The organism is Roseovarius sp. MMSF_3359 (assembly GCF_030733385.1).
Lineage (GTDB): Bacteria > Pseudomonadota > Alphaproteobacteria > Rhodobacterales > Rhodobacteraceae > Roseovarius.
This window is the reverse complement of record NZ_JASHJC010000017.1, coordinates 1-57,671: the sequence shown is the minus strand read 5'-3', so window position 1 is coordinate 57,671 and position 57,671 is coordinate 1. Positions and strand designations below refer to the sequence as shown.

General features: G+C 61.4%; 51 protein-coding genes (1 of these 51 running past the window's edge). 17 read left to right on the top strand and 34 right to left on the bottom strand.

Translation table 11 applies throughout. The annotated features are described in order from the left end of the window. From RBB29_RS19570 to RBB29_RS19500, 15 genes are all read right to left on the bottom strand, one after another. Window positions 1-682, bottom strand: partial view of a hypothetical protein gene (locus RBB29_RS19570; protein ID WP_306121205.1) — the 5' end (the start) only. The gene continues 812 nt to the left of window position 1, outside the view; only the first 682 of its 1,494 coding nucleotides appear in the window; it begins with the start codon at window positions 680-682; its stop codon lies off the left edge, out of view. Window positions 683-1,175: 493 nt separating this feature from the next. Further along, window positions 1,176-5,420 (bottom strand): DNA-directed RNA polymerase subunit beta', encoded by a 4,245-nt coding sequence (gene rpoC / locus RBB29_RS19565; RefSeq protein ID WP_306116501.1) that lies wholly within the window; start codon window positions 5,418-5,420, stop codon window positions 1,176-1,178. Between the two features lie 55 nt (window positions 5,421-5,475). Next, entirely contained in the window at window positions 5,476-9,612 is a 4,137-nt protein-coding gene (gene rpoB, locus RBB29_RS19560) for a DNA-directed RNA polymerase subunit beta (protein ID WP_306116502.1), read from the bottom strand. Window positions 9,613-9,863: 251 nt separating this feature from the next. Beyond that, on the bottom strand, window positions 9,864-10,244 hold the full coding sequence (gene rplL / locus RBB29_RS19555) for a 50S ribosomal protein L7/L12 (RefSeq protein ID WP_306116503.1): 381 nt from the start codon (window positions 10,242-10,244) through the stop codon (window positions 9,864-9,866). A 69-nt stretch (window positions 10,245-10,313) separates the two neighbouring features. Continuing rightward, a complete protein-coding gene (gene rplJ, locus RBB29_RS19550) occupies window positions 10,314-10,832 on the bottom strand; it encodes a 50S ribosomal protein L10 (RefSeq protein WP_306116504.1) in 519 nt (172 codons plus the stop codon). A gap of 689 nt (window positions 10,833-11,521) precedes the next feature. Next, window positions 11,522-12,220 carry a 50S ribosomal protein L1 gene (gene rplA, locus RBB29_RS19545; protein ID WP_306116505.1) on the bottom strand — a complete coding sequence of 233 codons (699 nt, stop codon included), beginning with the start codon at window positions 12,218-12,220 and terminating at the stop codon, window positions 11,522-11,524. Window position 12,221: 1 nt separating this feature from the next. Next, entirely contained in the window at window positions 12,222-12,647 is a 426-nt protein-coding gene (rplK, locus tag RBB29_RS19540; protein ID WP_306116506.1) for a 50S ribosomal protein L11, read from the bottom strand. A gap of 105 nt (window positions 12,648-12,752) precedes the next feature. Beyond that, window positions 12,753-13,286: a transcription termination/antitermination protein NusG gene (nusG, locus tag RBB29_RS19535; RefSeq protein WP_306116507.1), complete on the bottom strand. Its 534-nt coding sequence runs from the start codon at window positions 13,284-13,286 to the stop codon at window positions 12,753-12,755. 190 nt (window positions 13,287-13,476) lie between these two features. Continuing rightward, window positions 13,477-13,674, bottom strand: coding sequence for a preprotein translocase subunit SecE (secE, locus tag RBB29_RS19530; protein ID WP_306116508.1), 198 nt, complete (start codon window positions 13,672-13,674; stop codon window positions 13,477-13,479). Window positions 13,675-13,794: 120 nt separating this feature from the next. Further along, window positions 13,795-14,508 (bottom strand): hypothetical protein, encoded by a 714-nt coding sequence (locus tag RBB29_RS19525; protein WP_306116509.1) that lies wholly within the window; start codon window positions 14,506-14,508, stop codon window positions 13,795-13,797. Between the two features lie 270 nt (window positions 14,509-14,778). Then, window positions 14,779-15,606, bottom strand: coding sequence for a B12-binding domain-containing protein (locus tag RBB29_RS19520; RefSeq protein ID WP_306116510.1), 828 nt, complete (start codon window positions 15,604-15,606; stop codon window positions 14,779-14,781). Window positions 15,607-15,792: 186 nt separating this feature from the next. Then, window positions 15,793-16,035 (bottom strand): hypothetical protein, encoded by a 243-nt coding sequence (locus RBB29_RS19515; RefSeq protein ID WP_306116511.1) that lies wholly within the window; start codon window positions 16,033-16,035, stop codon window positions 15,793-15,795. A gap of 108 nt (window positions 16,036-16,143) precedes the next feature. Beyond that, window positions 16,144-16,749, bottom strand: coding sequence for a response regulator transcription factor (locus RBB29_RS19510; protein WP_306116512.1), 606 nt, complete (start codon window positions 16,747-16,749; stop codon window positions 16,144-16,146). Then, on the bottom strand, window positions 16,742-19,030 hold the full coding sequence (locus tag RBB29_RS19505; protein WP_306116513.1) for an ATP-binding protein: 2,289 nt from the start codon (window positions 19,028-19,030) through the stop codon (window positions 16,742-16,744). Before RBB29_RS19505 ends, RBB29_RS19510 begins: the two co-directional genes overlap by 8 nt. After that, entirely contained in the window at window positions 19,027-19,740 is a 714-nt protein-coding gene (locus tag RBB29_RS19500) for a biliverdin-producing heme oxygenase (RefSeq protein WP_306116514.1), read from the bottom strand. Before RBB29_RS19500 ends, RBB29_RS19505 begins: the two co-directional genes overlap by 4 nt. A gap of 128 nt (window positions 19,741-19,868) precedes the next feature. Here RBB29_RS19500 and RBB29_RS19495 point away from each other — a divergent pair, with 128 nt between their 5' ends. Next, window positions 19,869-20,621 carry a helix-turn-helix domain-containing protein gene (locus tag RBB29_RS19495; protein ID WP_306116515.1) on the top strand — a complete coding sequence of 251 codons (753 nt, stop codon included), beginning with the start codon at window positions 19,869-19,871 and terminating at the stop codon, window positions 20,619-20,621. A gap of 34 nt (window positions 20,622-20,655) precedes the next feature. Here the strand turns inward: RBB29_RS19495 and idi are convergent, their stop codons facing one another. From idi to RBB29_RS19465, 6 genes are all read right to left on the bottom strand, one after another. Next, window positions 20,656-21,186 (bottom strand): isopentenyl-diphosphate Delta-isomerase, encoded by a 531-nt coding sequence (idi, locus tag RBB29_RS19490; RefSeq protein ID WP_306116516.1) that lies wholly within the window; start codon window positions 21,184-21,186, stop codon window positions 20,656-20,658. Further along, window positions 21,183-22,361, bottom strand: coding sequence for a geranylgeranyl diphosphate reductase (locus tag RBB29_RS19485; protein WP_306116517.1), 1,179 nt, complete (start codon window positions 22,359-22,361; stop codon window positions 21,183-21,185). The genes idi and RBB29_RS19485 overlap by 4 nt, the downstream gene beginning before the upstream one ends. Before the next feature lie 2 nt (window positions 22,362-22,363). Then, complete coding sequence (locus RBB29_RS19480) at window positions 22,364-23,653, bottom strand: BCD family MFS transporter (RefSeq protein WP_306116518.1); 1,290 nt, start codon at window positions 23,651-23,653, stop codon at window positions 22,364-22,366. Beyond that, on the bottom strand, window positions 23,653-24,561 hold the full coding sequence (chlG, locus tag RBB29_RS19475) for a chlorophyll synthase ChlG (RefSeq protein WP_306116519.1): 909 nt from the start codon (window positions 24,559-24,561) through the stop codon (window positions 23,653-23,655). The genes RBB29_RS19480 and chlG overlap by 1 nt, the downstream gene beginning before the upstream one ends. 70 nt (window positions 24,562-24,631) lie before the next feature. Beyond that, the gene (ppsR, locus tag RBB29_RS19470; RefSeq protein ID WP_306116520.1) at window positions 24,632-26,065 is read right to left on the bottom strand and encodes a transcriptional regulator PpsR; all 1,434 of its coding nucleotides are present in this window, start codon (window positions 26,063-26,065) and stop codon (window positions 24,632-24,634) included. A 29-nt stretch (window positions 26,066-26,094) separates the two neighbouring features. Next, entirely contained in the window at window positions 26,095-26,820 is a 726-nt protein-coding gene (locus tag RBB29_RS19465) for a cobalamin B12-binding domain-containing protein (protein ID WP_306116521.1), read from the bottom strand. A gap of 424 nt (window positions 26,821-27,244) precedes the next feature. On the opposite strand from RBB29_RS19465, the gene bchF reads away from it, so the two are divergent. From bchF to RBB29_RS19390, 15 genes are all read left to right on the top strand, one after another. Further along, window positions 27,245-27,733 carry a 2-vinyl bacteriochlorophyllide hydratase gene (gene bchF / locus RBB29_RS19460; RefSeq protein WP_306116549.1) on the top strand — a complete coding sequence of 163 codons (489 nt, stop codon included), beginning with the start codon at window positions 27,245-27,247 and terminating at the stop codon, window positions 27,731-27,733. After that, the gene (locus RBB29_RS19455; protein WP_306116522.1) at window positions 27,730-29,046 is read left to right on the top strand and encodes a ferredoxin:protochlorophyllide reductase (ATP-dependent) subunit N; all 1,317 of its coding nucleotides are present in this window, start codon (window positions 27,730-27,732) and stop codon (window positions 29,044-29,046) included. The genes bchF and RBB29_RS19455 overlap by 4 nt, the downstream gene beginning before the upstream one ends. After that, the gene (gene bchB / locus RBB29_RS19450) at window positions 29,043-30,563 is read left to right on the top strand and encodes a ferredoxin:protochlorophyllide reductase (ATP-dependent) subunit B (protein ID WP_306116523.1); all 1,521 of its coding nucleotides are present in this window, start codon (window positions 29,043-29,045) and stop codon (window positions 30,561-30,563) included. Before RBB29_RS19455 ends, bchB begins: the two co-directional genes overlap by 4 nt. After that, window positions 30,553-34,125, top strand: coding sequence for a magnesium chelatase subunit H (locus RBB29_RS19445; protein WP_306116524.1), 3,573 nt, complete (start codon window positions 30,553-30,555; stop codon window positions 34,123-34,125). Before bchB ends, RBB29_RS19445 begins: the two co-directional genes overlap by 11 nt. A 31-nt stretch (window positions 34,126-34,156) precedes the next feature. Continuing rightward, window positions 34,157-35,053, top strand: a complete 897-nt coding sequence (bchL, locus tag RBB29_RS19440; RefSeq protein ID WP_306116525.1) for a ferredoxin:protochlorophyllide reductase (ATP-dependent) iron-sulfur ATP-binding protein — start codon at window positions 34,157-34,159, stop codon at window positions 35,051-35,053. Next, window positions 35,053-35,733, top strand: a complete 681-nt coding sequence (gene bchM, locus RBB29_RS19435) for a magnesium protoporphyrin IX methyltransferase (RefSeq protein WP_306116526.1) — start codon at window positions 35,053-35,055, stop codon at window positions 35,731-35,733. Before bchL ends, bchM begins: the two co-directional genes overlap by 1 nt. Continuing rightward, on the top strand, window positions 35,730-37,163 hold the full coding sequence (locus RBB29_RS19430) for a PucC family protein (protein WP_306116527.1): 1,434 nt from the start codon (window positions 35,730-35,732) through the stop codon (window positions 37,161-37,163). The genes bchM and RBB29_RS19430 overlap by 4 nt, the downstream gene beginning before the upstream one ends. Before the next feature lie 27 nt (window positions 37,164-37,190). Next, window positions 37,191-37,964, top strand: a complete 774-nt coding sequence (puhA, locus tag RBB29_RS19425; protein ID WP_306116528.1) for a photosynthetic reaction center subunit H — start codon at window positions 37,191-37,193, stop codon at window positions 37,962-37,964. A gap of 21 nt (window positions 37,965-37,985) precedes the next feature. Then, window positions 37,986-38,618, top strand: a complete 633-nt coding sequence (gene puhB, locus RBB29_RS19420) for a photosynthetic complex putative assembly protein PuhB (protein ID WP_306116529.1) — start codon at window positions 37,986-37,988, stop codon at window positions 38,616-38,618. A gap of 15 nt (window positions 38,619-38,633) precedes the next feature. Continuing rightward, window positions 38,634-39,101, top strand: a complete 468-nt coding sequence (gene puhC, locus RBB29_RS19415; protein ID WP_306116530.1) for a photosynthetic complex assembly protein PuhC — start codon at window positions 38,634-38,636, stop codon at window positions 39,099-39,101. A 15-nt stretch (window positions 39,102-39,116) separates the two neighbouring features. Further along, a complete protein-coding gene (locus RBB29_RS19410) occupies window positions 39,117-39,413 on the top strand; it encodes a hypothetical protein (protein ID WP_306116531.1) in 297 nt (98 codons plus the stop codon). Next, window positions 39,410-40,561 (top strand): magnesium-protoporphyrin IX monomethyl ester (oxidative) cyclase, encoded by a 1,152-nt coding sequence (gene acsF / locus RBB29_RS19405; RefSeq protein WP_371931529.1) that lies wholly within the window; start codon window positions 39,410-39,412, stop codon window positions 40,559-40,561. The genes RBB29_RS19410 and acsF overlap by 4 nt, the downstream gene beginning before the upstream one ends. A gap of 100 nt (window positions 40,562-40,661) precedes the next feature. Further along, window positions 40,662-41,474, top strand: coding sequence for a putative photosynthetic complex assembly protein PuhE (puhE, locus tag RBB29_RS19400; RefSeq protein ID WP_306116532.1), 813 nt, complete (start codon window positions 40,662-40,664; stop codon window positions 41,472-41,474). Then, complete coding sequence (hemA, locus tag RBB29_RS19395) at window positions 41,464-42,678, top strand: 5-aminolevulinate synthase (protein WP_306116533.1); 1,215 nt, start codon at window positions 41,464-41,466, stop codon at window positions 42,676-42,678. Before puhE ends, hemA begins: the two co-directional genes overlap by 11 nt. A 78-nt stretch (window positions 42,679-42,756) precedes the next feature. Then, a complete protein-coding gene (locus RBB29_RS19390; RefSeq protein WP_306116534.1) occupies window positions 42,757-43,200 on the top strand; it encodes a cytochrome c family protein in 444 nt (147 codons plus the stop codon). Between the two features lie 71 nt (window positions 43,201-43,271). Here the strand turns inward: RBB29_RS19390 and dxs are convergent, their stop codons facing one another. The 13 genes from dxs to RBB29_RS19325 form a co-directional block, all read right to left on the bottom strand. Next, window positions 43,272-45,200: a 1-deoxy-D-xylulose-5-phosphate synthase gene (gene dxs, locus RBB29_RS19385; RefSeq protein ID WP_306116535.1), complete on the bottom strand. Its 1,929-nt coding sequence runs from the start codon at window positions 45,198-45,200 to the stop codon at window positions 43,272-43,274. Window positions 45,201-45,311: 111 nt separating this feature from the next. Then, window positions 45,312-46,406 carry a photosynthetic reaction center cytochrome PufC gene (gene pufC / locus RBB29_RS19380; protein ID WP_306116536.1) on the bottom strand — a complete coding sequence of 365 codons (1,095 nt, stop codon included), beginning with the start codon at window positions 46,404-46,406 and terminating at the stop codon, window positions 45,312-45,314. A gap of 3 nt (window positions 46,407-46,409) precedes the next feature. Continuing rightward, window positions 46,410-47,396, bottom strand: coding sequence for a photosynthetic reaction center subunit M (pufM, locus tag RBB29_RS19375; protein WP_306116537.1), 987 nt, complete (start codon window positions 47,394-47,396; stop codon window positions 46,410-46,412). A 2-nt stretch (window positions 47,397-47,398) separates the two neighbouring features. Beyond that, window positions 47,399-48,238, bottom strand: a complete 840-nt coding sequence (gene pufL / locus RBB29_RS19370) for a photosynthetic reaction center subunit L (protein WP_306116538.1) — start codon at window positions 48,236-48,238, stop codon at window positions 47,399-47,401. Window positions 48,239-48,362: 124 nt separating this feature from the next. Continuing rightward, window positions 48,363-48,530, bottom strand: coding sequence for a light-harvesting antenna LH1, alpha subunit (pufA, locus tag RBB29_RS19365; protein WP_043145809.1), 168 nt, complete (start codon window positions 48,528-48,530; stop codon window positions 48,363-48,365). 13 nt (window positions 48,531-48,543) lie between these two features. Continuing rightward, on the bottom strand, window positions 48,544-48,693 hold the full coding sequence (pufB, locus tag RBB29_RS19360; protein WP_306116539.1) for a light-harvesting antenna LH1, beta subunit: 150 nt from the start codon (window positions 48,691-48,693) through the stop codon (window positions 48,544-48,546). Between the two features lie 133 nt (window positions 48,694-48,826). Further along, window positions 48,827-49,048: a cytochrome PufQ gene (gene pufQ, locus RBB29_RS19355; protein ID WP_306116540.1), complete on the bottom strand. Its 222-nt coding sequence runs from the start codon at window positions 49,046-49,048 to the stop codon at window positions 48,827-48,829. A 4-nt stretch (window positions 49,049-49,052) separates the two neighbouring features. After that, the gene (bchZ, locus tag RBB29_RS19350; protein WP_306116541.1) at window positions 49,053-50,525 is read right to left on the bottom strand and encodes a chlorophyllide a reductase subunit Z; all 1,473 of its coding nucleotides are present in this window, start codon (window positions 50,523-50,525) and stop codon (window positions 49,053-49,055) included. Beyond that, entirely contained in the window at window positions 50,525-52,087 is a 1,563-nt protein-coding gene (bchY, locus tag RBB29_RS19345) for a chlorophyllide a reductase subunit Y (protein WP_306116542.1), read from the bottom strand. Before bchY ends, bchZ begins: the two co-directional genes overlap by 1 nt. Before the next feature lie 10 nt (window positions 52,088-52,097). Further along, window positions 52,098-53,099 carry a chlorophyllide a reductase iron protein subunit X gene (locus RBB29_RS19340; protein WP_306116543.1) on the bottom strand — a complete coding sequence of 334 codons (1,002 nt, stop codon included), beginning with the start codon at window positions 53,097-53,099 and terminating at the stop codon, window positions 52,098-52,100. After that, on the bottom strand, window positions 53,096-54,037 hold the full coding sequence (gene bchC, locus RBB29_RS19335) for a chlorophyll synthesis pathway protein BchC (protein WP_306116544.1): 942 nt from the start codon (window positions 54,035-54,037) through the stop codon (window positions 53,096-53,098). The genes RBB29_RS19340 and bchC overlap by 4 nt, the downstream gene beginning before the upstream one ends. Before the next feature lie 113 nt (window positions 54,038-54,150). After that, window positions 54,151-55,185: a methyltransferase gene (locus RBB29_RS19330; RefSeq protein WP_306116545.1), complete on the bottom strand. Its 1,035-nt coding sequence runs from the start codon at window positions 55,183-55,185 to the stop codon at window positions 54,151-54,153. A gap of 105 nt (window positions 55,186-55,290) precedes the next feature. Continuing rightward, window positions 55,291-56,160: a polyprenyl synthetase family protein gene (locus RBB29_RS19325; RefSeq protein ID WP_306116546.1), complete on the bottom strand. Its 870-nt coding sequence runs from the start codon at window positions 56,158-56,160 to the stop codon at window positions 55,291-55,293. A 92-nt stretch (window positions 56,161-56,252) separates the two neighbouring features. Here RBB29_RS19325 and crtD point away from each other — a divergent pair. Next, on the top strand, window positions 56,253-57,671 hold a 1,419-nt coding region (gene crtD / locus RBB29_RS19320), incomplete at its 3' end, for a 1-hydroxycarotenoid 3,4-desaturase CrtD (RefSeq protein ID WP_306116547.1).

Here is a 57,671-nt window from a genome sequence, read left to right as displayed (position 1 = left end):
CAAGCCGGGCAACCATCATCGCGGCGGTCTCGTTGAGGTCACCATCGGGCGCCTCAAATCTATTGGCCTCAACGGGCCAGTGGCGGTGCAACGAAAAGCTCTCAAGGTCGAGATAGTGGTTGGACAGGCCCCGGACCACATCCGGGTCGCAGGTCTGCTGCATCCCGTAATTGCCGCCCTTCTTGAGGATATGGCGGCGCGACAACCGGTGATTGGCCCGCACCGGCCGCATGAGCGCCATCAACGGCGACGATGCAACGGTTTTTTCGCCCGCGTTGAAGACCGCGGGAAGATCCATCACCGGATCGAAATAGACCCGATCGCCCTTGTCGGTGAGCAAAAAGGCGACATAACGGCCCGCAAAAAACGTGATCTCTTGCTCGACAAAGCCCCAGAAACCTTTATCTTTCAAAGAGATGGCAAACCGGTGCGTCTTTCCAATTGCCTCGCCTTGACGGTCGACCGCCACACCCAACAGCCAGCCGATCGCCTCGCCATTCTTGTCCTGCAACGCCGTGTGATGCAGCTTGCCACAATGGGCCAGGCCCCACCCCCTAAGCCGCTTCGGATACTTCCAACCATTCATGCGGGGCAAAGGTTGCCGCGAAAAACTATATTGCCGGGCAAAGAGGTGCCCGAAATCCAAACCGCCTTTTTCGCAGATCTCTTTCGCCGCTAACATGCCATTTCCGCTCGCAGGTCTGATTGCCAGATGCCTTGAACTTCATCCTAGAACGCTCAAAGCCAAACGTGAATCCCTTATTCACAGCAGCGCAACCAACGCGCCGGAACGCTGCCAATACAAAAGGGGGGGGTGCCACAACCAACCTTTGAGTGAATGGCGACTTTGAGCCTGGAGCCGACATCTGCATCTCGAGTCCAAAGCCGCGCGATTGCCAGACCGCGGGATGGCGATCAACCGTCGTTGCACGCGTTTTATCTTTGCCAAGTCCGAAGAACCTCAATTCGGTGCGCAACCTCACCCAATCGCCAGCCCTTGCGGGCGGTCTGGCGATCGCGCGGCGGCCTACGGCCTTGATTCCGCGCGGGAGATGAAAGTCGAACGGCAGCTTTGTCCGCAAAGCGGACCAGGGTTGCGAGTATCGACAAAACTAGCCTAAGCAAAGAAGCCCCGCCATTTCTGGCGGGGCTTCTCGAGATCCTGCTGCCGGGTCTTACTCTTCTCGGCTCTCCGGTGTTTCCACCAGGTTATCGAACTCGTCGCCACCGACGATATCGTCCTGAACCGGCGCGGCCAGAGCTGCGGCGGCTTCGGCCTCTTCGCGGCGGGCTTCGATGACGACATTGTCACGCTGCTGCGCGATGTGGCGCATCTGCTGCGTCGCCCCACCGGTCCCCGCAGGGATCAGGCGGCCCACGATGACGTTCTCCTTGAGACCGACGAGCTTGTCGCGCTTGCCCTGAACCGAGGCTTCGGTCAGAACCCGCGTGGTCTCCTGGAACGAGGCGGCCGAGATGAAGCTGCGGGTTTGCAGCGACGCCTTGGTGATGCCCAGGAGGATTGGCTCGCCCTGCGCCGGGCGACCGTTTTTCGAGATGGCCTTTTCATTGGCCGCATCGAACTCCTGCTTGTCGACATGCTCGCCCTTCAGGAGTGTCGTGTCGCCGCTGTCGAGGATCTCCCACTTCTGGAGCATCTGGCGCACGATGACCTCAATGTGCTTGTCGTTGATCTTCACACCTTGCAGGCGATAGACCTCCTGCACCTCGTCGATCATGTAATCCGCCAGCGCCTCGACACCCATAATGCTGAGGATGTCATGCGGGGCCGGGTTACCGTCCATGATGTAGTCACCCTTCTGGACGTAATCCCCTTCCTGAACGGGGATGTGCTTGCCCTTGGGCACCATGTATTCAACGGGCTCCATCGACTCGTCTGCAGGCTCGATGCTGATACGGCGCTTGTTCTTGTAGTCGCGACCATACCGCACATAGCCGTCGATTTCCGCGATGATGGCGTGATCCTTGGGGCGACGGGCCTCAAAGAGTTCGGCCACGCGCGGCAGACCACCGGTGATGTCCTTGGTCTTGGCACCTTCCCGCGGAATACGCGCCACCACGTCACCGGCTTCGATCTCCTGACCGTCTTCGATCGAGAGGATCGCATCGACAGACATCGGATAGGTCACCGGGTTGCCGGCATCGTTGCGCACAGGCTCACCATCGGACCCAACGACCAGGATTTCCGGCTTGAGCTCGTTGCCCTTGGGCGCCGCGCGCCAGTCGGTCACGATCTTCTGGGTCATGCCGGTGGCATCGTCGGTCACGTCACGCACGGCGACGCCCGAGACCAGATCGACAAACTTCGCGGTACCCGACTTCTCCGCCAGGATCGGCAGGGTGTAGGGATCCCATTCGAAGAGCTTGTCACCACGGGCAACCTTGTCGCCTTCCTTGACGAAGAGGCGCGTCCCGTAGCCCACCTTGTGGCTGGCCAGCTCAACACCCTTCTCGCCCATGATCCGCAGTTTCATGTTGCGGCCCATGACGAGGGTTGCGCCGCTGGAGCTTTCCAGCGTCTGGGCGTTTTCGAACTCGATCTTGCCTTCCTGGCTCGCTTCGAGGAACGATTGCTGACCACCCTGGGCAACGCCGCCGATGTGGAATGTCCGCATCGTCAGCTGTGTACCCGGCTCACCGATCGACTGCGCCGCGATGATGCCGACGGCCTCGCCGTTGTTGACCATCGTACCGCGCGCCAGGTCACGGCCATAGCACATGGCGCAGACGCCATCCTCGGCCTCGCAGGTCAGCGGCGAGCGGATGCGCGCGGTCTGCACCGCGGCTTCCTCCACCGCGTCGGCCATGCGCTCGTCGATGAGCGTACCCGCGGTCACGACAACCTCGTCCGTCGCCGGGTTGAGGATATCTTCGGCCGCAACACGGCCCAGGATACGCTCACCCAATGTCGCCACGACCTCACCGTCATTGACGGCGGCCTCGGCGGTGATCGCACGGTCGGTGCCACAGTCATGCTCACGAATGATGCAATCCTGCGCCACGTCCACCAGACGACGTGTCAGGTAGCCCGAGTTCGCGGTCTTGAGCGCCGTATCCGACAGACCTTTCCGCGCCCCGTGGGTCGAGTTGAAGTATTCAAGAACGGTCAGACCTTCCTTGAAGTTCGAGATGATCGGCGTTTCGATGATGTCACCGTTCGGCTTGGCCATCAGGCCGCGCATACCACCCAGCTGTTTCATCTGCGTGACCGAGCCACGAGCGCCCGAGTGGGCCATCATGTAGACCGAGTTCGGCTCTGCTTCGGCACCGCTTTCGTCGGTGCGCGAGGCCGAGATGGTTCCCATCATGGCATCGGTGACCTGATCGTTACATTTCGACCAGGCATCGACCACCTTGTTGTACTTCTCGCCCTGGGTGATCAGACCGTCCATATACTGCTGTTCGAAGCCCTTGACCTGATCGCGGGTCTCTTCGACGATGCCCCACTTGCTGTCGGGGATCACCATGTCGTCCTTGCCGAAGGAAATCCCCGCCTTGAAGGCCTCGCGGAAACCCATGCTCATGATCTGGTCGCAGAAAATAACCGACTCTTTCTGCCCGCAATAGCGGTAGACGGTGTCGATCACCTGCTGCACCTCTTTCTTGCGCAGGAGCTTGTTGACCAGGCTAAAGGGCGCCTTGACGTTCTTCGGCAGAAGCGCACCCAGACGGACACGGCCCGGCGTGGTTTCCACGCGGGTCATCACCTCGTTGCCTTCCTCGTCGATCTGAGGAATGCGCGCGGTGATCTTGGCGTGCAGATGCACCTCACCCGCGTCGAGCGCGTGCTGCACTTCCTCGATGGACGAGAACGCCATGCCTTCGCCCTTCATGCCTTCGCGCTCCAGCGAGACATAATAAAGGCCCAGGACCATATCCTGCGATGGCACGATGATCGGTGCACCGTTGGCGGGCGACAGAACGTTGTTCGTGGACATCATCAGAACGCGCGCTTCCAACTGCGCCTCAAGGCTCAGCGGCACGTGCACGGCCATCTGGTCACCGTCGAAGTCGGCGTTGAAGGCCGAACAGACGAGCGGGTGAAGCTGAATGGCCTTGCCTTCGATCAGCACCGGTTCAAACGCCTGGATGCCCAGACGGTGAAGGGTCGGCGCACGGTTGAGCATCACCGGGTGTTCGCGGATCACCTCATCAAGGATATCCCACACCTCGGGGCGCTCTTTTTCCACCAGCTTCTTGGCTTGCTTCACGGTCGAAGACATGCCCTTGGCTTCCAGCCGCGAGTAGATGAACGGCTTGAAGAGTTCCAACGCCATCTTCTTGGGCAGGCCACATTGATGCAGCTTCAGCTCCGGCCCGGTCACGATGACCGAGCGGCCTGAGAAGTCGACGCGCTTGCCGAGAAGGTTCTGACGGAAGCGGCCCTGCTTGCCTTTCAGCATGTCGCTGAGCGATTTCAGTGGGCGTTTGTTGGCGCCGGTGATGACGCGGCCACGACGGCCATTGTCAAAGAGAGCGTCAACGGATTCCTGCAACATCCGCTTTTCGTTGCGCACGATGATATCAGGCGCGCGCAGCTCGATAAGACGCTTCAAACGGTTGTTCCGGTTGATCACACGACGGTAAAGGTCGTTGAGGTCCGACGTCGCGAACCGGCCACCATCCAGCGGCACCAGCGGGCGCAGTTCCGGCGGGATGACCGGAATGACAGTCATGACCATCCACTCCGGGCGGTTGCCGGATTCCAGGAAGCTCTCAACCACTTTCAGACGCTTGATGATTTTCTTGGGCTTCAGCTCGCCGGTGGCTTCGGCCAGATCGGCGCGCAGTTGCTCGGCCTCGGCCTCCAAGTCAATGTTTTGCAGCATCTCGCGGATCGCTTCGGCACCGATGTTCGCGGTGAACGCGTCCATGCCATACGCATCCTGCGCATCCATGAACTCTTCTTCGCTCAGCATCTGGCCATAGGTCAGGTCGGTCAGGCCGGGTTCGATCACCACGTAGTTCTCGAAATAGAGCACCCGCTCCAGATCGCGCAGGGTCATGTCCAGCATGAGGCCGATGCGGCTTGGCAGCGACTTCAGGAACCAGATATGGGCGCAAGGCGCGGCCAGTTCGATATGGCCCATACGCTCGCGACGGACCTTCTGCAGGGTGACTTCCACACCGCATTTCTCGCAGACAACGCCGCGATACTTCATCCGCTTATATTTACCGCAGAGGCATTCGTAATCCTTGATCGGTCCAAAGATACGCGCGCAGAACAGGCCATCACGCTCGGGCTTGAAGGTCCGGTAGTTGATGGTTTCGGGCTTTTTGATCTCCCCGTAGGACCACGACAGGATGCGTTCCGGCGAGGCCAGCGACACCTTGATCTCGTCAAACACCTTGACCGGTGCGACGGGGTTGAACGGGTTGTTTGTCAGTTCCTGGTTCATTTTCAAATCCTTGAATTCGGGCGTTGGAAGTGGAGGCGGGGGTGAGGCCCCACCGTTATTCCGCTTCCTCCGCGTCCAGGAGTTCCATGTTCAGGCCGAGGCCACGGACCTCTTTGACCAAAACGTTGAACGATTCAGGCACACCGGCTTCGAAATTGTCTTCGCCTTTGACGATGCTTTCATAGACTTTCGTCCGTCCGGCAACGTCGTCCGACTTGACCGTCAGCATTTCCTGCAGGGTGTAGGCAGCGCCGTACGCTTCCAGCGCCCAGACCTCCATTTCCCCGAAACGTTGACCACCGAACTGCGCCTTACCACCCAGCGGCTGCTGCGTCACGAGGCTGTAAGGCCCGGTCGAGCGGGCGTGGATCTTGTCATCCACTAGGTGGTGCAGTTTCAGCAGGTATTTGACACCCACTGTCACCGGACGAGCGAATTGTTCACCGGTGCGACCATCAAACAGGATCGATTGACCGCTTTCGTCAAAGCCCGCGCGTTTCAGCGCATCGTTGACATCGGCCTCCTTCGCACCGTCAAAGACCGGCGTCGCAATCGGCACACCGCCGGTCACATTGCCCGCCGCTTCGATCAGAGCATCCTCGTCCATGCCGGCGATGCCTTCGTCATAGACATCTTCGCCATAGGCGATTTTCATCGCTTCCCGCACCGGGGTCATGTCACCGGACCGGCGATACTCCTGCAGCGCCTCGTCGATCTTGAGACCCAGACCGCGCGCGGCCCAACCCATATGGGTTTCCAGGATCTGACCGACGTTCATCCGGCTGGGCACGCCCAGCGGGTTGAGGCAGAAGTCAACCGGTGTCCCATCGGCGAGGAACGGCATGTCTTCCATCGGCACAACCTTGGAAATCACACCCTTGTTGCCGTGACGACCGGCCATCTTGTCACCCGGCTGCAGCTTGCGCTTCACCGCGATGAAGACCTTGACCATTTTCATCACACCCGGGGGCAGGTCATCGCCGCGACGGACCTTCTCGACCTTGTCCTCGAAACGTGCGTCCAGAGTCCGCTTCTGCGCCTCGTATTGCTCGTTCAGGGCTTCGACGATCTGTGCGTCCTTCTCGTCTTTCAGCGCCAGTTGCCACCATTGACCTTTGGTCAGCGTTTCCAGCAATTCCTCGGTGATCTCCGAGTTTGCCTTGACGCCTTTCGGGCCTTTGACAGCGACCTTACCCATGATCAGCGATTTCAGACGGGCGTAGATGTTACGATCGAGGATCGCCAGCTCGTCATCCCGGTCGCGGGCGAGGCGTTCAACCTCTTCGCGTTCGATCTGCAACGCACGTTCGTCTTTCTCCACGCCATGGCGGTTGAAGACACGCACTTCGACAACCGTCCCGAAGTCACCCGGTTTAACCCGCAGCGACGTGTCACGCACGTCGGAGGCTTTCTCGCCGAAGATGGCGCGCAGGAGTTTCTCCTCCGGCGTCATCGGCGATTCACCCTTGGGTGTGATCTTGCCCACGAGGATATCGCCTGGCTCTACGTCCGCACCAATGTAGACGATGCCCGCCTCGTCGAGGTTGCGCAGGGCTTCCTCGCCGACGTTGGGGATGTCGCGGGTGATCTCTTCCGGGCCCAGCTTGGTGTCACGGGCGGCGACTTCGAATTCCTCGATGTGAACGCTGGTGAACACGTCATCGCGCGCCACACGTTCCGAAATCAGGATCGAGTCCTCGAAGTTATACCCGTTCCACGGCATAAAGGCCGTGACCACGTTTTTACCAAGGGCCAATTCACCCAGATCGGTTGATGGACCGTCCGCGATCACCTCACCCTTCATCACCGTGTCACCCACTTTCACAAGCGGCTGCTGGTTGATGCAGGTGTTCTGGTTCGACCGCTGGAATTTGCGCATGCGGTAGATGTCCACACCCGCGTCGCCCAGTTCCAGATCCTCGGTCGCCCGGACAACGATCCGGGTGGCGTCCACCTGGTCGATGATACCGGCACGTTTCGCGAGGATCGCAGCGCCACTGTCACGCGCCACAACACCTTCGATACCGGTGCCCACCAAGGGCGCCTCCGAACGAAGCGTCGGCACGGCCTGACGTTGCATGTTCGATCCCATGAGCGCGCGGTTGGCGTCGTCATTTTCCAGGAACGGAATGAGCGAGGCCGCGACCGAGACCAACTGCTTGGGGCTCACGTCGATCAGGTCCACATTCTCGCGCGGGGCGAGCATGTATTCGCCCGACTGACGGGTCGAGACCAGATCGTTGATGAAGTTGCCCTTTTCATCGAGCGTCGCGTTGGCCTGCGCCACGGTGTGACGCATTTCTTCGGTCGCCGACATGTAATGCACTTCGTCGGTCACATGGCCGTCTTCGACTTTCCGGTAGGGCGTTTCGATGAAGCCATATTTGTTCACGCGGGCGAAGGTGGCCAGCGAGTTGATAAGACCGATGTTCGGCCCTTCCGGCGTTTCAATCGGGCACATCCGACCATAATGCGTCGGGTGTACGTCGCGCACCTCAAAGCCTGCACGTTCGCGGGTCAGACCGCCCGGCCCAAGCGCCGAGAGACGACGTTTATGGGTGACTTCCGACAGCGGGTTGGTCTGGTCCATGAACTGCGAGAGCTGCGAGGAGCCAAAGAATTCGCGCACGGCAGCGGCGGCAGGCTTGGCGTTGATCAGGTCCTGCGGCATCACCGTGTCGATTTCGACCGACGACATACGCTCCTTGATCGCGCGTTCCATCCGCAGGAGACCGACGCGGTACTGGTTCTCCATCAGTTCGCCAACCGAGCGCACACGACGGTTACCGAGGTGGTCGATATCGTCCACGTCGCCCTTGCCATCGCGCAGCTCGACCAGCGCCTTGATGCAGGCCACGATATCTTCGCGGTCCAGCGTGCGCTGCGTGTCTTCCTTGCTGAGGTCAAGACGCATGTTCATCTTGACCCGGCCAACAGCCGATAGGTCATAGCGTTCACTGTCGAAGAAGAGCGTATCGAAGAGCGCCGATGCGGCCTCTTCGGTGGGCGGCTCGCCCGGGCGCATGACGCGGTAGATATCCATGAGCGCGGTGACGCGGTTCATGTTCTTGTCGGTCGCCATGGTGTTGCGCATGTAGGGGCCGACATTGACGTTGTCGATATCAAGAACCGGGATGTCGGTGATGCCCGCATCCAGAAGTTCCTGCAACGTGCCGCCGTTGACTTCGCCCTCTTTGTCATATTCCAGCGTCAACTCGTCCCCGGCCTCGACATAGATCGCACCGGTTTCTTCGTTGATGATGTCCTTGGCGACAAATTTGCCGACGATCTGCTCGAACGGGACCAGAAGATCGGTGACCTTGCCTTCGTCAATCAGCTTCTTGACCGCGCGTGGCGTCACTTTCTTGCCCGCTTCGGCGATCACGTCGCCAGACTTGGCATCGACCAGATCGTATGTCGGACGGGTGCCGCGCACACGCTCTGGGAAGAACTTGGTGACCCAGCCCTTTTTCTTCTTCAGCTTGTAATCGACCGTGTCGTAATAGGCATCCATGATGCCTTCCTGATCCAGGCCAAGCGCATAGAGCAGCGTGGTGACCGGCAGTTTCCGGCGACGGTCGATACGGGCGAAAACGATGTCCTTGGCGTCAAACTCGAAATCCAGCCACGAGCCGCGATAGGGAATGATGCGGCAGGCAAAGAGCAGCTTGCCCGAGCTGTGGGTCTTGCCCTTGTCATGGTCAAAGAACACACCGGGCGAGCGGTGCATCTGGGAGACGATCACGCGCTCGGTGCCATTCACGACAAAGGTGCCGTTCGGGGTCATCAGGGGCATGTCGCCCATGAACACGTCCTGTTCCTTGATGTCCTTGACCGACTTGGCGCCGGTGTCGTCATCGACATCAAACACGATCAGGCGCAGGGTAACCTTCAGCGGGGCGCTGTAGGTCATGTCGCGCTGCATGCACTCTTCGACGTCGTATTTGGGTTTCTCCAGATCGTAGCTGACAAATTCCAGCACGCTGGTTTCATTGAAATCCTTGATCGGGAAAACCGACTGGAAGACACCTTTCAGGCCTTCACCATCTTGCGGCTCGGGCTGATCGCCGGAGTCGAGGAACAGATCATAAGAGGATTTCTGAACCTCGATGAGGTTCGGCATCTCCAGAACTTCGCGAATTTTGCCGAAATACCGACGGAGACGTTTTTGGCCAAGGTAGGTCTGAGCCATGGTTGGTATAACCTTTCTTTTCTCACCGGTCGCGCATGCAGTCGGGCCCCTGCACCGCGTCCTTCCGAGACGATGGGTTACGATCAATTCCCGGTCCGTGTCCCACCACGAACCTCCCGATCGCAAAACCGCATCTTAGAAAGGGCTCTGGGCCGTTTGCTTGCGCAAAGCCCTTGCTAAGACAGGTTCGGCTGGGCCCGGAATTTGCCGGACCCAGCCAAAATTTCCGCTCCGGGTTGCCCCGGCACGTGTTACTTCAGTTCGACTTCCGCGCCAGCTGCTTCCAGCTTGCCCTTAATGTCTTCTGCTTCGGCCTTGTCGACGCCTTCTTTGACGGCTTTGCCGCCGGCTTCGACCAGGTCCTTGGCTTCTTTCAGGCCCAGACCGGTGATGGCGCGAACCTCTTTGATGACGTTGATTTTCGACGCACCGGCCGATTTCAGGATAACGTCAAATTCGGTTTGCTCCGCACCGGCGTCGCCGCCTGCGTCGCCTGCCGGGCCCGCCATCATGACCGCGCCGCCAGCGGCGGGCTCGATGCCGTACTCGTCTTTCAGGATGGTTTTCAGTTCTTGTGCTTCGAGAAGCGTCAGACCAACGATCTCTTCTGCCAGTTTTTTCAGATCAGCCATTTTAGACTCTTTCCGTTTAGATGTGTTCCAACGTCGGGAAATCAACCCTACGCGGATGTTACAAGTTGCTTACGCGGCTTCGGCCTTTTCTTCGACCGTAGAAATGATGCTCGCGATGTTCGAAGCAGGTGCGCCAATGGCCCCCGCGATGTTCGAAGCAGGTGCACCCAGCATGCCGACGATGGTCGCGATGAGCTCATCACGCGACGGCAGTTTGGATGTGGCTTCGACACCAGCACGGTCCAGAGCGGTCTCACCCATCGCCCCGCCAAGAATTTCAAACTTCTTGTTATCCTTGGCAAAGCCCTCGGCCACCTTGGCTGCTGCCACGGGGTCCTCGGAATAGGTCAGAACGGTCATACCCGAGAGATAGTCGGCGATGCTTGCGCAAGGCTTTCCGTCAAGGGCGATTTTGGCGAGCCTGTTCTTGGCGACGCGAACGGATGCTTCGGCCTCGCGGGCGCGAGCACGAAGATCCTGCATCTCGGCAACTGTAAGACCCGTGTAGTGGGCAACCACCACAACGCCAGAGCTTTCGAAGATCTGGCCGAGTTCCTCGACCACTTTCTCTTTCTGGGCTCTATCCACAGTTTCACTCCAGTTTTGGAAGGCTTTCGCCCCCCGGCTCAGTTAAACCGAAACAGGTGTTCCGGCGTTACATGTCCGATATACGGGGGCAGTACCAAATCGCCCGAGGTCAGCCCCGGCCAATAAGTCTTTTCCCGTCTCAGGCAGGAGATTAAGGGGCATGCCCCACCCACCGTCTTGGACGAATCAACAGATCGCCACGCGGACGCGGCGACCTATCGGGGGTGCCAATAGGCCGAAATGGGGCAAATGTGAAGGGGCAAAAGCGGAAAAACAGCATTTTTCGCAGCGACGGGCCATTCTCCGCGAGTCAGCACCTGGAACCCACCGTCCTATATCGCAGACTCAGCGCGCTTGAAGCATCCATTGCAAGGCCCCAAAAGCGGATGAAGCTGCCGTTCGACTTTCATGTCCCGCGCGGAATCAAGGCCGCAGGCCGCCGCGCGATCGCCAGACCGCCCGCAAGGGCTGGCGATTGGGTGGGGTTGCGCTCCGAATTGAGGTTTTTCGGACTTGGCAACGATAAAGTGTGCCTAAGAACGGTGGATCGCCATCCCGCGGTCTGGCACCCCGCGGCTTTGGAATCAGGATGGAGACTTCCGCATTGGGCTCACGGGAAACATTGCCAACAAAAAAGCCCGGCACATCACGATGCTATGCCGGGCCCAAATTTTTATTGCTGAACCTGCTCAGTTGCCAGCGGCGTTATCGACCGACACGCTCACGCCCGGACCCATGGTCGAGCTCAGCGAGATTTTCTTGAGGTAAGCACCCTTGGCACCGGTCGGTTTCGCCTTGGCCACCGCATCCACGAAGGCGCGGATGTTTTCGACCAGCTTGGCCTCGTCAAACGACGCTTTGCCAACGCCCGCGTGCACGATACCACCTTTAACGGCCTTGAACTGAACTTCGCCGCCCTTGGCAGCCTTGACCGCATCGGCCACGTCCATGGTCACGGTCCCGACCTTGGGGTTCGGCATCAAGTTGCGCGGACCCAGGACCTTACCCAGACGGCCAACGATCGGCATCATGTCCGGGGTCGCAATGCAGCGATCGAAATCGATCTTGCCGCCCTGCACGGTTTCCATCAGGTCTTCCGCACCGACCACATCGGCACCGGCCTCTTTCGCCTCATCGGCCTTGGGGCCACGGGCGAAAACGGCAACACGCACGTCTTTGCCGGTACCATTGGGCAGGCCAACCACGCCGCGCACCATCTGGTCCGCATGACGGGTATCAACACCCAGGTTCATCGCAATCTCGACGGTTTCGTCAAACTTGGCATTGGCGTTCGATTTGATCAGGGCCACGGCTTCTTCGACCGTGACGTTTTCCTGGCCGGCAAATGCTTCGCGTGCCGCGCGGGTACGTTTTCCGAGTTTTGCCATCTTACTTCACCTCGATGCCCATGGAACGCGCCGAGCCGAGGATGATCTTCATCGCGGCTTCCACGTCGTTCGCGTTCAGGTCTTTCCACTTCGCTTCGGCGATTTCCTTGACCTGTTTGGTGGTCACGGTGCCGACGGTCTCACGACCGGGCAGCTTGGCGGCCGATTTCAGCTTGGCAGCCTTTTTCAGATAGTAAGACGCAGGCGGCGTCTTGATGTCCATGTCAAAGGACTTGTCCTGATAATAGGTGATCACAGTCGGGCACGGCGCACCGGGCTCCATCTCCTGCGTCTTGGCGTTGAACGCCTTGCAGAATTCCATGATGTTGATGCCGCGCTGACCCAGCGCCGGACCAACCGGCGGGGACGGGTTCGCTTGACCGGCGGGCACTTGCAGTTTCATCGTACCTGCGAGCTTCTTGGCCATAAGCCTTCTCCTTTTACAGCATCCGGGCCGCCGCGGCGGCCGGACAGGTTTGCCCGTGGTTCGGTGCCGTCACGCGTGACGACCGCCTCCCACGATTTACACACGTCAGGTCTGTTTGGTGACCTGCGTGTATTCCAGTTCGACCGGGGTTTCCCGGCCAAAGATCGACACCGTCACCTTCAGGCGCTGGTTGTCGTCATCCACTTCCTCGACCAGACCGTCGAAGTCTTCGAACGGCCCGTCATTGACCTTGACCTTCTCACCCACTTCGAAATGGATAAGCGTGCGCGGCGCTTCTTCGCCTTCCTGCACGCGGTTCAGGATCGCGTTCACCTCGGCATCGCGCATCGGCATCGGGCGGCCTTGCGGGCCAAGGAAGCCGGTGACGCGATTGATCGAGTTGATCAGGTGATAGCCCTGATCCGACATCTCCATCCGCACCAGCACATACCCCGGCATGAAACGACGCTCGGCGGTTACCTTCTTGCCACGGCGGATTTCGATGACCTCTTCGGTCGGCACCAGGACTTCTTCGATCTCGTCCTCGAGACCGTTTTCAACGACGGATGTTCTGATCTGCTCGGCGATCTTCTTCTCGAAATTCGAGAGAACACTGACCGAGTACCACCGTTTAGCCATCGTGCATCTTGTCCTCGTCCGGGCGACCCAAGGGGTCGGAATTCATTGCATTATCAGGCGCTTGCGCCCAAGTCCCTGAAACAAAAAGCGGCGCGCAACTCGAATCGCAGCGCGCCATGTCTCAAAGCGTGGTGTCCCCTACCGCCCTTCGCCCTTGATTTCAAGGGTCAGGCCCGGATTTTCTGGGGCCTCAGCCGAACAGCCCCAGGACGCCCTGCAACCCGGTGCGGATCAGCAGGTCAACCAGTGCAAAGAAGATCGCGGTCAGCGTCGCCATGATGAAGACCATGATCGTTGTCAGGAAAACCTCGCGACGTGTCGGCCAGACGACCTTGGAGACCTCTGCCCGGACTTGCTGAATGAACTGAAGCGGGTTTGTGCGTGCCATATGCGCTGACTTCTCTGAGAAACTGTTCGGTGCGACATACGCGGGCCGTGGCGCAAATTCAAGAGCAGAAGGCGCGGGTCGCCCCATGCCGTCGCTCAATTGTGGCCTTTGGGGAAAGTCTCAGCCGCGCTGCGCTTCTTTGGCAAGACGGTCGAACGGATCGGGCCGGTCACCAATCGCCGTGTCCGCTTCGGAGAAATCCGGGACATGCAGACCATCGGTCCAGGAACCGGGCACACGGTCAAGGGCCGCATCAATCCGCGTGGCCATGAGCTCGGCGCGTTGCCGGATCGTTTCGGCGAGTTCGGGACGGCGCGCGCGCAGTTTCTGCCAGGCACCGACAACCAGTTCCGCCACGCGGTCCGGCCCGAGCGTCAGGTAGGCGATCAGGATGCTCAGAAACAAAACGAAGAGCGTGATCGGGATCAGCCAGGGGCGAAAATACATGATCGCGATGACAGCGGCGACGATCAGATGCTTGCGCGACGGCCGGTAACTGCGGATCGCGTCAAGCGCGCGGTGAAGGCTACGCATGAACAGACCGGCGGACTTGGTGCGTTCGGCATCTGTCGCGGTGTCCGCTGACGAAGGTTCGGCTTTTCGGAAAAGGCGACGCGGGTGCTTGATCGGCTTGGTCTGTGCAGCCGCTTCGTTTTCCTCCAATTCGGGCAGGGCCGCATGGCTATCACGCCGCTTCTGCGCGACCATAACCTCGCGGATGAGGGCATCCGCGGTCTGGTCAGGCTCGCCCGAGGCGGTCGGGTCAATCGGCGGTTTTCCCGGTGTTTCCGGGGCCGCATGTGGCAGTTGGTTTGGCGTCGCAGAACCGCTCATGATGTTGCTCGAATTTTCCCACGCCCCCACGTGTTGAAAACGCCGGAGCGATGCCCCGGATCGACAATTAAAGGTGATCCTAAGGCCGAAATCTGGCGAATTCGTGGCAGAGCTATGTCAGCAAAACGGCAAGACGGCCTTGAGAACAGTTTGTTTCGCAAAATGACCTGAGGATTTAAGTCAAACCGGTCGGTTTCCGGGGTTCAGACCAACGCATGGCACGCGGCAAAATCAGCCGATACCATCGGAAATCCCACAAAAGGTGCCGTCTTACCCTTCGCTTTGCCTGTCCGATAGCGCCGCCATCTGCTCCTTGGCTTCATCAATATCGCCCGCCACACCATCCAGACCCATCAGGGACAAAAGCGGCCTGATGGCGTCGATGTTCTGCCCGCTCACGAGAAGAGGCGTGCCAGGGGAGCAGATGTGCAAAGCAACGACAAGCCGCGACAGCGCGTCCACCGAATGTCGCCCGCCGATAGACAACCCCACAATTCGACCTGGGGACCGCTCCACCTCGGTAACCAGTTCGTCGTGGTCCAGACCGATCTTGAGCGCAATCTCCCACCCTTCCTTGCGGAAGATATCGGCGGCCATGCGCACCCCAAGCGTATGATCCTCTCCCGGGACCGACGCGAAGATCGCCGTCTTTCCTGGTGCGGGGACGTTGCTCACAAACAGGTGCCGCATGCCACGCATGATGGCGAACATGCGACCAGTGCCGATCGTTACCTGGACGAAATCGGCTCGGTCTTCGATCCACCATTCGCCCAGCATTCTTGCCGCTGCTGCGAGATACTTGAGGTAAACAACATCGGGGGGCGTTCCATCGGCACGAACACCGCTGATGATCTCAGCCGCCGCCGTGTCGTCATCGGAAATCAACGCAGTGCAAAGCGCCTCCAATTCCCCGGGTATCGGGTCATGCGGCACGGCATCCAGGCTACGGTCTCGCGATGCGAGCCGCATGATGACCTCTCGCGCGAGGCTTGCCACCAGGTCGTCGGGCAAACTGGCCTTGAGCCGACGGATATTCGTCTGACTGCGCAGGTAGGCATCAAGCTCGATCGGTCCCGGCTCGGCGTTTGACTTGAACAACGATCCTCCTCCCGACATCGACCCGTTCTTGGACAACAGCTTGCAACCAGCAACACATGTCCGAGGTCGACGTCTTTCATCCCCCTTGTTGCCGCTCGAAACCCATCGGCATATCGACGGGCCACAACCAAAACGACCGGCTCAGCGGTTCGGCCCGCGCAGACCTGCCGCCTTTATCCTGAACGACTAGCCGTCCACCGAGTTTCGAATGGATTTGACAACATCATAAGCCCGCGAAAGCTCGCTCAGCAGACCAAGGCGCAGAAGCTCCCGAATTGCGCCTTCCGTCGTCGGAATGTTGTTGGCCCGCCGCCATCCATCGACAGCCGACAACTCCTCCTCATTCAACGTGACGGAAAAACAGCAATCCTGCGCACCACTTTCGGCACGCCCTGGGTCGATCAAACGCGATTTATTCTCACCCGACATGTTCCATCTCAGCCACCCGGCACTCAACCGAGGGTAAGGCGTAGGCAACTTGCCTAGATAGTTCGGATTTTCCACTACGTAGTATTACCTACTTATACCGACGGCAGCCTAGCTGACCATCCGGATCAGGTCGGCAATACCGCGCGCCTGCATCTTCTCGCGGATACGCGACCGATGGACCTCGACCGTTCGCCGGCTGACGCCCAACTCATCGGCGATTTCCTTGTTCAACCGCCCCTGGAGCAGATAATCGAGCACCTCGCGTTCGCGGTCTGTCAGCTTGGCGAGTCGGTCGGCAACAACCTTCTTCGACGGCATTGGAGGCAGCCGATTGAAAAGCAGACCACCGGCAGATTTGACCGCCTCGAGCAGGTGGTCGGCCTGGGCGGGTTTCTCGATGAAATCGAATGCGCCGTCCCGCATCGCCTTGACGGCAATCGAGATGTCCCCATGCGCCGTAATCACGATGATCGGGATGTTGACCCCCATGTCGTTGAGATGCGACTGCAATTGCACGCCGCTGATGCCCGGCAGGCGGAGGTCGAGAAGCAGGCAGGCCTTCAGGGCCGGGTCAAACACATCCAGGAATTCTTCTGCCGAAACGCAAGGGATCGTCTCGTAGCCATGCGCGTTCAGCAATGCGCAAAGAGAATGCAGAACGGCATCGTCATCCTCGACCACGTAGACTGAAAACTGTTCCGGGGCTTTACTCATCGAACCCACCCTGTATCGGCAATTCAAACACAAAAGCGGTCCCGTTTCCCGTGGCTTCCGCCCAGATCCGACCCGCATGCGCCTCTACGATAGAGCGGCAAAGCGAAAGGCCAATACCCATGCCCCGCGGCGTGGATGAATGAAAAGGCTCAAAGAGGTTTTTCTGCATTTCAGGCGGGATGCCACATCCGGTATCGCTGACCGTGATCCGCGCGAAACCGTCCACCTCGGCCATCTCTACGGACAGCTTCTGTTCGGACGCATTCTCCATCGCGGTCAGGCTGTTTCTCACGAGATTGAGGACCACCTGCGCGACCTGAACCGGATCGGCCAGGACCTTTGGCAACCCGCTGTCTAGCAAGAGCGTGACCTGCAACCTCGGCAGGTCATTGGAGACCAGCGCAAGATCCATCCCCTGATTGATCGCGTCTTTCAGGTCAATGTAGTTGGCGTTGAGATCACCGCGGGAAATAAAGTTCCTGACCCGGTGTACGAGGTCCCCTGCCCTGGCGGTTTCCTTGATGGCCTGGTCAATCATCTGCTCCGCGCGCGCAGGGATCGTGACGCCGGAGTTCAGCAATTCCTGCCGACAGGCGCCCACGTAATTGGCCACCGCCGACAAGGGCTGGTTCAATTCATGGGCAATCGCGGATGTAAGCTCGCCCATGGAACTGGCCCGCGCCGCTTCCAGCATCGCATGGCGCAGACGGAGTTCTTCGGCCTCGGCGGCTTTCTGGGCCTCAAGCGCCGCCTGCTCGTGCTCAAGGCTGTTCAACGCAAAAAGCGCCCGCCGTAGGATCCTCAGCGCATCGCGATCAATCGCGTCGAATGGCCGGCTCATCCCGAGCCGCTCCTCGCGCCAGAGCGCAAAGGACCCCCTGGGCGAGAGCCGCACGGTACCGTCTTCCTTCTTGGTTTCAACCTTCTCGGGCTTCCCGGCCCAGCGGATCGTTTGCTCGAAATGGCTGCGCAGGAACACAAGGTAGTCCCGACCGTCTTCCGACAGATCCAAAAGCGCCGCACCCGCCGCCATCAGCCGTTGCTCGTCATCCATGTCGATCAGCGATGACAAATGCGACGATGTCGCCACCCCATCGACCAGAAGATCGCGAAGGTTACTGAAATCAAGCGGCTTTTCCGGCAAACAGCCGACCCGCACCACGGTATCCTTGGAAACGAACAGCAATCCCTGCGCATCAATCAGTTCCATCAGGAAAGACGCCTGATCGGTAATCAGATCCCTCAGCGAGGCACCGGACCGCGCCTTCTGTTCGATCTGATAGGCCGCCTTTTCCGCCTCGATACTCTTCTTGAGCTGGGTCGTGTTTTCGATGCTCTGCAGCAGTGCGGATGTGGTGCCGCCCAGCAGTTCGGCAAATCGCAGGCGGCTCGAAGAAATCAGGCGCGTGTCATAGTGGTGACAGGCGACAAGACCCCAAAGTTCGTTATTGGTAATCAGCGATATCGACAGGCTGGCACCGACGCCCATGTTATTGAGATACTCCACATGCACCGGCGCGACGGCGCGGAGCTTGGAATAGGTGAGGTCAAGCGGGGCCGCCGAATTTGCACCGGCGACATTGCCGTTTCGATCAATGATCGCAACATGTTCGCCATTGATATCCGGGATCGAGCGCATCACGTTCAGCGTAAAGTGCCGGCGGGCAGGATCGGGGATGTCAGACGCGGGATAATGCAGCCCCAGAAAACTGTCTGGCCGATTGGTGCTTTCGGCGATCACCTCGCCATGTTTATCTTCGGCAAACTTGTAGATCATGACCCTGTCGAATCCGGTCACGTCGCGGATCATCTTGGCGCTTGCCGCGGCCAATTCGACCAGGGCCCCCGGCTTCACCAATTCGGAGATGATCTCGCGGCGGAGCAGCTCGTCTTCCCAGATCGACGCCGGTGCGGGCTCGGGGCTCAGGAATTCCAGGATGATGTGGCCATCGTTCCGGTGCGGCAGACATTCGGCATGGATAATCCGCCCATCGGCCCCGGAGAACTTCAAAAACCAGGGTTTAAGCAACTCGGGCGAGGACGGATCGAGCGGCAGGGTCAGCAGTTTCGCCACATTCTCTTCGCCGATCACGTCCCCGATTTTCTTGCCCAGTATCTCCTCCGGCGCAGCCCCCAGGAAGGCCGCGGTGTTGACGCTTGCATAGGTAACGACCGACGTCGCGTGTTCAAACGCGATCAGGGCGCCATGCGGTTGTACCGCCCCGATGATATGGATGGGTTCGCGGTCGCATGTCTCCAGATCAACGGTGCTTGTGGTCACGCGGCCCCCCTTTCGACAGACAATGCGGTCCGTTCCAATGGCGCGAGCCACTGCGATAGCGCCAGGAAGGTGCTCTCGGCCCCCAGGCAAAGATCGTCAAGCGCCGCGCCGTCGGCGCAAAGACGTTCCAGAAACTCAAGCGTCATTCGCCAACGGTGCCCGTTTTCCGACCGGCACCAGGCCCAGTAACCGCGCCCGCCAGCGTTTTCTGCCGACAGCAGGGGCTGAACCGCGCGGTCAATGGTCGCCCCGCCCAACATCGCACCTTCGATCACGTAGAGGACACCGCCCAGAGATGCCGCCGAAACAAGCTGCGCCGCCTGTTCGCAGCGGTCATTGCGGTCAATCTCTTCGGCGCTGAAGCCCAGGTCCCGCAAATCCCGAGCCAGAAATTCGCTGCGCCATGCGTAGGAATAAGCCGTCCCCAATGCAGAACGTTCGGCCAACACACGCGAAATTTGCCGATCGAGCGGCGCATAGAACCCATGCAGCGCCCGCATCAGCTCCCTGTAACCGTCTAGGTCAAGCTCATGTCGCAGGAGTGCCGCGAAGCTCGCATGCGCGTGCAGCGCCTCATGGGCGTCATGGGTGTGCCTGCGCAGCACATCGCGAATCCTGGCCGACGATATCTTTTGCCTGTCCTGCAACGATTTCCACTCCCCAAGCCAGCTTGCCCGCGTCAGAAACCTGCGCGGCAAAACACTTTGCATATTAGCGGCTTATCGGCACGAAGAAAGGGTTCAGTTCCCCGAAGACAAGGGCACAGGCGACAAGATCCACGGATCTGTCAACGCCAGTTGATTTGTAAACCACGCCATTCTGCAGTAGAGAAAGCCAATTGTTCCTGAGCAAAGTCCAGACCGTTTTGAGTGCATTCTTCTCCAATCCTGCTGCCTGCTTCTCCGAAACCGATGCGGAAATGATCGGACAGATCATCGCGTCCGCCGCCGATTTGGCCGTCATCCTGGACAGCGAGGGCATCGTCCAGGACGTCGCGGGCCGACTGGGCAGCGCCCCGGACCTCAACATCGCGAACTGGCCAGGAACAGGATTCCACGACCTGGTGGATGCCGCGGCGTGGGCGCGGTTGAGTGATATGATCACCGCCTCCCATCCGGGGGCCCCGCGGGAAGAAACGGTGGCTCATTCATCGACCGACGGCACAGACATCTTCATCACCTATGTCGCCGTCCATGCCGGGACCGCCGGTCATATCCTGCTTCTGGGCAAGGACATCAGCCAGACCATCGCCCTTCAGGAGCAGCTTTGGCGCCTTCAGAAGTTCACCGAAGACCGCCTGGAACGTCTCAAGGATGACGAAGCGCGCTACCACTCTCTTTTCGAGGCGGGGTCGCGCGCGCAGGGTGTTCCGCACGAAAATGCCCCGCAGGCAGACCCGAAAACGGCGGGCGTCGGTCAGGTTCCCCTGCGCAAGCTGGTCCGTGCGCAGATTGATATTTTTGAGAAGGACTGCATCGAAGCAACCCTCAGGCTCACCGGCAATAACCGGGCAGCAACGGCAAAGGTTCTGGGGCTGAGCCGTCAGGGGCTTTACGACAAGTTACGGCGATACGGCATCACATCCGGCTGAGAGCTCCGCCAATCGAGCAAGCGGGACGCCGCCGCTACGGCTGCATCTCGACGTCGAAAATCTGCGCCGCGTGCTGTTCGAGATAGATTTTCAACCACGGTGTGAAACGGGCCGGTTCCCTTTGGACGTTGCCGACGAGTTCCGACATGCTTACCCATTCGGTGTCCATGACCTCATCGGGGTTCGGCACCAAATCCATCGGCTCCGCCACCCGCCAGAGGAAGATATCGACCAATTCATGCTCCGTCAGGCCGTTGCCGACATCCGCGCGATATTCCACCCGGTCACGATAGGTCAGGGAATGGGCGTCGATGCCAAGCTCTTCGCGCAGGCGCCTGACCGCGCAATCCTCGGCGCTTTCGTTCCAGTGCGGATGCGTGCAGCAGGTGTTCGCCCAGAGCCCCGGCGTGTGGTATTTGCACAAGGCTCGCCGTTGCAGCAGGACCTTGTCGCCGCAGAGCACAAAGACTGACACGGCCTTGTGACGCAGGCCGCGCCGATGCACGTCAAGTTTTTCAACAGGGACCAGTTCATCACCGATCCAGGCAGGGATCATCGCGTTCATATATGCTCCGGCGCCACCAGGCGCATCAGATGGGCCAGGTTCTTCAATCCGATCCGCAGATGCGCCATCGGGCGGGCGCGCACCAGTTTCTTGTTCATATAGGCCTCGAAGGTCAGGCGTTGTACATCGACATCATGACAGAGCGAGACAAACCGCTCGCGCCGGTCGTCGGACTTGTAATAGGCGTTCTGCATGGATGCCAAGACCCGAAACACCATCTTGTGTTCCCGCATGAAAAGCTGCCGGGCGAGTTTCAGGTCGCGCACACGCCCTGTGGTCAAACAGGCCGAAGCGGCGGCGGCCGCGACCTGCCCGCCCACCATGGCATAGTAAATCCCCTCGCCGGAACTGGGGGCCACCACACCCGCGGCATCACCCGCAAGCACCACATCGCGCCCGTTATCCCAGCAATCCAACGGCTTGAGCGGGATCGGTGCCCCCTCGCGGCGGATGGTTTTGCAGTCGGCAAGCCCGCTCGCCGCACGCAGGTCAGCGGTCGCTTGCTTGAGATCCACCTCACGCACCATCGACCCCATGCCGACGCTTGCGGATTTGCCATGCGGAAAGACCCAGCCATAGAAATCAGGGGAAATACGCCCGTCATAGATCACATCGCAACGACCCGGATCGTAGGTCGCGGTGGCTTCCGGCGCCTCGATGATCTCGTGATACGCGATGACGTACGGAATGCGGTCCCCGCCCGGCACCTCGGCCCGGGCCACGTTGGACCGTGCGCCATCCGCGCCTATGACCAGCCGCGTGTCGAGCGCGCGTTCCTCGCCACTGGCCTTGTCGCGATAGATCACTTTGGGCGTGCCGTCTGGCCGATCGATCCGGAGGAACGTCCCGGTCAAGCGATCCGCGCCAGCGTCCGCCGCGCGCACCCGCAGGAACTCATCGAAGTCCTCACGGTTCACCATACCGACAAAGCCGTTTTCGATCGGGATATCGACCATGCGCCCCGTGGGCGAGATCATCCGCGCGGTGGTGACCCTTGCGCAGAGTTGATCGTCGGGAATGTGAAAATCAGCGATCAGCCGGGGCGGAATTGCACCGCCGCAGGGCTTGATACGGCCATCCCGGTCGATCATCGCCACCTTGTGCCCCGACCGGGCGAGATCTTCGGCGGCTGTGGCGCCCGATGGGCCGCCGCCCACTACGACAACATCATACATGGTCATTCTCCCGGTACGATGGCCGCGCCACGACGCGACCGGTGTTCAATGACGCGCAGCGCCAGAAGCGCCGCGATGACAAAAAGCACAGCCTCCGCGAGGAAAACCGCCCCGAAGGCCACGGCATCACCGGCGGTCAGAAGCCGCATTACATCAACCGCGGCCGCGCCCAGAAGCCCGCCGAAGCCTGCTGCAACGGCCTGCGCCGCGCCCCAAAGCCCCATGCGGGTGCCTTCGCGCGCTTCGCGACCGCGCCCCGCCAGCGCCATCATCGAGCCGATGGCGGCAACCGCGAACATGCCGTTGAAGAACCCAAGCGAGACCACCGCTGGCATAAGTGTCGCCGGGACGGCCATCCCGCCCAGAAGGCTGATGAGCGCAAGGCTGCCCGCCGAGCCCAGGCAACCGGCGATGACCCAGGTCCGCAGACTACCAATCCGAAGCCCCGTCGCAGTGATGCCCACGGTCAGCATGCCGAGGAAAACCCCGCCATTCTGCGCCCCACTGAGCGATGTGGACTGACCCGGAGTGAACCCGAAAACAAGGCCCGCATAGGGCTCAAGGATCAACTCCTGCATGAAATAGGCGGTCATGGAGAGGAACACGAAGATGGTGAAATGGCGCGCGGCGGGCTCGGCCCAGATCTCGGCCAGCCCCTCGCGGAACGGTATCTTTTCGCTCTGGCGCGGCTGCGCATCGACGCGGGCCTCGATGCCCCAGACCGCCAGCATGGTCAACACAACCGCCCCACCGGTGACGATGGCCACGATCCTGAGCAGCAGCGCGGATGTGTAGGGGTCAAGAAACACGCCGACGGTCCCCGCGGTGATCGCGATACCGGCAATCATCATGAGCCAGGTGATCGTCGCCGCGGCGGCCCTGCGACGTGGGGCGGTGGTCGTCGCCAAGAGCGCCAGCAGCGAAGTACCGGAGGCGCCCACACCCAGGCCGATCAGCGCATAAGCCAAGATCGACAAGGCCATCGCGGCGGCAAAGCTGGTCTCGAAGAGAACAACACCAAGCGCCGCACCCATGGCCCCAAGGGCCAGCGCCACCATCCCGCCGATGATCCAGCGGGTCCGGTGACCGCCCGTGTCCGACAGGAAGCCCCAATTGGGGCGGGTGATCTGTATCCCGTAATGCAGCGCAATCAGCAGGCCCGGAAGGACGGCGGGCAACGCCAGCTCAACGACCATCAGACGGTTGAGGGTCGAGGTTGTCAGAACCACGACCGCGCCAAGCGCCATCTGCACCAGACCGAGGCGAACAATGGAAATCCAACTGAGTGTCATCACAGTCCTCCCATGCCGCGCAGCGCGAAGGCCGCGACCATCATGCCGCTGACGTAAAGCGTGACGCCGGTGGCGTTGTACCAGGGCGCGCGGCCCTTCGGGTCGCTGAGCAGCACCCGCATGGCCCAGAACTGCGCAAGGAGCAGGACGGCAATCGCCGCCCCATGCCACGGGCGGTCCCAGAAAAACAGCGCCGCGATCACCGCCACCTGTGGCAGCGCCATGACCCAGCAGGCAACCCGCGCGGCCCGCTCCGGCCCAAGGGTTACGGGCAAGGAGTTCACGCCGGTCTGGCGGTCCCCCTCCAGGGCCTTGAAATCATTGAGTGTCATGATGCCATGGGCACCCAGCGCGTAAAGGAGCGCGATGGCGACCACCGGCAGTGCGGGCGCGCCCGCCGCCATCACCGCCGCACCGGTAAACCAGGGCAGCCCCTCGTAACAAAGCCCCACGAGGCCCGGCCCCCAGATGCCCGACCGCTTGAGGCGGAAAGGTTCTGCCGAATAGGCCCAGGCAGCGGCGACACCGAAGACTGTCGCACCAAATCCCCATGGGCCCAGCATGGCCCCGAGGGCCAGCGCCAGCCCGCTCATCACGATGGCGATCCACAGCCCCCAGCGGCCCGGGATGGCCCCGGACGGGATTGGGCGATGCGGTTCGTTTATCGCGTCCACATGGCGGTCGCACCAGTCATTCGCCGCCTGGCTCATCCCGCAGACAACCGGCCCGGCCAGCACCATGCCCGCGAGGACCAGCCATGGCGCGGTGGACACCGGCACGCCCGACGCGACCACACCACAAAGATAGGCCCAGATCGGCGGAAACCAGGTGATCGGCTTGATCAGCGTCAACACGGCGCGGGGACTTGGAGTGCGTCGAGCGGAATGTAAATCTAATGTGACACTCATAGTGTCAATTAAACTATACATTCTCCAATTCTGAAAGTGTTATTTCGCCAAAGGGCGCAATCGTGAAGCCTCAATCCTCGCCAGGCTCACCCTTGAGAAGGCCATGCTTGCGCAGCTTGACGTAAAGGCTCTGGCGAGAAAGGCCCAACATCTCGGCCGCCGCGACCCGGTTGTTACCGGTCATCTTCACCGCGGTCTCGATGCACATCTTCTCAACCACATCCGATGTTGCCGAAACCAGCGACTTCAGCGAAGCCGTTCCGACAAGGTCCATGACGCTCTTCATCGCCTCGTCGCTCATCACCGACGCGCCCGCGCTGGCATTTGCCACCTCGCTCGGCGTCACGTCGCGGATGATCAGCCCGAAACCCAGATCACCGCCGCGCCGCTGCAACCGGGTCGACGCCACATCGACATTGGCACGGGTTCCGACAGAACTCAGAACCTGGGTGGCATAGCTGCGCACCCTCCCGGTCTTTATCGTCGTTTCGAGGATGATTTTCAGGTCGACATCGCCGCGGGCCAGGAACTCACCAAGTGATTTGTTCTTCACATCGCGGATCTGCGCCGCGTCGGTCAGGATCAGGAACGCCTCGTTCGCATCCCGAATGACACCCTTCGCATCGGTCATGACGATCGCGTCACTGGCCGAATTGAACAAGGTCGCCAGCGATTGCGCCACTTCGGGGCCGGTTGCGCTGGAATCGTCAATCGAGGCCACCCGACAAATCAGAAACAACTCCCCCGCCGCCCTGAAATACTGGGCGAACAAGGCCAGGTCACGACCGCTGCGGCGGGCAATGACCTCGATCACCTTCAACTCTTCCGCACTCGCCGCGGCATGCAGACTTTCCATCAACTCAGCCTTGCGCTGCCCTTCAAGCGCCTGCGGCAGCGAACTGCCGGCAAGCGTTTCGAGCTTCGTCCCAAAGAGTGCGGCGGCGGCGCTGTTCACATCGCGGATGCGACCGGTTTCACTCTCCACCAGCATCAAGGGCGTCTCAGAGGCCTCAAGCACAACGCGGTAGAACGTCTCGTAGCTGCGTATCTTCTGCTGGTCCCGCTCTCGCGCAGTCTGCTCGGCCACCAGGTGTTGCTGGACTTCGGCAATCGGCTGCATATCCCGCCCGAAAAGCAGAAACGATGGCCGGTCCTTGACCCGGTGCACCGTGTAGCGCACCGGAAATTCCCAGACCGCGTTATCGACATGGTTCAACTGCAGCGGCCGCGGGACCATGCCGGGATCGGCGGTTATCGCCTTGATGCGCGCGGCATATTTTTCCCGGCTTTCGATGGTCAGGAAACTGTCGAACGTCCGGCCAACCCAATGGTCCAGGCAGCCAAGCGAAGGACAATCAGGATTAACCGTGATCCCCTCGACCATACCGTTCTTGCCAACGAGAATTGCGATATCGGAGGCCTGCTCGATCAGGGACTCGACATTCAAACCAGCCGGAAGCTCTCCGATCTTAAGCGTTTCCGATCCCGGGATTTGCTCCGTCACAATATTTCCCCGTTACTGCACCACTCCAGCTACTGAGCCACTTCAAACGGGCGCATCTTGGCGACAGTTGAAAGGCCGCAACGCTCGATTGCCTCGCGGATTGAATGGACCGCGAAATCAGCGCCGGAGCGCCGCTCGACCTCTTCTCGGTCTTCGACGATACGCCCCCCGACAACGATCGGCGGCACGTCCGCAACACTCTTACGAACGTCTTCTATGAAATCCGCCGCCTTTTCAACCGATTTCCATGACGCCAAAGAGATTCCAAGCATCGAAAACCGGTTGGCCGAAATCAATCGCGCAATCTCCGCATCGCACAAACCGATCGCCATACGCACCCAAAGGCCGTGGCGCCGAAGCCCGTCCGCCGCAACAAATGCGCCCAGCGAATGCTGTTCAAACTGCGGGATTATCATCAGAACCGACTGCCCAAGGGGGATGCTACGGTCCAGCAACTGTCCCGCATCGCCGTCGTCATCATGGTCGCGGAACAACGCCTGAAGCCGCGCGGCACCGGTCGTCACGTCGACGAAACTCGCCTCGTCACTGACCCATTTTTCGCCCAGATACCTTGAGGCTTCGGGGATGTAGAAATGGAGCAACTCCTGATTACTCACGCCGTTTGCCATCAGCGAGGAGAGCACCTTGTGATGCTCGACCTCCGCCTCCGACATCAATGCCTGGCTGAGATGGCGCACCCACTCATCCCGGCTGCCGGGCTTCGGCTCAGCACATTCCGATGCCAGTGATTTCAAGGCGGATTCCACAAGAAACCTGATCGCGGGCTGAGGTATCCCGGAGAATTCAGAGGATGGTCTTGTCGCGTCGTCTTCCATGTGTACTGCCCTCCCACCGGACACTTACGATGAAGCCGCTTATGCGAATTATTAATCTGCTCTGATTACCCGGCAGTGTGCGACCGTTATGATTGAATGTCAATTTAACTTGACACTAGACAGCATCATTCAGACGCAATGCCTTGTAAGACAAGCCTAAATTGTCGCACCCCCTAATCCCTTGAAGTTAATGCAATCAAAGATCGGCGATGTTCCGCCCGTCATCATAGTGTCGAAATCTGCGGTTTACACATGTCAATGTCCAAATGTGTAAATTATAATTGACACTTTTGGAGATCAGCACTTAGCATTGGAGATGATCATACGGCCGGCGAGGGAAAAGATGACGCCAGAAGCGCCGCATAAATCGAAATGCGCCATGCTATACACCGACGCGCAACGCGCGCGCCGCGACGCCACGGTCTGGACCATGGTTCAGGGGGTGCTGGCACCAGCCCAATTCATCGTCTTTCTGATCTCGCTCATCCTGGTTCTGAGGTTTCTTGCAACCGGTCTGGGCTACGAGGCGGCAACACTCTCCATCCTGGTTAAAACCGGCTTTCTCTACCTCATCATGGTGACCGGCGCGATTTGGGAAAAAGTCGTTTTCGATCAATACCTTTTCGCTCCCGCTTTCTTCTGGGAAGATGTCTTCAGCTTTGCGGTCATCGCTCTGCACACGGCCTATGTCTGGGCGCTTTTCGCGGACGCGCTTTCGCCCGCCGGATTGATGGTCCTGGCGCTTGCGGCCTACGCTGCCTACGTCATCAATGCGGGTCAATTCCTGCTCAAACTCCGGGCCGCGCGTCTGCAGGCGGGAGAGATCGCATGACCCGCCCTGAGGCCCTCAGAAACACCCGAACAGGCACCGAAAATCTGCCGCCGGTCAAGGGTTGCGGCAACGCGCCGATTCTAAAGCAACGCGGCCAACACGAAGTGTTTTGCGGCCTGACAGGCATCATCTGGCTGCACCGAAAGATGCAGGATGCGTTTTTTCTGGTGGTCGGATCGCGGACATGCGCGCATCTCCTGCAATCCGCGGCGGGCGTGATGATCTTTGCCGAGCCGCGCTTTGGCACCGCCATCCTCGAAGAGGGTGATCTCGCCGGCCTCAAGGACGCCCAGGACGAGCTTGAGCGCGTGGTCGCCGACCTTCTGGCCCGGCGCAGCGACATAAGGCAGCTTTTCCTGGTCGGCTCCTGCCCATCAGAGGTCATCAAGCTCGATCTGGCGCGTGCCGCCGAGAAACTCTCGGCGCGCTACGCCCCCAAAGTCCGGGTGCTCAATTTCTCCGGCTCAGGGATCGAGACCACCTTCACTGAGGGCGAGGATGCCTGCCTCGCCGCGATGGTCCCCGTCCTGCCCGAGACGGACAAACGGCATCTGATGCTGGTCGGTGCCCTACCCGACGTGGTCGAGGATCAGGCGCTCGACCTGCTGGCAAAACTCGGGATCGACGATGTGTCGGTCCTGCCCGCCCGTCATCTGGAGAGCGGTGTGGCCGTTGGCCCCAACACCGTCTTCGCCCTGACACAGCCGTTTCTGGGGGGCACCCATGCCGCCCTGGAACGGCGCGGGGCGCGTCACATTCCCGCGCCTTTCCCGTTCGGCGAGGAGGGCACCACCGCGTGGCTGTCCGCCGTTGCGCGGGAATTCGGCGTTGACCAGGCGCTTTTCGACGCCGTGACTGACGCGCCCCGCGCCCGCGCCAAAATGGCCGTGGCCAAGGCGGCGGAAAGCCTTTCGGGCAAATCCGTCTTCTTCTTCCCCGACAGTCAGCTTGAGATCCCGATGGCCCGTTTCCTGACCCGCGAATGCGGCATGGCGGCCATCGAGGTGTCGGCGCCTTACATCCACAAATCGATCGTCGGCCCCGATCTCGACCTGTTGGCCGAAGGGCCGGTGCTGGCCGAAGGGCAGGATGTCGACCTGCAACTGGACCGCTGCCGCACCGCCCAACCCGACCTGACGGTGTGCGGCCTTGGCCTCGCCAATCCGCTGGAAGCCGAGGGGATGGCGACCAAATGGGCCATCGAACTGGTGTTCACGCCGGTGCATTTCTACGAGCAGGCCGGTGATCTCGCTGGTCTATTTTCGCGCCCGCTCCGGCGGCGGCAGATGCTCAGGCTGGAGGCGGCGGAATGAAGCTCTCGGTCTGGACATATGAAGGCCCGCCCCATGTGGGCGCCCTGCGCGTGGCTACCGCGATGAAGGGTCTGCATTACGTCCTGCACGCGCCGCAGGGCGACACCTATGCCGATCTCTTGTTCACCATGATCGAGCGGCGCGACCATCGCCCACCTGTCACCTACACCACCTTCCAGGCCCGCGACCTGGGCAGTGACACGGCGAACCTCTTCAAGACCGCCTGCCAGAACGCTTATGACCGGTTCCAGCCGCAGGCACTGATCGTGGGGGCTTCTTGCACCGCCGAACTTATTCAGGACGATCCCGGCGGCATGGCCGAAACCATGGGCCTGCCGGTGCCGGTCATTCCGCTGGAACTGCCGAGCTACCAGCGCAAGGAAAACTTCGGCGCCGATGAGACGTTCTTCCAGATCACCCGCCATCTGGCCCGCCCGGTTGAACGGAATGCGCAGATCAGTGCCAACTTGATTGGGCCCACGGCGCTTGGCTTCCGGCATCGTGATGACGTCACCGAGGTCACCGCGCTCCTCGAAGAGATGGGGATCGCGGTCAATGTCTGTGCGCCCTACGGCGCGACGCCCGAGGAAATCACCCGTCTGGGGGCCGCGCATTTCAACGTGCTGATGTATCCCGAAACCGGCGAAAGTGCCTGTCGCTGGATGGAACGGGAGCTGGGCCAGCCCTATACGAAAACCATCCCCATCGGCGTCGGTGCAACGCGCGATTTCGTGACTGAAGTGGCCGAAATTGCAGGCGTGGCGCCCAGGCTTGATACCGACCGGCTGCGCCTGCCCTGGTATGCGGCCAGCGTCGACAGCACCTATCTCACCGGCAAGCGCGTTTTCCTCTTTGGCGACGGCACCCATGTGGCCGCCGCCGCCCGCATCGCCCGCGACGAGATGGGGTTCGAGGTGGTGGGCCTTGGCTGCTACAACCGCGAAATGGCCCGTCCGATCCGCGCTCTGGCCAAGGAGTATAACGTCGAGGCGCTCATTACCGACGATTACCTTGAGGTCGAACGCGCCATCGAAAAACTCGCGCCAGAGCTAATCCTTGGCACGCAGATGGAGCGTCATATCGGCAAACGTCTTGGCATCCCCTGCGCCGTGATTTCGGCCCCCGTCCATGTGCAGGACTTCCCGGCCCGCTATGCCCCGCAGATGGGCATCGAAGGCGCAAATGTGATTTTCGACACCTGGGTGCATCCGCTGGTTATGGGGCTTGAAGAGCATCTATTGCACATGTTCCGCGACGATTTCGAATTCCACGATGCCGCCGGGCCAAGCCATCACGGCGGCCACGCGCCGAAACCGGAAGAGACCGAAGCACCGGAGCCCAAGCGCCAGTCGGCCGAAGTGATCTGGCTGGCGGACGCGGAGAAGGAGCTCAAGAAGATCCCCTTCTTCGTGCGCGGAAAGGCCCGGCGCAATACCGAGATCTTCGCCGCCAACCAGGGCGTGCAGGAGATCAGCATCGACACGCTTTACGAAGCAAAGGCCCATTATGCGCGATGAGGTTTTCATATCCCGCGCCCAAAGCGCCTATAACGTCGTCATCCTGACGCTGGATAGCCATGCGGCGGGACCCTGCGCGCGGGTGGCCGACCAACTGGCACAAGATTTCCCCGGTCTGACGCTCAGTGTTCATGCCGCCGCCGAATGGGGCGAGTCGCCGGAGGCTTTGCATGAAGCCAAGGCGGCGATTGCCACCGGCGACATCATCATCGCCAATCTTCTCTTCCTCGAAGAGCATATCAACGCGATCCTTCCCGACCTGATGGCCCGGCGCGACGAATGCGACGCCATGGTGGGGATCATTGCCGATGCGGCAATCGTGAAGACCACCCGCATGGGCACGCTGGACATGTCGGCGCCGGAATCGAAAACCCGCAAGTTGCTGAAACGGCTGCGTGGCGCGGGCAAACCGTCGGTCGAAAAAGGCGCGCGCAAGATGAAACTCTTGCGGCAGTTGCCCCGCATCCTGCGGCTCATCCCCGGCAAGGCGCAGGATCTGCGCGCCTGGTTCCTGTCGATGCAATATTGGCTCGGCGCGTCGGATGATAACATCGACGCCATGGTGCGGTTCCTGATCTCGCGCTACTGCCGCATCGACGCCTGGCGCGGGGTGCGTGCGGCCGAACCGCTGAACTACCCCGATACCGGGCTCTATCACCCCGACCTGCCTGGCCGGATCACCACCGAAATCGCGGATCTGCCAACGCCGAAGGCGGCAACCGCCACGGTCGGCCTTCTGATGATGCGCAGCTATGTACTGTCCGGTGATACGGCGCATTACGACGCGGTCATTCGCGCGCTTGAGGCACGGGGCCTGCGCGTCTTGCCGGCCTTCGCCGGGGGGCTTGACGGGCGGCCCGCGATCGAGACCTTCTTTGTCGACGACACCACGCCCCGCATTGATGCGCTTCTATCTTTGACCGGATTCTCGCTGGTGGGCGGCCCGGCCTACAACGACAATGACGCCGCCATCAAGACACTGAAATCACTTGATGTTCCCTACGTCGCCGCACATCCTCTGGAGTTCCAGACATTGGCGCAATGGGCGGCGTCCCCACAAGGCCTCGGGCCGATCGAGACGACGATGCTGATCGCCCTGCCCGAACTCGATGGCGCGACCAACCCCACCGTCTTTGCCGGGCGGCATGGCCCCGAGGGCTGCTCGGCCTGCGCCCGGACATGCACAACCGCCTCGACCGTGAAGGCGATGGCCCCCTGCCCCGAGCGGATCGAACGCCTGACTGCGCGGATTGAAAACCTGGCCCTGCTGCGCCGCTCCGAGGCGGCCAAGCGGCGCGTGGGGATCGTCCTCTTCGGTTTCCCGCCCAATGCGGGTGCGGCCGGCACGGCGGCCTATCTCGATGTCTTCCGCTCGCTCCACAACACGCTGCATGCGATGGCCGCGCGGGGCTATGACCTCACCCCGCCCGAGACTGTCGAAGACCTGCGCGCCGCAGTGCTGGAGGGCAGCGCGCAGCGATACGGGCAGGACGCCAACGTGGCAGCCCATGTCAGCGCCGACGCGATCGTCGCGGGCACACCCTGGCTCGATGAGATCGAGGCGCAATGGGGTCCCGCGCCGGGCAAAGTGCAATCGGACGGACGCGGTGTGTTTGTGCTCGGCGCGCAGTTCGGCAATGTCTTTGTCGGCGTGCAACCGGCCTTCGGGTACGAGGGCGACCCGATGCGCCTGCTCTTTGAACGGGGGTTCGCCCCGACCCACGCATTCACGCAATTCTACCTCTGGCTCAAGAACACGTTCCACGCCGATGCGCTCCTGCATTTCGGCATGCACGGGGCGCTGGAATTCATGCCCGGGAAACAGGCGGGCCCGAGTGCTGCCTGCTGGCCCGATCGCCTGATCGGCGACATGCCGAATGTCTATCTCTATGCCTCGAACAACCCGTCCGAGGCGACGCTGGCCAAGCGCCGGTCGGGGGCCGTGACGGTCACACATCTGACCCCGCCGCTGGCCACATCTGGGCTCTACAAAGGGCTGGCCGAGCTGAAAGACAGCCTGACCCGCTGGCGCCAGACCGCCCCCGACGCCCCCGCGCGCGCCGAAATCGAGGCACTTATCAGCGAGCAGGCCGAGGCCGTCGATATGGACGGACGCGATCCGGAAACGCTCTGGCTCAAACTGCTGGAGACAGAGGATGCGTTGATCCCCGAGGGGCTACATGTGCTGGGCGAGCCGATGGCGGCCGAGGCGCGGGCAGATTACCTTGCCCTGCTGGCCGATAGCGATGACGAAACCCGCGCGCGGGTCGATCACCTCTTGCAGCGTGATAGCGAAATCCCCGCCCTGCTGAATGCGCTCGATGGCCGGTACACGCCCCCCGTTCCGGGCGGTGACCTGATCCGTTCGCCCGAAATCCTGCCCACGGGGCGCAACATCCACGCCTTCGACCCCTTCCGGATGCCCAGCGAATTTGCCTGCCGTGACGGGGCGAAGCAGGCAGATCTGCTGCTGGAAACGCACAAGACCCTGCCGCGCACCGTGGCGCTGGTGCTTTGGGGGTCTGACAATATCAAATCCGATGGAGCGCCGATTGCGCAGGCATTGGCGCTGATCGGGGCGAAGCCGCGCTTTGACAGTTTCGGACGGCTATGCGGTGCCGACCTGATGCCCCTCCAAGAGCTTGGCCGCCCGCGCATCGACGTGATCATGACCCTTTCGGGCATCTTCCGCGATCTGCTGCCGCTGCAGACCAAACTCCTCGCCGAAGCCGCATTGAAAGCCGCCAGCGCCGATGAGCCGGTGGAACAGAACTTCATCCGCGCCCATGCGCTGGCCTATGCCGAGCAGATGGGCTGCGATCTGGAAACCGCCGCGCTTAGGGTCTTTTCAAATGCCGAAGGCGCTTATGGTTCCAACGTCAACATGCTGGTCGATGGTTCCGCCTTTGGCGATGAGGACGAATTGGCCGATGCCTATCAGGCGCGCAAGAGCTTTGCTTACGGTGTCAATGGCAAGGCCGCGCAGAACGCCGAATTGCTCCAAAAAGTGCTCTGCGACGTCGATCTGGCCTACCAGAACCTTGAAAGCACCGAACTGGGTGTCACCTCGGTCGATCACTATTTCGACACGCTTGGCGGGATTTCCCGCGCGGTGCGCCGGGCGCGGGGCGGACAGGAAGCGGCGATCTATATCTCCGACACCACCCGTGGCGCAGGCAAGGTCCGCACACTGGCCGATCAGGTGGCGCTTGAGACCCGCTCGCGCTCGCTCAACCCGAAATTCCACGAAGCACTGCTGAAACACGGCGCCGAAGGCGTGCGGCAGATCGAAAGCCACGTGACCAATACCGTCGGCTGGTCCGCCACCACCGGCCAGGTCGAGCCGTGGGTCTATCAGCGGATATCGGAGACCTTCGTTCTCGACGAAGAGATGCGCCGCCGGATGAGCGATTTGAACCCGGCCGCCTCCTCGCGCATGGCGAACCGCCTGCTCGAAGCCCATGACCGCGCCTATTGGCAACCCGATGACGCCACACTCGACGCGCTGCGCGATGCCGCCGCCGAGATGGAAGACCGTTTGGAAGGGATCGCCGCCGAATGACACGCAACACGCATCAGAAAGGGACCACATCATGAGCCCCCGCGACGAAATCCCGATCCTCAAGGGCCAGGACGGCGAGGGCTCGGTGCAGGTGCATCAGGACCCCGCCAACCGGATCGAAGGCGCCAAGGTGTTTTCGGTCTATGGCAAGGGCGGCATCGGCAAATCCACCACCAGTTCCAACCTGTCGGCGGCCTTTGCCGCCATGGGCAAGCGCGTGTTGCAGATCGGCTGCGACCCGAAACATGACAGCACCTTTACCCTGACCGGTCGACTACAACCGACGGTGATCGACATCCTCAAGGAAGTCGATTTCCACCCCGAGGAGCTCCGCCCGGAGGATTTCGTCGCCGAAGGCTTTGGCGGCGTGAAATGTGTGGAGGCGGGCGGCCCACCGGCGGGCACCGGCTGCGGCGGTTATGTGGTGGGCCAAACCGTCAAACTTCTGAAACAACACCACATGCTCGAAGACACCGACGTGGTGATCTTCGACGTGCTGGGCGACGTGGTCTGCGGCGGGTTTGCCGCGCCGCTGCAACACGCTGACCGCGCGGTGATCGTGACCGCCAATGACTTCGACAGCATCTACGCGATGAACCGCATCATCGCCGCGGTGCAGGCGAAATCTGCGAACTACAAGGTCCGCCTGGCGGGCTGCGTGGCGAACCGGTCGAAGGACACCGACGAGGTCGATCGCTACTGCCGCACCGTGGGGTTCAATCGCATCGCCCATATGCCCGATATCGACGCCATTCGCCGCTCGCGCCTCAAGAAAAAGACGCTTTTCGAAATGGACGATGAGGACGACATCGTCGGCGCCCGCGCGGAATATGTGCGGCTGGCCGAGACGCTCTGGAACGGGACCGAACCGCTGGCGCCCGCCCCGATGGAAGACCGCGATATCTTTGAACTGCTGGGGTTTGACTGATGTCCTATGACCGCACGCTGACCCGGGTCGAAACCTATTTCGACAAGACCGCCACCCGCACCTGGGAGCGGCTGACCAGTGATGCGCCGGTGTCGAAAATTCGCGAGACCGTGCGGCGTGGCAGGGATCAGATGCGTGCGCAACTTCTGTCGCGCCTGCCCGAAGACCTCCGCGGCGCGCGGGTGCTAGATGCGGGCTGCGGCGCGGGACAGATGACCGCCGAACTGGCAGCGCGCGGCGCCACGGTGCTGGCTGCCGATATCTCGCCTTCGCTGATCGACATTGCCAAGACCCGTCTGCCACACGGCCTGCAGCACAACGTGCAATTCTATATCGGCGACATGCTGGAGCCGCGCCTGGGGCATTTCGATCATGTGATCGCGATGGACAGCCTGATCTATTACGGCGACGCAGATATCGCCAACGCTCTGACATCGCTTGGAAAACGCACGAAAGGGCGAGTGCTCTTCACCGTCGCGCCGCGCACGCCATTGCTGATGCTGATGTGGCGCGCCGGGCAGCTTTTCCCACGCTCCGACCGCTCGCCCACAATGGTGCCACATGCGCATCCGAACCTGGCACGGGCGCTGACCAAGGCCGAGGCGACCGGCACCCTGACCAACCTCAACCGGATCACATCCGGCTTCTACATCAGCCAGGCCATGGAGTATTGCCCATGATCCTGCCCCGCTCTGCCCTCCTGCAACTCTCGGCGCGCTATCTGCCCTTCGCGGATGCGGCGAGCGAGGGGTTGCCGATGGGGCAGTTGCTCAGGCTATCACTATTCCAGGTCTCGGTGGGCATGGCGACGGTGATGCTCCTCGGTACGCTCAACCGCGTGATGATCGTCGAACTCTCGGTCCCGGCCACCATCGTGGCCTTCATGATCGCCCTGCCGGTTTTGATCGCCCCTTTCCGGACGCTTCTGGGCTTCCGCTCGGACACGCACCGAAGTGCCATCGGCTGGAAACGCATCCCCTACCTCTGGTTTGGATCCCTCTGGCAAATGGGCGGGCTGGCTGTGATGCCTTTTGCGCTGCTGGTCCTCTCGGGCGAACAGGTGGTCGGTCCCGGCTGGGCGGGCGAAGTGCTGGCGGCCTTGGCCTTCCTCATGACCGGGCTTGGCCTGCATATGACGCAAACCGCCGGGCTGGCGCTTGCCACCGACCGCGCCGATCCCGAAACGCGACCCCGGGTCGTGGCGCTGCTTTACGTGATGTTCCTTCTGGGCATGGGCGTGTCGGCGGTCATCATCGGCTGGCTTCTGACCGACTTCACCAGCCTGACGTTGATCCGGGTTGTGCAGGGCGCCGCCGTCGTTGGCATCGTCCTGAACCTGATCGCCCTCTGGAAACAGGAAAAGGTCCGCCCGATGAGTCGCGAAGAGCGCAATCAACCGCGCCCGCGTTTCCGCGATGCCTGGGCCGATCTGATGAATGGCGGTCAGGCCGGGCGTCTTCTGGCCGTTGTCTTCTTCGGGACCATGGCGCTCAACATGCAGGATGTGCTGCTGGAGCCCTATGGCGGCGAAATCCTTGGCCTTTCGGTCTCGGCCACGACACTCCTGACCGCACTTTGGGCCGCGGGCGCCTTGGGTGGCTTCGCCTTGGCGGGCCGGATGCTGGCGCGGGGGCGCGATGCCTACCGGATCGCCGGGGCCGGGCTTGTGGTCGGAATTTACGCCTTCTCGGCGGTGATCTTCGCGGCACCGATGAATTCCGCCATCATCTTCTTCGCCGGCGCTGGCCTCATTGGCTTCGGCGGCGGGCTTTTCGCGGTCTCGACCCTGATCGCCGCGATGAACATGAAGGCCCATGGTGCGGCGGGACATGGCCTGGCGCTCGGCGCCTGGGGCGCGGCGCAGGCGACGGCCGCCGGGCTTGCCATCGCGCTTGGCGGGGCGCTACGCGACTGGGTCAATGCCCTGGCGACATCCGGCGCCTGGGGCGAGGCGTTGAACACGCCCGCCACCGGATATTCCTTTGTTTACCACATCGAAATCGGGCTGCTCTTCGTGACGCTGGCCCTCCTTGGGCCGCTCGTTCGCCGGGCGCGCCCTTCACAGCACAAGAAATCGGCCCCGGTCGGCCTGGCCGATTTCCCGACATGAGATGCCGACCGCGGAAAGGACACTCAGATGACTGAACCCTTCTTTGGAAACTTCGACCTGGCCAGCCTGACACTTTGGCTGTTCTGGGTCTTCTTCGCCTTGCTGATCTTCTACATCCAGCGCGAAAACATGCGCGAGGGCTACCCGCTCGAGGATGATGACGGCAACACATCGGCCAATCAGGGCATGTTCCCAGTTCCCGATGACAAGACCTTCAAACTGCCCCATGGCCGAGGCGAGAAAACCGTCCCGTCCGGGCAAACGCCGGAACGGGCAGACTTGCCGCTTGAAAAGACCGCCGCGGGTAACGGCTTTCCGTTCGCGCCCACCGGCGATCCGATGGCTGACGGGGTTGGCCCCGCCTCCTGGGCGCCGCGCCGCGACGTGCCGGAACTTGACGGTCACGGCCACCCCAAGATCGTGCCAATGTCGGGCAACGATCATTTCAACGTCGCAGCCGGTCGCGATCCGCGCGGCCTGCCGGTCGAGGCCGGTGATGGCGCGGTGGTGGGCACGATCACGGATCTCTGGCTCGATGCACCGGAACAGTTGGTACGCTATCTCGAAGTCGAACTGGACGGTGATCACGGCAGCGGCAAGCGCCTGATCCCGTTGCCGATGGCGCGCATCCGCAGGGACCGGGTCAAGGTCCGCTCGATCTTCGGCAAGCATTTCGCGGGGGTGCCGCAACATGCCGCGACCCATCAGGTCACTTTGCTCGAAGAGGACAAGATCACCGGCTACTACGGCGGTGGCACCCTCTATGCCAGCGAAGCGCGGCAAGAGCCGCAACTGGGCTGACCGCAAGAGGGGGACGCAGCCATGAGCCACGACGATTTCGCCATCGAGCCCGTCAAGGGCCTGCCGGAACGCCCACCCGAGGGCGAACAGATCTTGTGGCAGGGCCGACCGAACTGGTGGGCGCTGACCCGCGAGGCGCTCAACCTTTACTGGGTCGCTGGCTACTTCGTGCTGCTGGCCGCATGGCGCTTCGCCACGATGGTCGATCAGGTCGGGTTTGGCACCGCCTTCGCGGCCTCTTCGCCCTTCCTCATCATGGGGGCGCTGGTTTGTGGGCTTCTGATGATCGTGGGCTTTGTCCAGGCCCGCGCCACCGTCTACACCATCACCAACGCCCGCGTCGCAATGCGGATCGGGGCGGCATTGACCGTCACGCTGAACCTGCCCTTCACCCAGATCGCCAATGCCGATCTCGACCTGCGCCGCGGCGGCACGGGAACCATTGCGCTAGATCTCCTGGGCAAGACGCGCCTGTCCTACATCGTCTGCTGGCCGCATGTGCGCCCCTGGAAGCTACGCCGCACCCAGCCTGCCCTGCGCTGCATCCCGGACGCCGACACCGTGGCGCGCCTTCTGGCCGACGCGGCAGAGGCGCGTATCAGCACACCAAAGATCACCCGAACCACCCCCGCTGCGGCAGTGGCCGCCGAATAAAACAAGAGGCAACCGATGGTCCAGATAGACACCAGACCAGCCCCGAAGGCCCATGACAAAGAGTTGATCCCCCGCGTCATGGTGCGCGCCATGCTGGCGCTGGTCCTGGCCTGTCTGACCCTCGTGACACTTGCGCGACTGACCGATACGCCGCTGATTGCCACACCGCCTGACGGCAAGGTCGTGGCCAGCCGCATTGTCAGCCTCTCGGTCGACACCAGCGGCGCCGCCACGATCCGCGACGAGACCGGCACCGTGATTGCCGATCTGCCCCCCGAACAGGGCGGCTTCATCTCGGGCGTGGGCCGGGTTGTGGAGCGCGAACGGCTCAAGAACCGGGTCGCGCTTGACGGGCCTGTCACGCTGATCTGGCAGGATACCGGACGCATTTCAATTCAAGACCCCAGCACAGGCTGGAGCGCCGATTTAATGGGATTCGGCGCAGATAACGCCAGGGCCTTTGCGCGGCTACTGGCACCATGAGAGAGGAGGCCAATAATGGGATGGCTTACCAAAGATATCGAACACGCGCCGTGTACTGTGGAAATCAGTCACAAGTTCGAAAGTCTGCATGCACATGTCCGCTTCAATAACGGAGCGGTCGTCTACCCCGGTGACGAGGTCAAGGTCCACGGACCCGAGATCATGGCACCCTTCGGTGAGATCGTCAGCGAGGATCGCGATGCGACCATCGTACGCGCCTCGGCGCTGGAACGGCTCTGGACCCGTCTGACGGGCGATTTCGAAGTCATGGAGCTTTGTGAATTCTCGTTCTCCGAGGAGGTGACGCTATGAACATGCACACAAAAAACCCGCGCCCCTCCGGGGCGACACACACCGCCGATGCCACCACCGTCGAAGAGGGCCTGGCCATCGCCGAGGAACTCGACAAGCAATATACCGACGAGATGGCGACCGAGACCGCGATGGCCAATACGTTGCTGACCCCGCGCTTCTACACCACGGATTTCGATGAGCTGGACGCGATTGACGTCAGTTCGGTCCGCGAGGATTGGGATAAGCTCATCGCGCAGATGGTGAGCGACCCCAACAAGGGTCATTTCAAGAAGAACGAAGACTGGGATCACGTCGATTGGGAGGGGATGGAGCCGCAGCTCAAGAAGGAGTTCATCGACTTCCTCATTAGCTCCTGCACCGCCGAGTTCTCGGGTTGCGTCCTCTACAAGGAGATGAAGCGGCGCGGTAACAACGACGACATCACGCAGCTTTTCCAACTGATGGCGCGCGACGAAGCCCGTCATGCGGGCTTCATCAACGATGCGCTGCGCGAGGCCGGACTTCGGGTCAATCTGGGTTTCCTGACCCAGAAGAAGAAATACACCTATTTCCGGCCCAAGTTCATCTACTACGCCACCTACCTCAGCGAAAAGATCGGCTATGCCCGGTACATCACCATTTTCCGGCATCTGCAGGCGAACCCCGAACATCGGTTCCACCCGATCTTCAAGTGGTTCGAAGAGTGGTGCAATGACGAGTTCAGCCATGGCGAGGCTTTTGCCCTGCTGATGAAGACCGACCCGAAACTGACCTCCGGGCGCAACGTGCTCTGGATCAAGTTCTTCCTGACGGCGGTCTATGCCACGATGTTCGTCCGCGATCATCAGCGTCCGGCCTTTCACGAGGCGCTTGGCGTCGATCCCGACTGGTACGCGCATGAGGTCTTCACCAAGACTTCTGAGCTGTCGAAACAGATCTTCCCGATCACGCTCGACATCGACAATCCACGGTGGTTGCCGCTGCTCCGGCGGCTGCAAAAGGCCAATGTCGATCTGGCCGAGGCCAAGGCAGGCTCAGGCCCGCTGGCTCTGCTGCGCAGGATCACATCGAGCGCCCGTGCGGCCACGGCCTTTGCCGGGCTCTACTTCATCCCGGTGAAAAAGCACAAAGTGCCCGCCTCAACCCGGCTGGAGCCGGTCTATTGAGACGACCAGCGGACGATATCGCACCCCGCGCCCCGGACATGATCCGGGGCCCCCGCCCTGTATCGGTGTTCCTGGGTCAAGCCCGGGAAAGGGGGCGCGCATGACATCACCCTGGATCGCCGCACTCTTTGCGCTTTTTGCCTGGTGGTTCTCCACCGGGGCGATCCTGTGGGCGGTGCGTCACGCCGACCGGCGGGGGCAGCAGGCCCGGGTGATCTGCACAATCGCGGGCCTGCCGATACTGGCGCTTGGCATCTGGGGCTTCGGCACCACCCTTTCGAACCCTGGCTTACCTGCGGCCTATGGCGCGTTCCTGTCGGCATTGGCGATCTGGGGCTGGATCGAACTGGCCTTTCTCACCGGCGCGATCACCGGGCCAAACGTCTATGATTGTCCCGACGACACACCGGAATGGGAGCGTTTCATCCGCGCCTGGGGCACGATTGCCTATCACGAGATGCTGCTTGTCGGGGTGTTGGTCCTGATCTGGATCTATGGCCATGGCGCGATCAACAGCTTTGGCCTCTGGACCTTCACGATCCTTTATATCGCGCGGATTTCTGCCAAGCTGAACCTGTTTTACGGCGTGCCACGGATCAACACCGAGTTCATTCCCGACGCATTGCGCCACCTGCCGAGCCATTTCCGCATCTCGCGGCTGAACTGGCTCTTTCCGATCTCGATCACGGCGCTGAGTTTTGCCACTGCCTGCTGGCTCGAACGGCTTTATTCCGCGACCACGGCGGCCGAGGCCGCAGGTTTCGCCTTGCTCAGCGCCATCACCGCGCTCGCACTTCTTGAACACTGGCTGATGGTGCTGCCCGTGCCTGACGCGAAACTCTGGCGCTGGATGCTGCCCGCGCCCAAACCCACACACAAGTCACGACAACCGGAGGGGACCCATGGATTTTGATGCCATGTTTACAGCGCAGCTGGAGGCGCTGAAGGAAGAAGGAAATTATCGCATCTTCGCCGAACTTGAACGGCGCTGCGGTGATTTCCCCAAAGCCAAGAGCCACGATGACGATGCGCCAGACGAAGTAACCGTCTGGTGTTCCAACGATTATCTGGGCATGGGTCAGCACCCGGTGGTCCGGCAGGCGATGAAGGACACGATCGACAGTTGCGGCGCTGGCGCAGGTGGGACACGCAACATCTCGGGCACCAACCACCACCATGTGGAGCTTGAACGCGAGCTTGCTGATCTGCATGGCAAGGAGGATGCGCTGCTCTTTACCTCGGGCTATGTCTCCAACTGGGCGGCGCTCAGCACCTTGGGCAGCCGGTTGCCCGATGCGGTGATCCTGTCGGATGCGCTGAACCATGCCTCGATGATCGAAGGCATCCGCCACTCGCGCGCCAGGAAAGTCATTTGGAAACATAACGACCCCGAAGATCTGGACCGCAAGCTCGCCACCCTCCCGGCCAATGCGCCCAAGATCGTCGCGTTCGAATCCGTCTATTCCATGGATGGCGACATCTGCCCCATGGCCGAGATCGTAGAGGTGGCCGAAAAGCACGGCGCAATGACCTATCTCGACGAGGTCCATGCGGTCGGGCTCTACGGCCCCCGCGGTGGCGGGATCAGCGAACGCGAGGGGCTGTCGGATCGGATCACCCTGATCGAAGGGACACTCGGCAAGGCGTATGGCTGCGTCGGTGGCTATATCAGCGGCTCGTCCGCGATGTGCGATTTCGTCCGCTCCTTTGCGTCCGGTTTCATCTTCACCACCGCGCTGCCCCCGGCGGTTGCGGCGGCGGCAAAGACCTCTATCGCGCATCTCAAGACGTCGCAGATCGAGCGCCAGCAGCAGCGCCGGCAGGTCGCGCGCCTGCGTGCAAAACTCGATGCCTATGGCATTCCGCATATGGACAATCCCAGTCACATCATTCCGGTCCTGATCAAGGATCCGGTCAAATGCCGGATGCTCTCGGACATCCTGATGCGCGATTACGGAATCTACGTGCAGCCGATCAACTATCCGACCGTCCCCAAGGGCACCGAACGGTTGCGGTTCACGCCCGGCCCATTGCATTCGGATGCCGATATCGACCGGCTGGTCGAGGCGCTCAACGTGCTGTGGAAGCAATGCGCCATTGCGCATGCTGTCGCCTGAAGGAACACAACCCAATCTCCCGCGTTGATATTTTACGGGGTGAGCTAAGTCTTTTGCGTAGAAACAAGGGAGAACGAAATGAAAGCCAGTATTTTTGCGGCATGCACGACACTTGCATTCGCATTGCCAGCCTTTGCCGACGGCCATGCGACCGGCGACGCCGAGGCGGGCAAGAAAGAGTTCAACAAGTGCAAAGCCTGCCACATGATTCAGGACGCGGACGGTACAGACATCGTCAAGGGCGGCAAAACCGGCCCCAACCTTTACGGTATCCACGACCGGACCGCCGGATCAGTTGAAGGCTACAAATACTCCAAGTCGATGGTTGCCGCGGGCGAGGCCGGGCTGGCCTGGGCCGAAGAGGATTTCGTAGCTTATGTGGCCGATCCCACGGGGTTCCTGAAGGAAAACCTCGGCGATGACGGCGCGCGGGGCAAGATGACCTTCAAGCTCAAGAAAGAAGAGGCGGCCCGCAATGTCTGGGCCTATCTGGTGTCGGTCGGACCCGACGAAGGCAGCTGATTGCACAACAAAGCTTAAGAAAAGCCGCGCCGGTCACACCAGCGCGGCTTTTTCATGTCTGCGCCGCGAGATCACCGGGCGAGTGACAAAGGCACGACATCGCCCGATTGGCCAAGCGCCTGCCGGACTGTCGCCGCGATATCCGCCGCCGTCATGCCCGCATCGGCATACATCTCCGCCGGGCTGGCCTGTTCGATGAAGCGGTCGGGCAGGCAGATGTTTCGGATGACCAACCCCTGGTCAAACGCCCCGTTCCGCGCCAGCGAGTGCAGGACCACCGAGCCAAAACCACCTTCGGCCCCCTGCTCGACCGTGATGAGCGCGCGGTGATGGCGTGCAAGTTGCAGCACCAGATCCGTATCCAGCGGCTTGGCGAACCGCGCATCTGCAAGCGTGACACTCACGCCATCTTGCGCCAGCAGATCAGCCGCCGCGCGACATTCCGAGAGATGCGCCCCGAAGGAGAGGATAGCCACATCTTCGCCTTCCGCAACGACACGGCCTTTGCCAATCTCCAGCACCTCACCCTGCGCAGGTATCTCGACACCCTCACCGGCGCCGCGCGGATAGCGGAAGGCGATCGGCCCCTCCTCATGGGCCACCGATGTCGCCACCATATGCGTCAGTTCTGCTTCATCCGACGCCGCCATGACCGTAAAGCCCGGCAGGTTACTCAGATAGCCGATGTCGAAGCTGCCCGCATGGGTCGCGCCATCGGCCCCGACAAGCCCCGCGCGATCAATGGCAAAGCGCAAGGGCAGGCCCTGGAGCGCGACGTCATGCACCACCTGATCGAACCCGCGTTGCAGGAAGGTTGAATAAATCGCGCAGAAAGGCTTGAGCCCGCTCGCCGCCATTCCGGCCGCGAAAGTCACCGCGTGCTGCTCGGCGATGCCCACGTCAAAAACCCGCGCGGGAAACCGTTCGGCCATGATATTCACGCCGGTGCCTGAGGGCATGGCCGCGGTCACCGCCACCACATCCGGATCACGCGCGGCCTCTTCGGTCAGCGCCTTGCCGAAAACCGAGGTATAGGAGGGCGCACCGCCCCCCTTCTTGGCCATGGTGCCGGTTTCCACATCAAATTTCGACACGCCGTGATACTTGTCGGCACTGGTCTCGGCGGGCGCATATCCCTTACCCTTGACCGTGCAGCAATGGATCAGGACCGGCCCCGTCGCCCGCACCCGCGCCGCGCGCAGCACCGGTAAGAGTTGGTTCATGTCGTGGCCGTTAATTGGCCCTACATATTCAAACCCCAACTCTTCGAACAACGTCCCCGAGCCGGTCAAGCCATTTGCCAACTGCCGCGCTCGTTTCGCGCCTTCGCGAAGGGGTGTAGGTAATGCAGCCTCAAACCCTTCGGCAAGGGACTTCATCTTGGCCAGCGGTTCATTGGCATAGAGGCCGGAAAGATAGCTCGACATCGCGCCCACCGGTGGAGCGATGCTCATCTCGTTGTCATTGAGAATGACGAATATTCGCCGTCCCTCGGCCCCTGCGTTGTTAAGCGCCTCATAGGCCATCCCGGCGCTTATCGAGCCATCGCCTATCACCGCGATCGCATCGCCGGTGGGCTGACCCATATCGCGCCCAACAGTGAAGCCCAGGGCGGCACTGATCGAGGTCGAACTATGCGCCGCGCCGAACGGATCAAACTTCGACTCGCTGCGCTTGGTGAAGCCGCTCAGCCCGTTCTTTTGCCGCAACGTGCGGATACGGTCGCGCCTTCCGGTCAGGATCTTGTGCGGATAGCATTGATGACCCACGTCCCAGATCAGCTTGTCCATCGGCGTGTTGAACACCGCATGGATCGCCACGCTCAACTCAACCACGCCAAGGCCAGAGCCCAGGTGCCCGCCGGTTTCCGACACCGCGTCGATCACCTCGGCGCGCAATTCGTCGGCCAAAGCGGCCAGTTGATGGTCGGGCATCTGCCGCAGGTCCGCTGGCCCGGCAACGCGGTCCAGAAGTGGTGTTTTGGGTCTTTGATGTGTCATCGCTCGCCCCCTTGGCAGTGGTTGGCTGGCGTCACCTGCGAAGTCGGTCGCGACCGGCGCGACGCGAGGGGAAACAGGGGCGGCAGCAGGGACGCGCCACCGCCCGCCGTACTAGTTACCGTAGTCCGGCTCGCCCGTTGTGGTCGCCAGTTCGGGCCAGTCACCAATCACGTTGGTGCCTTGCAGCGGCTGCTGATAGCCCTTGTGACAGGTCTTGCAGGCGGCCTTTGGTGCATCCTGGTGCACCGGTCCCAGACGCTCGGGCGGGTAGAGCCCTTCGAGCGGCACGAGATATTCGTTGTTGATCTCCTGCACCATCTGGATGCCGAGGCTTTCGGTACCCCATTGCGGGGTGACCTGCGCCCCATCGTAGAAAGCGCGGGAATTGTGGCAGAAGTTGCAATTCACACCCAGCGAGTTTGCCACGTAGTTCATCAGCGCATAGGTGCGTTCCGCGTGTTGAATACCCGGGTAGTCATCTTTGCCCGGGATGCCCGCCACCCGTGATTCAAGATCATGAACGCTGATGGTGCCATAGTCCAAAAGGAAGGTCTCAAGCGCATCGGACGGCAAAGAGGTAAAGCTGCTGAGCGGTGTCACCCGGTTCTGCACCGCGGCCCAGCCCTCGGCGGCCTTGACCACGGGTGTTGCCTTGAACCAGATGTCGCTCGGCACCGGCTGTCCCCGGTGGCAGGTGAAGCAGGTCACGCCCACCTCCTTGTTGGCATTGACGTGGCCATCCCAGTTCTCGTTGATGTTCTGGGTCATGGTGATCATCACATGACCCACGGCGGTCTGGTAGTTATCCGCACTTTCAAAGAGGTCCGGTATGCCGGTCCAGGCCCGCATCGCGGCCAGCAGACGGTCATAGTTTTCAACCGTGAGGTTCTCGAGCCCCGGCGGGACGTTTTCACGCGCCGCGCCAGCAGTTTGTTCGCCACCGCTTGGCACGACGGGTTCCGAGGTGGAGCTGAGAAAGTTCTCGATGCCGGGATCAGGCGTGGCCAGGTCCGATTTGAACTCGACCACTTCCATCCCCGTGCCGCGCGGCCCGGTCTGCATGCTGTCGGTGGCAAAGGGCTGCCCCCAGAAGATCAGCGCGACAATGGCAATCACCGCCACGCCCACGGCGCCAAAGATGATCGCGGGCCGTTCGATATCCGTCGGGTTTTCGCGATTCCATTTGCTGAACCATTCAGGTAACATGATCTACTCCTCCCGCCCGATAAAGGCTTCGTAAGAGCCGTAGTTTTCGTAGCCGTACGAGCCGTCATACATTGGCGCGAAATTGTGCTCCTGCGCCCAGATGAACCAGTTATCGACCACCGTGCCGGTCAGCAGGATGCCAATCCCGCCGGTAATCGGCGTCAGCACCGCAAACCACCAGGCCCAGCGGTGAATGCCCTCCATCGTCGCGTTGAACCCCATGGTCCAGCGCCAGAAGAGGGCCGCACGCTCCGTCGCCGTGCCACGGTCCACGATCTGTTCAAGCTCGCGGTCACCCCCGAACCGGGTGACGGCCAGGATGGTCGCGCCGTGCATCGCAAAGAGCAGGACCGAGCCATAGAGGAACACGATCGAGAGGCAGTGGAACGGGTTGTAGTAGAGATTGCCGTAGCGGATCGAAAACGCCGTGGTCCAATCCAAATGCGGGAAGATGCCGTAAGGCACTGCCTCGGACCATGACCCCATCAGGACCGGGCGGAAGAGGCCCAGCACCAGGAAGAGCCAGATTGCACTGGCAAAAGCCCACGCCACGTGTTTGCCCATCTTGTGCTGCTCCGCCAGCAGATAGGTCCTGAGCCACCAGGTACAGACACTAACCAGCAGCAGGAAGGAGGCGATGATATACCATCCGCCATCCTGCAAGGGCGGCATCCTGAGCCCGTATTCCGGGCTCGGCGGCTCCAGCGCGAGCCAGAAGCCCTGGCGCAGGAATTCGGGGATCGACCAGTTGACCTGCGCCAGCATGTTGATCCCGATGATATTGAGGCAAAGCACCATGGTCGCCGCGCTGATCATCCCGGTCCAGCCAAGATAGATGGGCCCGATCTGGGCGTTGCCGACCCAACCCACCAGCTTGCTGTAGAACGGCTTGAGCATACGCTCCGACGCCATGTTGTTTTCATTGTCCATGCCCATCTCGGGCGGGCCCTGGACCTGCACTTGGGTGAATATGTTCTGATATTCGGGCATGGTTACATCCCTCCCTGTCCGGGCCAGATCGGCAGCTCAAGCCACCAGTTCCACCATTCCGGCCAGCCCTTGGTCCAGACCGGGCCGCTGATGATGATGCAGACCGCGCTGAAGAACACCGCGTTGATCGCCAGCAGGAAACCGAGCCGGTGAATACCCAGTGTGCCGATGGAATAGCCGATGAAATCGCGGAAAAACGTATCTTCGTGATCAGGCGTCTTCATCTCTTCGCCCTTTTCAGGGTTGGCCGCGCTCAGGATCAGGCCGCCATGCAGCGCCAGCGCGAAACAGGTGGCAAAGAAGAGCGACACCGCCAGCATATGCGCCGGATTGTAGTGGAAATGCAGATAGGCGTAGCCGGTGTTCGAGACCCAATCGAGATGACTGAAGATCCCGTAGGGGAACCCGTGACCCCAGGCGCCCATAAGCAGCGGCCGGAAGATGACCAGCGTTACATAGGCCAGGATCGCGAAGCTGAAGGCGAAGGGGACGTGATAGCCCATCCCCAGCTTGCGGCAGATCTCGACCTCGCGCAAAGCCCAACTGATGAAGGCGCCGGTCGCACAGATCGTGATGATCTGCCAAAGCCCCCCCTCCATCAATGGTGCGACGCCCAAACCATAGCTCAGGTCAGGCGGTGCGATGTTGATGAGCCAGGGGTTCCAGGTGCCCTGATGGGCCGCTCCCCAAAAAATCAGGATGGTGCCAAGGAGCGCGAAAAACGCCGTCGTGACCCCGAAAAAGCCCACGTAAAAGGGACCGACCCAAAAATCGAACAGATCGCCGCCAATCAGCGTCCCTCCGCGGACACGATACTTTCTTTCAAAGCTGAGCAAAGCCATCTTCTCTCTCCGCATCTGGCGGCGGGGCCTATCGTGACCTCATGCCGTCGTCATTTTTTTCTGGTTTGTTGCGGGCGACGGGCGCCGCCCGCAACAGTCTTGCAAAGGACTTGCGTCCCTTGGCTCATTCGTCCGCAGCAGCCCGTGACGCAGCAGCGTTTTCGAACCAGTTGACGCCGTTCGACAGAACCACCAGGTGGATCATCACGGCCAACAGGAACAGAAAGACGCCTTGCGCAACAAACACGCGGCGCGGATCGAAAATCAGCCAGATCTTGTAGAACTTGGACATTTCCGATCCTCCCTCAGAACCAAGGCGCCCAGATATAGGTTGCCAGGTGGGCAACCACCGCAATCAGCACGAACAGCCAAAGGCCGCTCATATAGACCGAATGCAGCTCTTGGGCTTGCTCGTCGGTGAGACCTGTAAAAGACAGGTCGGTGTTATCAGCCATAAACTTTCCTCCGGAACGTTACGCTGACGCCGCGTACCCCGCGGCCGGGTCCATCCGGGCCATCATGGCCCCTCAGGCGTCTGTCCGCCCTTCCGGGCAGGCAGCTTGGTCTCGGATCACTGGCCATCGCGGCTCAGACCGAGAATATGATGGGTGTCAGCCGGTCGGCTTCTGCCCAGGCGCGCGCCAGAGGCCCACGCAGATCAAGAGTTTGCCGCCGCGCAATATCACGCACCCAGCGGATGGTGGCCGATGGCATGGACAGCACGAAAATCAACGTGAAATAGACCCAGTATTCCGTGCAACGGCGTCGGCCCGTCGGCTTTTGCGGTGGGGTCGATGTGATGTCAGTCATGGGGTCATTCCTCCCTCGGACCTGCGGCGCTTTCGGGCGAAAGTGCCTTGACGGTTTCCAAAACGACGCGTTCCGCGCCCTGGCGCAGGGCGGCTTCCTCGGCGGCGTCTCGTAGTGATTTCGCGGCGGAAATACGGGTCAGGACCGGATGGCTGGCCACGATCCGGTCCAACTCCCTCTGGGCATCGGGATCCCAGGGGAAATCGCGCCGCAGCGGCGTGGGGGTAGCTGGCGTCGCATCCATTTCGGACGCCAGCGGCAGAATGTGAAAGAGCGCGTCGAAAAGCCCGTTGCAGACCTCCTGCACGAGGTAGGTCGCACCCGCATAACCCATCATCGGCGTCCCCGTCGCGCGCCGGATGGCGGCGCCCGGGAAACTCGCCGGGATAAAGGCAGGTTTGGGGCCATGGCCGCCCTGCAATTCCGCGAGGTACATCTTCTCGTTGATCGAGCCCATCAGGATCAGCGGCCGATGCTGTCCGATCAGCGCGCGGACCTCTTCATTGTTGGTCTTGGTCCCGGCGCAGCGGGCGACGGCAAAGGCGCAGGGAAGTCCCATATCCCCTTCGAGGAAATTGCGGATACCGCGGGCATAGGTTTCATTCGCGACAATACCGAAACTGGCGGTGGCAAAGAAATCCTGCGTGACCGAGCGCCACAGATCCCAGACCGGTTTGATGGTCGAATGCTTCTCGCGCGCGATAAACGGCTCCGGGTCCAGATCCAGCATCTCGCCCAGCTTGCGCAGGAATTTCGTGGTGCTGTCGATACCAATTGGCGCTTGCAGATAGGGTTTTTCAAGAACCTCGCACAGCCCGCGGCCAAATTCGCGATACATGCAGATATTCACATCCGCATTCACCAGGTCCCGCATTTCGGCAAGATGCGCACCCAAGGGCAGCACCATGTTGACCTCGGCCCCGATCCCTTCGACCAGGCGACGGATTTCATGCAGGTCCGAGGGCATGTTGAAAGTGCCATACATCGGCCCGAGGATATTGACGCGGGGTGCGGCACCCTCTTCGCGCTTCTTCTCACGTGGCATCCGGCCCTTGGTCATCCCGAACTCAGTAAAAAGCCAGGTCATCGCGCGATCCGCGGCTTCCCACTGATCCTCGTCAATGGTGCGCGGCAGGAAGCGTTGGATATTGGTCCCCTGCGGGGTGACACCGCCGCCGATCATCTCGGCAATCGAGCCGGTCACAACAACCGCGGGCAGCGCCGGATCGAGCGTGCCCCAGGCGCGTTTCATCGCCCCCTCGGTGCCCTCGCGGCCAAGCTCTTCCTCGCCCAGACCGGTCACCACGATGGGCAATTCGTGAGGCGGCAGCGCATCGGTGTAGTGCAAAACGCTTGTCACGGGCAGGTTCTCGCAGCCCACCGGCCCGTCGATCACAACCTGCAGGCCCTTAACGGCGCAGAAGGCATAAACCGCCCCCCAGTACCCGCCTGCCCTGTCGTGATCTTGGATCAGCATCAGATCATCTCCTGCGCTTTGGCGGCGCGCGCCTGCTTTTCCAGCTTCTTCTGGTTCAGCGCGCGGAATTCCGGCCGCAGGTTCGGATCGCCCTCCCAGACGCCCGCGGTATCGTCCGCGCCGACCCCTTCGAAGAACTCCCGCATCCGGTCCATGCGCCCCTTGTTGGCAATGGCGGCGTTCACAACCTCGGCAAGGCTGCCCGCGCCCGCCGGACCCATAAGCGGCCGCGCAGAGATCAGGTTGGTGAAGTAAAGCGCCGGAATGCCCAGTTCCTTGGCCTTTTGCACAACCGGTGTCGTGCCGACGGCGAGGTCGGGTTTGACCCCTTCCATCGCGGCACAATCATCCTCGAGCGAGGCGCGGAACCTGACCGTGACCCCCTTGGCGCGGAGCCATTCCGCATCCGCCTCGGACCAGGGCGTTTTCGGACAAGCGGTGCCGACATAAGGGATCTCCGCCCCGCTTTCGATCAGAAGACGCGCCACCAGAAGCTCGCTGCCCTCATAGCCCGACAAGGTGATCGTTCCCTTGACCGGCGCCCCCGCCAGCGCAGTCTTGATGGCGGGCAAAAACGCGTTTTGCGCCGCGGCCACCCGGTCGGCGGGCAGGCCAAAGGCATCGCCGATCCCCGCAAGCCACGCGGCGGTGCCGTCATGGCCCACCGGCGCGCTGCCGACGATTGGCCGGCCTGCGGCCTCGAATTCACGAATGGCCGCGGTATAGAACGGATGGATCGCCGCTACGGCCCCGCAATCAAGCGCGGCATAAAGCTCGCGCCATTCGCGGCACGGCACAACCGGCCCGGCGGCAAGGCCCATCGGGGCCAACATCGCGCCAATCATCATCGGGTCAGCCGGGAACATCTCACCCAGCAGTGACACCGTGGGCCGGTCGGATTTACCGCCTTCCGGTGCCGCCACAGGACCGGCTTCGATTTCCTGGCGGGCGTAGTTCAGCATCGCCCCGGCCAGCACATCTTTGGCCTCCGCATGGGTCGGGATGCCGAAGCCCGGCACATCAATGCCAACAATCCGCACCCCATTGATTTCATTTGGCAAAAGCCGGAGCGGCACGCCACTGGCCGTTGGTACGCAAAGGTTCGTGACCACGACCGCATCGAACCGGTCCGGATCGGCCAACTCGTGGACGGAATCGCGAATGTCCTCGAAGAGCTTGCCGGTTACCAGCGTCTCGGAATTGAACGGCACGTAGCCCACCGACCGGCGCGCACCATAGAAATGACTAACGAAAGTCAGGCCATAAACGCAGCAGGCCGAGCCGCTGAGTACCGTCGCCACGCGTTTCATTCGCAGCCCTACGCGCAGCGAGCCAAAGGCCGGGCACATGCTTTGCGGTTTGTCATGCGGCCCTTGCGGGTAGTCGCGTGCATATTGGTCCAGCAAATCGGATTGACCGGCCATGCGGGCGGCCTTTTCCATCTCGCTGCCGGAATGACAGCCGAGGCCAGGATCACCCTGCACCTCCGGCGCAGCATCGCGGGGCTTGCCCCGGATCACCTCGGCCTCGGCAGCACCGTCATATGTGACCTCATCGGTCATTCAGATCCCTTCACGCATCGTCGTAAATCACTTCCAGCGACTCTTTGGGTTTCGCGTTCTTGCCACGCATATCCGCGTCCGTTGCGGGTTCCAGAACCACACCCGCGCCGGTGTCCGAGCCGTCGAACAGTTCAAGCAAGCCATCTTGGGTGAGCGGCTGCGGGCGCACCGGCGGGGCATCGGCAACATTGAGACCCAGCTCGGCGAACAGCGCGCCCCACTGGCTCTCGGCGGTGCCGACAATCTGATAATTCGCGGATTTCTTGCGCAGGTCATCATCCTGCGGGATGGAGGCGAGCACGGGGATATCCACGGCCTTGGCAAAAGCCTGCGCCTCGCCCGACCCATCGTCCTTGTTGATGACCAGCCCGGCCACGCCAACATTACCACCCAGCTTGCGGAAGTACTCCACCGCCGAGCAGACGTTGTTGGCGACATAGAGACTTTGCAGATCATTCGAACCGACCAGGATCACCTTCTGCGCCATGTCCCGTGCAATCGGCAGGCCAAAGCCGCCGCAGACCACATCGCCCAGGAAATCCAGGAGAACATAATCGAAATCCCAATCATGGAACCCGAGCTTTTCAAGCAGTTCGAACCCGTGGATGATCCCGCGCCCGCCACAGCCGCGGCCCACTTCTGGCCCGCCAAGCTCCATGGCAAAGACGCCGCCGCGCTTGAAGCAGACATCGCCAATCTTGACCTGCTCGCCCGAGAGGCCCTTTTGCGTCGAGGTCTCAATGATCGTCGGGCACGCCTTGCCCCCGAACAAAAGACTGGTCGTGTCGGATTTCGGATCACACCCGATCAGCAACACCCGCTTGCCCTGCTCGGCCATCATGTGGCTGAGGTTGGCCAGCGTGAAGGATTTGCCGATCCCACCCTTGCCATAGATCGCGATGATCTGGGTTTTCTTGGTGGGCTCTTCGGCGATCAGGTCGGCAAGGTCTTCATGGGCCTCGTCCCGGAGGCGCTGATCGAAGTCCTTGAGGTTTGGTACATCGTCTTTCACGCGGCGTCCTTCCAGTTGAGGATCATTTTCAGGCAAGAGGGATCTTCGAAAGCGGTACGGTAGGCACCGGGAATGTCATCCGACGGGGCCTCGTGGGTGATGAGACCGCCCAGGGACAAGGCGCCGCTGTCGATCAGGTCGCGCACGGCGGTGAGGTCGTCCCTGTTCCATTCCGCGGCAACGCGAAACCGCGCCTCGCGCATGAACGCGGGCGGGAAGGCAAAACTGAGCGCCTCGGCATAGAATCCGGCCAGCACGATTTCGCCGCCCTTGGCCAGCCGGCCAATCAGGTCATTCAGGATGGCGGCATTACCCGAAGCGTCATAAATCGCCCGGTAGTCCCGTTTCGGATCATCGTCGGGGTGCATCACCGTGTAGCTCTCGGCGCCACCTCTCCGCGCGGGGGCCACCTCCCACACCGTGGGGGCCGGCGCACCAGCCGCGATCGTCAGGCGCGCCAGAAGGCGGCCAAGCACTCCGTGGCCGACGATAAGATCGGGTACCGCCTTGTCCAGACCGGCCATCGCATGACGCGCTGTGGCGGCGAGGGCCAGCAAGGCACCTTCGGCGCCAATGGTCGAATCAATGCGGGTCACCCGTTCGGCCGGTGTGACGAGACGCGAGGCCGCACCGCCGAAAAGGCCGAACGCGCCGTCAAAGCAATCCGCGCCAGGAATGAAAACAGTATCGCCGGCCTTGAAACCGGACCCTTTGGGCGCGGCAACAACTTCACCCGCAGCCTCATAGCCGGGGACAAGCGGATAACCCATGCCGGGGAAAGGAGGCATCTGCCCGGACCAGAAGAGTTTTTCCGTCCCTGTAGAAATGCCGGAAAAGGCGACATCCACCACAAGATCACATGCGCCCGGCTCCTTGAGCGGCAATGTATCAAGGTGCAGATCCTTCGGACCGTTCAGAAATACGGCACGCGCCTCCATGCTGGCCTCCCAATCATCCCACCGAGCGAAAGACTCAGCGGGTGCGGCATTTTGCCTGATGTAAGTTTAAAGAGACACACATATGTGTCAAGTTTTCTTTACATTTTGATTTGTCAGGAAGCTGGTTTCCTGCAAACCAGGGCGCTCGTCACATAGGGGCGGGCAGCACGCGGAATGCGGATATCGTCGAACCCGGCGGCGGTGCACATCTCTGCAATGCGTTCCGCGGACCGGACCCGGCCAGTGCCCATCGCCATCGTGTAGAAGTTGAAATAGACGTCACCGGCGGCCTCCGGGCGACGCCCGCCTGCCATGGGCTCCGAGACGACCAACTGCCCCCCGGGCGGCAACACCTCAAAGACCTTTGCCAGAAGCGCCGAAACCGTTTCGTCGTCATGGTCATAAAGCACCCGCACCAGCGAAATGGCATCCATGCCCGCCGGCAGCGGCACATCACGAAAGCTCCCTGGGCAGAGCGTCACACGCTCTTCAAGCCCGGCCTCCGCGAAATGCTTCCGCGCGGTGGGGATGACTTCCGGCAGGTCCAACAGAAGCGCCGTCATCTTCGGGTGCCGCTTCAAGACCTCCGAAAGAAAGGCACCCGATCCCCCACCCACATCCAGAAGGGTATTGATGGTGTTGAAATCAATCATCGCAATCGTGTCGTGGGCCACGAGGGCCTGCGACTTTGCCATAAGGGAGGAATACCGCGCCGCCACCTCGGGTGGGACATCGCCGGATTGCCCGAAGACGTAGGGCCAGAATTGCGAGAGCTTGCTATCGGCCTCCCCGCGCAGCAACGCCACGGGATCGGCAAGATCTTCGTAGAACACGCGGTTATGTTGGATCATCGGCACGAGGCCGGGTACGCCCAGGATCGCTGCACCGCGCCGGGTCAAGGCGAAGCGATTGTCGCGCCTGCGCTTCAAGAGGCCGATGGCGGCCCCCGCCGTCAGGAGCCGTTCCATCCGGTCGCGCGACACACCCGTGATCAACCCAAGCTGCTCAGCGTTAGCCGGCCTTTCCAGCAATCGGCTCAGGACATCCAGTTCGACCAATGCCAACAGCACCTGAGACTTCACAAAGCCCTGCAAAATATCAAAAATTTCATGGCCGTCACGGCGCGCGATGGATTTGCCCAGGGGCATGCGACTGACCCATCTCTGGAAGCCGGGCCGTGCAACAAGCCGGGCAAACCATGCGGACGGCGATATTCGGGACCGGGATGCTATGCGGTCCGACGACATGACGGGTCAGGCCCGCTTTTTCGTTGGTACTTTTGGCATGATTGATTGCGCCTTGCGCCGCACCATTTCGGCCAGCGCCGCCTCCCCCGGGCATGAGGGGATCGATGCGATGGCCCCTGCGAGGATATCCGACAACCGCTCGAACGCCCCCTTGACGCCAAGTTCAGCGACGGCATTTGGCCGGCCGTGAAGGTCATCCTGCCCCGCGGGTTTGCCCAGCGTCGATCCATCCATCAGCGCATCGCGCAGGTCATCGGCCACCTGGAACGCCTCACCAATGAGCGCCCCCAGATCGTACCAGGGTTCCGGATCATGACCGGCCGAAATCGCCCCCATCTCGGTCGCGGCAACAAAAAGCGCGGCGGTTTTTGATCGGTGATAGGCCCCAAGATCAATATGCTGCTCACTTTCCCATCCCTGCCCGGCACAAATGCCATTCGGCATCCCGGTGCATCGGGCCAGCGACAGGATCAGTTGCGACGCGCGCACCGGATCTCTTGTCGAGACGCGCGCAAGTGTTTCAAAGGCAAGAATGATCAGGCTGTCGCCGGTGAGCACCGCAAGCGGTTCGGAGAAGGCCTTGTGGACAGAGGGTTTGCCGCGACGGATATCCGCATCGTCGAAACATGGCAGGTCATCATGCACGAGACTGGCACAATGAATAAGCTCCAGCGCCGCCGCCGCCGCGTTGGACAGCTCCGGCTTGTCGTCGCCGCAGGCCATCGCCACCGACAAAAGGATCGTTGGCCGAATGCGCGCCCCACCGGGCAGCGTCGCATATTCCAACGCATTGCACAGACGACCCGGCGCCAGCTCGCCCCTGGTTGTCGCCAGGGCCTCGACAACGGCGATATTGATCCGTTCAGATAAGGGCATCAATACCTCCTCGACATCAGATGTACGTTCAACTTTACATCACATATGTAAATTATATTGGACACATTGGCGATACGAGTCAACAATCAGGCATGATCGCCACCGCGCCATCGTCTGAATTCGACAACCGCGTCATCGTGATTGGCGCGGGCATCGCCGGGCTCGCCACCGCTGCGCGGCTGGCCCATGCGGGCAAAGAGGTGTTGGTTTTTGAGCAACATGACGCCCCCGGCGGCAAGATGCGCACGATCCCGTCTCCGGCGGGACCGGTCGATGCGGGGCCCACCGTTCTTACCATGCGACCCGTCTTTGAAAAGCTGTTTACCGATCTCGGAGAGCGCCTTGAGGATCATGTGACATTGGTCCGGCAGCGGATCATCGCGCGCCATTTCTGGAAAGATGGCAGCATCCTCGACCTGCACGACACACGAGAGAACAACATCGAGGCCATCCGGGCCTTTGCCGGCGCGCGGGAGGCCAACAACTTCCGACGTTTCGACACCCATGCCCGCACGTTGTTTGAGGCGTTTGAGGCGCCGGTGATGCAATCGCCGACACCGTCTTTGTCCAAATTGGTGGCCTACGTGGCGCGGCACCCGCGGCTTTTGCCGAAACTGTCACCTTTCGCCACGCTCGACAGCCTTCTGCGCGGCTTTTTCGATGACCCTCGCCTGATACAGCTTTTCGGCCGGTATGCGACTTATGTGGGTGGCTCGCCCTACCACGCACCGGCATTGCTGGCCCTGATCTGGCGCGCGGAATCCGCCGGGGTCTGGAGTGTCGACGGGGGAATGCATCAGCTTGCGGTGGCGATCGAACGGCTGGCCCTGGCGCGCGGCGCGGTTTTTCACTACGGCACCCCTGTCGCAAAGATCAATGTCGAACGGGGTTCGGCGCAGGGTGTCACGCTCGACGACGGAAGCACCCTCCGCGCGGCAAGCGTCGTTTTCAACGGCGATCCCCGCGCCTTGACCCAAGGGCTGATGGGGTCCGGATGCACGACACTTGCGTGCCAGACCTCGAAGACGCAGCGCAGCCTGTCCGCCGAGGTTTGGGCTTTCGCCGCGTGCCCGAGTGGTCCCGATCTGGCGCATCACAACGTCTTTTTCCGCGACGATCCCCAACCGGAATTCAACGCGCTTGCCCGCGGTCAAAAGGTCGATGACCCGACCATCTATGTCTGCGCCATAGATCGTGGGCAATCGACATCCCCACCGGATATCGAGCGGTTCGAGACCATCGCCAACGCCCCGCCGCTGACCACCGAACCACCCGAAGAGGAGATCACCCAATGCCGGACACGCACCTTCCAGACGCTGACCGGATTCGGTCTTCGCTTCGACCGGACGCCGGGCGCGGAGAGCCTCACGACACCGGCGGGCTTCAATCGGATGTTTCCGGCCTCGACCGGGTCACTTTACGGGCAGAGCCCACATGGAATGACCGCAGCCCTGCAACGCCCGCAGGCCCGCACGAAGATCGGCAACCTCTTTCTGGCGGGGGGCGGGGCG

Excerpts from the sequence above, each read along its gene's own strand:
- rpoC (WP_306116501.1), bottom strand. The coding sequence starts at position 5,420 with ATGAACCAGGAACTGACAAACAACCCGTTCAACCCCGTCGCACCGGTC.
- RBB29_RS19510 (WP_306116512.1), bottom strand. The coding sequence starts at position 16,749 with ATGAGTAAAGCCCCGGAACAGTTTTCAGTCTACGTGGTCGAGGATGAC.
- RBB29_RS19445 (WP_306116524.1), top strand. The coding sequence starts at position 30,553 with ATGCGCGATGAGGTTTTCATATCCCGCGCCCAAAGCGCCTATAACGTC.
- RBB29_RS19455 (WP_306116522.1), top strand. The coding sequence starts at position 27,730 with ATGACCCGCCCTGAGGCCCTCAGAAACACCCGAACAGGCACCGAAAAT.
- puhB (WP_306116529.1), top strand. The coding sequence starts at position 37,986 with ATGAGCCACGACGATTTCGCCATCGAGCCCGTCAAGGGCCTGCCGGAA.
- rplL (WP_306116503.1), bottom strand. The coding sequence starts at position 10,244 with ATGGCTGATCTGAAAAAACTGGCAGAAGAGATCGTTGGTCTGACGCTT.
- RBB29_RS19480 (WP_306116518.1), bottom strand. The coding sequence starts at position 23,653 with ATGACACTCAGTTGGATTTCCATTGTTCGCCTCGGTCTGGTGCAGATG.
- nusG (WP_306116507.1), bottom strand. The coding sequence starts at position 13,286 with ATGGCTAAACGGTGGTACTCGGTCAGTGTTCTCTCGAATTTCGAGAAG.
- RBB29_RS19525 (WP_306116509.1), bottom strand. The coding sequence starts at position 14,508 with ATGAGCGGTTCTGCGACGCCAAACCAACTGCCACATGCGGCCCCGGAA.
- idi (WP_306116516.1), bottom strand. The coding sequence starts at position 21,186 with ATGAACGCGATGATCCCTGCCTGGATCGGTGATGAACTGGTCCCTGTT.
- RBB29_RS19330 (WP_306116545.1), bottom strand. The coding sequence starts at position 55,185 with ATGCCCCTGGGCAAATCCATCGCGCGCCGTGACGGCCATGAAATTTTT.
- RBB29_RS19515 (WP_306116511.1), bottom strand. The coding sequence starts at position 16,035 with ATGTCGGGTGAGAATAAATCGCGTTTGATCGACCCAGGGCGTGCCGAA.
- bchL (WP_306116525.1), top strand. The coding sequence starts at position 34,157 with ATGAGCCCCCGCGACGAAATCCCGATCCTCAAGGGCCAGGACGGCGAG.
- RBB29_RS19390 (WP_306116534.1), top strand. The coding sequence starts at position 42,757 with ATGAAAGCCAGTATTTTTGCGGCATGCACGACACTTGCATTCGCATTG.
- pufC (WP_306116536.1), bottom strand. The coding sequence starts at position 46,406 with ATGTTACCTGAATGGTTCAGCAAATGGAATCGCGAAAACCCGACGGAT.
- RBB29_RS19325 (WP_306116546.1), bottom strand. The coding sequence starts at position 56,160 with ATGCCCTTATCTGAACGGATCAATATCGCCGTTGTCGAGGCCCTGGCG.
- rplA (WP_306116505.1), bottom strand. The coding sequence starts at position 12,220 with ATGGCAAAACTCGGAAAACGTACCCGCGCGGCACGCGAAGCATTTGCC.
- bchY (WP_306116542.1), bottom strand. The coding sequence starts at position 52,087 with ATGACCGATGAGGTCACATATGACGGTGCTGCCGAGGCCGAGGTGATC.
- dxs (WP_306116535.1), bottom strand. The coding sequence starts at position 45,200 with ATGACACATCAAAGACCCAAAACACCACTTCTGGACCGCGTTGCCGGG.
- rplK (WP_306116506.1), bottom strand. The coding sequence starts at position 12,647 with ATGGCCAAGAAGCTCGCAGGTACGATGAAACTGCAAGTGCCCGCCGGT.
- acsF (WP_371931529.1), top strand. The coding sequence starts at position 39,410 with ATGAACATGCACACAAAAAACCCGCGCCCCTCCGGGGCGACACACACC.
- pufA (WP_043145809.1), bottom strand. The coding sequence starts at position 48,530 with ATGTCCAAGTTCTACAAGATCTGGCTGATTTTCGATCCGCGCCGCGTG.
- bchM (WP_306116526.1), top strand. The coding sequence starts at position 35,053 with ATGTCCTATGACCGCACGCTGACCCGGGTCGAAACCTATTTCGACAAG.
- bchZ (WP_306116541.1), bottom strand. The coding sequence starts at position 50,525 with ATGCTGATCCAAGATCACGACAGGGCAGGCGGGTACTGGGGGGCGGTT.
- puhE (WP_306116532.1), top strand. The coding sequence starts at position 40,662 with ATGACATCACCCTGGATCGCCGCACTCTTTGCGCTTTTTGCCTGGTGG.
- RBB29_RS19410 (WP_306116531.1), top strand. The coding sequence starts at position 39,117 with ATGGGATGGCTTACCAAAGATATCGAACACGCGCCGTGTACTGTGGAA.
- bchB (WP_306116523.1), top strand. The coding sequence starts at position 29,043 with ATGAAGCTCTCGGTCTGGACATATGAAGGCCCGCCCCATGTGGGCGCC.
- RBB29_RS19485 (WP_306116517.1), bottom strand. The coding sequence starts at position 22,361 with ATGTATGATGTTGTCGTAGTGGGCGGCGGCCCATCGGGCGCCACAGCC.
- secE (WP_306116508.1), bottom strand. The coding sequence starts at position 13,674 with ATGGCACGCACAAACCCGCTTCAGTTCATTCAGCAAGTCCGGGCAGAG.
- RBB29_RS19500 (WP_306116514.1), bottom strand. The coding sequence starts at position 19,740 with ATGCAAAGTGTTTTGCCGCGCAGGTTTCTGACGCGGGCAAGCTGGCTT.
- bchC (WP_306116544.1), bottom strand. The coding sequence starts at position 54,037 with ATGGAGGCGCGTGCCGTATTTCTGAACGGTCCGAAGGATCTGCACCTT.
- puhC (WP_306116530.1), top strand. The coding sequence starts at position 38,634 with ATGGTCCAGATAGACACCAGACCAGCCCCGAAGGCCCATGACAAAGAG.
- hemA (WP_306116533.1), top strand. The coding sequence starts at position 41,464 with ATGGATTTTGATGCCATGTTTACAGCGCAGCTGGAGGCGCTGAAGGAA.
- chlG (WP_306116519.1), bottom strand. The coding sequence starts at position 24,561 with ATGAGTGTCACATTAGATTTACATTCCGCTCGACGCACTCCAAGTCCC.
- RBB29_RS19430 (WP_306116527.1), top strand. The coding sequence starts at position 35,730 with ATGATCCTGCCCCGCTCTGCCCTCCTGCAACTCTCGGCGCGCTATCTG.
- pufB (WP_306116539.1), bottom strand. The coding sequence starts at position 48,693 with ATGGCTGATAACACCGACCTGTCTTTTACAGGTCTCACCGACGAGCAA.
- pufQ (WP_306116540.1), bottom strand. The coding sequence starts at position 49,048 with ATGACTGACATCACATCGACCCCACCGCAAAAGCCGACGGGCCGACGC.
- rpoB (WP_306116502.1), bottom strand. The coding sequence starts at position 9,612 with ATGGCTCAGACCTACCTTGGCCAAAAACGTCTCCGTCGGTATTTCGGC.
- pufM (WP_306116537.1), bottom strand. The coding sequence starts at position 47,396 with ATGCCCGAATATCAGAACATATTCACCCAAGTGCAGGTCCAGGGCCCG.
- pufL (WP_306116538.1), bottom strand. The coding sequence starts at position 48,238 with ATGGCTTTGCTCAGCTTTGAAAGAAAGTATCGTGTCCGCGGAGGGACG.
- bchF (WP_306116549.1), top strand. The coding sequence starts at position 27,245 with ATGACGCCAGAAGCGCCGCATAAATCGAAATGCGCCATGCTATACACC.
- puhA (WP_306116528.1), top strand. The coding sequence starts at position 37,191 with ATGACTGAACCCTTCTTTGGAAACTTCGACCTGGCCAGCCTGACACTT.